53 protein-coding genes and 4 tRNA genes (2 of these 57 cut by a window edge) are annotated in these 57,100 nt (G+C 70.4%); 31 read left to right on the forward strand and 26 right to left on the reverse strand.

Annotated elements, in window-relative coordinates:
- The 6 genes from V1351_RS00820 to V1351_RS00845 form a co-directional block, all read left to right on the forward strand.
- Positions 1-571, forward strand: partial view of a pyridoxal phosphate-dependent aminotransferase gene (locus V1351_RS00820; protein ID WP_338749797.1) — the 3' end only. Its footprint begins 629 nt before the window's first position; the window shows 571 of its 1,200 coding nt (coding positions 630-1,200); its start codon lies off the left edge, out of view; it ends in the stop codon at positions 569-571.
- Positions 572-802: 231 nt separating this feature from the next.
- Positions 803-1,837: a class II fructose-bisphosphate aldolase gene (fbaA, locus tag V1351_RS00825; protein ID WP_338749799.1), complete on the forward strand. Its 1,035-nt coding sequence runs from the start codon at positions 803-805 to the stop codon at positions 1,835-1,837.
- Positions 1,834-2,238: a DUF3151 domain-containing protein gene (locus V1351_RS00830; RefSeq protein WP_422389013.1), complete on the forward strand. Its 405-nt coding sequence runs from the start codon at positions 1,834-1,836 to the stop codon at positions 2,236-2,238. The genes fbaA and V1351_RS00830 overlap by 4 nt, the downstream gene beginning before the upstream one ends.
- A gap of 247 nt (positions 2,239-2,485) precedes the next feature.
- Positions 2,486-3,265 carry a helix-turn-helix transcriptional regulator gene (locus V1351_RS00835; RefSeq protein ID WP_338749803.1) on the forward strand — a complete coding sequence of 260 codons (780 nt, stop codon included), beginning with the start codon at positions 2,486-2,488 and terminating at the stop codon, positions 3,263-3,265.
- A gap of 95 nt (positions 3,266-3,360) precedes the next feature.
- On the forward strand, positions 3,361-4,650 hold the full coding sequence (locus V1351_RS00840) for an adenylosuccinate synthase (RefSeq protein WP_338749805.1): 1,290 nt from the start codon (positions 3,361-3,363) through the stop codon (positions 4,648-4,650).
- A 177-nt stretch (positions 4,651-4,827) separates the two neighbouring features.
- Complete coding sequence (locus tag V1351_RS00845) at positions 4,828-5,007, forward strand: DUF5302 domain-containing protein (protein ID WP_185990885.1); 180 nt, start codon at positions 4,828-4,830, stop codon at positions 5,005-5,007.
- Between the two features lie 64 nt (positions 5,008-5,071).
- On the opposite strand, the gene V1351_RS00850 is transcribed toward V1351_RS00845, so the two are convergent.
- Positions 5,072-7,264 carry a HelD family protein gene (locus V1351_RS00850; protein WP_338749809.1) on the reverse strand — a complete coding sequence of 731 codons (2,193 nt, stop codon included), beginning with the start codon at positions 7,262-7,264 and terminating at the stop codon, positions 5,072-5,074.
- Positions 7,265-7,645: 381 nt separating this feature from the next.
- Between V1351_RS00850 and purD the strand changes: the two genes are divergently transcribed.
- From purD to V1351_RS00875, 5 genes are all read left to right on the forward strand, one after another.
- The gene (gene purD / locus V1351_RS00855) at positions 7,646-8,941 is read left to right on the forward strand and encodes a phosphoribosylamine--glycine ligase (protein ID WP_338749811.1); all 1,296 of its coding nucleotides are present in this window, start codon (positions 7,646-7,648) and stop codon (positions 8,939-8,941) included.
- 152 nt (positions 8,942-9,093) lie between these two features.
- A complete protein-coding gene (locus tag V1351_RS00860; RefSeq protein ID WP_338749813.1) occupies positions 9,094-9,510 on the forward strand; it encodes a hypothetical protein in 417 nt (138 codons plus the stop codon).
- 57 nt (positions 9,511-9,567) lie between these two features.
- A complete protein-coding gene (locus tag V1351_RS00865) occupies positions 9,568-10,524 on the forward strand; it encodes a phosphoribosylaminoimidazolesuccinocarboxamide synthase (RefSeq protein ID WP_338749815.1) in 957 nt (318 codons plus the stop codon).
- Positions 10,525-10,647: 123 nt separating this feature from the next.
- Positions 10,648-12,201 (forward strand): fatty acyl-CoA synthetase, encoded by a 1,554-nt coding sequence (locus tag V1351_RS00870; RefSeq protein ID WP_338749817.1) that lies wholly within the window; start codon positions 10,648-10,650, stop codon positions 12,199-12,201.
- Between the two features lies 1 nt (position 12,202).
- Entirely contained in the window at positions 12,203-12,742 is a 540-nt protein-coding gene (locus tag V1351_RS00875) for a DUF1697 domain-containing protein (RefSeq protein ID WP_338749819.1), read from the forward strand.
- Between the two features lie 74 nt (positions 12,743-12,816).
- Here V1351_RS00875 and V1351_RS00880 read toward each other — a convergent pair whose 3' ends face one another.
- A complete protein-coding gene (locus tag V1351_RS00880; RefSeq protein WP_338749821.1) occupies positions 12,817-13,875 on the reverse strand; it encodes a class I SAM-dependent methyltransferase in 1,059 nt (352 codons plus the stop codon).
- A 131-nt stretch (positions 13,876-14,006) separates the two neighbouring features.
- Between V1351_RS00880 and V1351_RS00885 the strand changes: the two genes are divergently transcribed.
- The 5 genes from V1351_RS00885 to V1351_RS00905 all read left to right on the forward strand — a co-directional run bounded on the left by V1351_RS00885 (position 14,007) and on the right by V1351_RS00905 (position 18,747).
- The gene (locus V1351_RS00885; protein ID WP_338749823.1) at positions 14,007-14,693 is read left to right on the forward strand and encodes a winged helix-turn-helix transcriptional regulator; all 687 of its coding nucleotides are present in this window, start codon (positions 14,007-14,009) and stop codon (positions 14,691-14,693) included.
- 148 nt (positions 14,694-14,841) lie between these two features.
- Complete coding sequence (purS, locus tag V1351_RS00890; protein WP_338749825.1) at positions 14,842-15,132, forward strand: phosphoribosylformylglycinamidine synthase subunit PurS; 291 nt, start codon at positions 14,842-14,844, stop codon at positions 15,130-15,132.
- Positions 15,129-15,800, forward strand: a complete 672-nt coding sequence (gene purQ / locus V1351_RS00895) for a phosphoribosylformylglycinamidine synthase subunit PurQ (RefSeq protein WP_338749827.1) — start codon at positions 15,129-15,131, stop codon at positions 15,798-15,800. The genes purS and purQ overlap by 4 nt, the downstream gene beginning before the upstream one ends.
- Positions 15,797-18,079, forward strand: coding sequence for a phosphoribosylformylglycinamidine synthase subunit PurL (gene purL / locus V1351_RS00900; protein ID WP_338749829.1), 2,283 nt, complete (start codon positions 15,797-15,799; stop codon positions 18,077-18,079). The genes purQ and purL overlap by 4 nt, the downstream gene beginning before the upstream one ends.
- Before the next feature lie 2 nt (positions 18,080-18,081).
- On the forward strand, positions 18,082-18,747 hold the full coding sequence (locus V1351_RS00905; RefSeq protein ID WP_338752424.1) for an HAD family hydrolase: 666 nt from the start codon (positions 18,082-18,084) through the stop codon (positions 18,745-18,747).
- Between the two features lie 74 nt (positions 18,748-18,821).
- Here V1351_RS00905 and V1351_RS00910 read toward each other — a convergent pair whose 3' ends face one another.
- From V1351_RS00910 to V1351_RS00930, 5 genes are all read right to left on the reverse strand, one after another.
- The gene (locus tag V1351_RS00910) at positions 18,822-19,583 is read right to left on the reverse strand and encodes an amino acid ABC transporter ATP-binding protein (RefSeq protein WP_422388990.1); all 762 of its coding nucleotides are present in this window, start codon (positions 19,581-19,583) and stop codon (positions 18,822-18,824) included.
- Complete coding sequence (locus tag V1351_RS00915) at positions 19,580-20,365, reverse strand: amino acid ABC transporter permease (protein ID WP_338749833.1); 786 nt, start codon at positions 20,363-20,365, stop codon at positions 19,580-19,582. The genes V1351_RS00910 and V1351_RS00915 overlap by 4 nt, the downstream gene beginning before the upstream one ends.
- A gap of 62 nt (positions 20,366-20,427) precedes the next feature.
- Positions 20,428-21,219 carry a basic amino acid ABC transporter substrate-binding protein gene (locus V1351_RS00920; protein ID WP_338749835.1) on the reverse strand — a complete coding sequence of 264 codons (792 nt, stop codon included), beginning with the start codon at positions 21,217-21,219 and terminating at the stop codon, positions 20,428-20,430.
- A gap of 202 nt (positions 21,220-21,421) precedes the next feature.
- Positions 21,422-22,243, reverse strand: coding sequence for a spermidine synthase (locus V1351_RS00925; RefSeq protein ID WP_338749837.1), 822 nt, complete (start codon positions 22,241-22,243; stop codon positions 21,422-21,424).
- A gap of 176 nt (positions 22,244-22,419) precedes the next feature.
- The gene (locus V1351_RS00930; RefSeq protein ID WP_338749839.1) at positions 22,420-24,666 is read right to left on the reverse strand and encodes a bifunctional metallophosphatase/5'-nucleotidase; all 2,247 of its coding nucleotides are present in this window, start codon (positions 24,664-24,666) and stop codon (positions 22,420-22,422) included.
- A 142-nt stretch (positions 24,667-24,808) separates the two neighbouring features.
- On the opposite strand from V1351_RS00930, the gene V1351_RS00935 reads away from it, so the two are divergent.
- Positions 24,809-25,201, forward strand: a complete 393-nt coding sequence (locus V1351_RS00935; RefSeq protein ID WP_338749841.1) for a sterol carrier family protein — start codon at positions 24,809-24,811, stop codon at positions 25,199-25,201.
- Here the strand turns inward: V1351_RS00935 and V1351_RS00940 are convergent.
- The gene (locus tag V1351_RS00940) at positions 25,167-26,216 is read right to left on the reverse strand and encodes a Gfo/Idh/MocA family protein (RefSeq protein WP_338749843.1); all 1,050 of its coding nucleotides are present in this window, start codon (positions 26,214-26,216) and stop codon (positions 25,167-25,169) included. The genes V1351_RS00935 and V1351_RS00940 overlap by 35 nt on opposite strands.
- 22 nt (positions 26,217-26,238) lie before the next feature.
- Between V1351_RS00940 and V1351_RS00945 the strand changes: the two genes are divergently transcribed.
- The 4 genes from V1351_RS00945 to V1351_RS00960 are packed head-to-tail and all read left to right on the forward strand — an operon-like array spanning position 26,239 to position 29,770.
- Complete coding sequence (locus V1351_RS00945) at positions 26,239-26,469, forward strand: hypothetical protein (RefSeq protein ID WP_338749845.1); 231 nt, start codon at positions 26,239-26,241, stop codon at positions 26,467-26,469.
- Positions 26,470-26,529: 60 nt separating this feature from the next.
- A complete protein-coding gene (purF, locus tag V1351_RS00950) occupies positions 26,530-28,056 on the forward strand; it encodes an amidophosphoribosyltransferase (protein ID WP_338749847.1) in 1,527 nt (508 codons plus the stop codon).
- Positions 28,053-29,168 carry a phosphoribosylformylglycinamidine cyclo-ligase gene (gene purM / locus V1351_RS00955; protein WP_338749849.1) on the forward strand — a complete coding sequence of 372 codons (1,116 nt, stop codon included), beginning with the start codon at positions 28,053-28,055 and terminating at the stop codon, positions 29,166-29,168. Before purF ends, purM begins: the two co-directional genes overlap by 4 nt.
- Before the next feature lie 14 nt (positions 29,169-29,182).
- Positions 29,183-29,770, forward strand: coding sequence for a helix-turn-helix transcriptional regulator (locus tag V1351_RS00960; protein ID WP_338749851.1), 588 nt, complete (start codon positions 29,183-29,185; stop codon positions 29,768-29,770).
- Between the two features lie 36 nt (positions 29,771-29,806).
- Here V1351_RS00960 and V1351_RS00965 read toward each other — a convergent pair whose 3' ends face one another.
- From V1351_RS00965 to V1351_RS00975, 3 genes are all read right to left on the reverse strand, one after another.
- Positions 29,807-29,998 carry a DUF3073 domain-containing protein gene (locus tag V1351_RS00965; RefSeq protein WP_338749853.1) on the reverse strand — a complete coding sequence of 64 codons (192 nt, stop codon included), beginning with the start codon at positions 29,996-29,998 and terminating at the stop codon, positions 29,807-29,809.
- Between the two features lie 163 nt (positions 29,999-30,161).
- Positions 30,162-31,949, reverse strand: coding sequence for an ATP-binding cassette domain-containing protein (locus V1351_RS00970; protein WP_338749855.1), 1,788 nt, complete (start codon positions 31,947-31,949; stop codon positions 30,162-30,164).
- Positions 31,942-32,850, reverse strand: a complete 909-nt coding sequence (locus V1351_RS00975; protein ID WP_338749857.1) for an ABC transporter permease — start codon at positions 32,848-32,850, stop codon at positions 31,942-31,944. The genes V1351_RS00970 and V1351_RS00975 overlap by 8 nt, the downstream gene beginning before the upstream one ends.
- A 127-nt stretch (positions 32,851-32,977) precedes the next feature.
- Between V1351_RS00975 and V1351_RS00980 the strand changes: the two genes are divergently transcribed.
- From V1351_RS00980 to V1351_RS00990, 3 genes are all read left to right on the forward strand, one after another.
- Positions 32,978-35,515, forward strand: coding sequence for a glycosyltransferase (locus V1351_RS00980; RefSeq protein WP_338749859.1), 2,538 nt, complete (start codon positions 32,978-32,980; stop codon positions 35,513-35,515).
- On the forward strand, positions 35,512-36,333 hold the full coding sequence (locus V1351_RS00985; protein ID WP_338749861.1) for a CDP-alcohol phosphatidyltransferase family protein: 822 nt from the start codon (positions 35,512-35,514) through the stop codon (positions 36,331-36,333). Before V1351_RS00980 ends, V1351_RS00985 begins: the two co-directional genes overlap by 4 nt.
- Before the next feature lie 121 nt (positions 36,334-36,454).
- Positions 36,455-39,052: a glycosyltransferase gene (locus tag V1351_RS00990; RefSeq protein WP_338749863.1), complete on the forward strand. Its 2,598-nt coding sequence runs from the start codon at positions 36,455-36,457 to the stop codon at positions 39,050-39,052.
- A 46-nt stretch (positions 39,053-39,098) separates the two neighbouring features.
- Here the strand turns inward: V1351_RS00990 and V1351_RS00995 are convergent, their stop codons facing one another.
- Positions 39,099-39,728: a sulfotransferase family 2 domain-containing protein gene (locus tag V1351_RS00995; RefSeq protein ID WP_338749865.1), complete on the reverse strand. Its 630-nt coding sequence runs from the start codon at positions 39,726-39,728 to the stop codon at positions 39,099-39,101.
- Positions 39,729-39,842: 114 nt separating this feature from the next.
- Positions 39,843-40,712, reverse strand: coding sequence for a glycosyltransferase family 2 protein (locus tag V1351_RS01000; protein WP_338749867.1), 870 nt, complete (start codon positions 40,710-40,712; stop codon positions 39,843-39,845).
- A 139-nt stretch (positions 40,713-40,851) separates the two neighbouring features.
- Here V1351_RS01000 and V1351_RS01005 point away from each other — a divergent pair, with 139 nt between their 5' ends.
- The gene (locus tag V1351_RS01005; protein WP_338749869.1) at positions 40,852-41,313 is read left to right on the forward strand and encodes an adenylyltransferase/cytidyltransferase family protein; all 462 of its coding nucleotides are present in this window, start codon (positions 40,852-40,854) and stop codon (positions 41,311-41,313) included.
- A 41-nt stretch (positions 41,314-41,354) separates the two neighbouring features.
- On the opposite strand, the gene V1351_RS01010 is transcribed toward V1351_RS01005, so the two are convergent.
- The 5 genes from V1351_RS01010 to V1351_RS01030 form a co-directional block, all read right to left on the reverse strand.
- A tRNA-Phe gene (locus V1351_RS01010) sits at positions 41,355-41,431 on the reverse strand.
- A 26-nt stretch (positions 41,432-41,457) separates the two neighbouring features.
- Positions 41,458-41,531, reverse strand: a tRNA-Asp gene (locus V1351_RS01015).
- Positions 41,532-41,566: 35 nt separating this feature from the next.
- Positions 41,567-41,639: transfer RNA gene (locus tag V1351_RS01020), tRNA-Glu, on the reverse strand.
- A gap of 135 nt (positions 41,640-41,774) precedes the next feature.
- Complete coding sequence (locus V1351_RS01025) at positions 41,775-42,824, reverse strand: PHP domain-containing protein (protein WP_338749871.1); 1,050 nt, start codon at positions 42,822-42,824, stop codon at positions 41,775-41,777.
- Between the two features lie 28 nt (positions 42,825-42,852).
- A complete protein-coding gene (locus tag V1351_RS01030; protein ID WP_338749873.1) occupies positions 42,853-44,289 on the reverse strand; it encodes a GuaB1 family IMP dehydrogenase-related protein in 1,437 nt (478 codons plus the stop codon).
- Positions 44,290-44,330: 41 nt separating this feature from the next.
- On the opposite strand from V1351_RS01030, the gene V1351_RS01035 reads away from it, so the two are divergent.
- Positions 44,331-45,587, forward strand: coding sequence for a DUF445 domain-containing protein (locus V1351_RS01035; protein WP_338749875.1), 1,257 nt, complete (start codon positions 44,331-44,333; stop codon positions 45,585-45,587).
- A gap of 49 nt (positions 45,588-45,636) precedes the next feature.
- Here the strand turns inward: V1351_RS01035 and V1351_RS01040 are convergent, their stop codons facing one another.
- Entirely contained in the window at positions 45,637-46,761 is a 1,125-nt protein-coding gene (locus tag V1351_RS01040; RefSeq protein WP_338749877.1) for an acyltransferase family protein, read from the reverse strand.
- Between the two features lie 351 nt (positions 46,762-47,112).
- On the opposite strand from V1351_RS01040, the gene V1351_RS01045 reads away from it, so the two are divergent.
- Positions 47,113-48,384, forward strand: coding sequence for a polysaccharide pyruvyl transferase family protein (locus V1351_RS01045; protein ID WP_338749879.1), 1,272 nt, complete (start codon positions 47,113-47,115; stop codon positions 48,382-48,384).
- Positions 48,385-48,512: 128 nt separating this feature from the next.
- On the opposite strand, the gene V1351_RS01050 is transcribed toward V1351_RS01045, so the two are convergent.
- The 7 genes from V1351_RS01050 to V1351_RS01080 form a co-directional block, all read right to left on the reverse strand.
- Positions 48,513-49,769 (reverse strand): NAD(P)/FAD-dependent oxidoreductase, encoded by a 1,257-nt coding sequence (locus tag V1351_RS01050; protein ID WP_338749881.1) that lies wholly within the window; start codon positions 49,767-49,769, stop codon positions 48,513-48,515.
- A 61-nt stretch (positions 49,770-49,830) separates the two neighbouring features.
- Complete coding sequence (locus V1351_RS01055) at positions 49,831-50,589, reverse strand: urease accessory protein UreD (protein ID WP_338749883.1); 759 nt, start codon at positions 50,587-50,589, stop codon at positions 49,831-49,833.
- A complete protein-coding gene (gene ureG / locus V1351_RS01060) occupies positions 50,586-51,314 on the reverse strand; it encodes an urease accessory protein UreG (RefSeq protein WP_338749885.1) in 729 nt (242 codons plus the stop codon). Before ureG ends, V1351_RS01055 begins: the two co-directional genes overlap by 4 nt.
- On the reverse strand, positions 51,307-51,987 hold the full coding sequence (locus V1351_RS01065) for an urease accessory protein UreF (RefSeq protein ID WP_338749887.1): 681 nt from the start codon (positions 51,985-51,987) through the stop codon (positions 51,307-51,309). Before V1351_RS01065 ends, ureG begins: the two co-directional genes overlap by 8 nt.
- Before the next feature lie 3 nt (positions 51,988-51,990).
- A complete protein-coding gene (locus V1351_RS01070) occupies positions 51,991-53,700 on the reverse strand; it encodes an urease subunit alpha (RefSeq protein WP_338749889.1) in 1,710 nt (569 codons plus the stop codon).
- Positions 53,697-54,152 carry an urease subunit beta gene (ureB, locus tag V1351_RS01075; RefSeq protein ID WP_422388992.1) on the reverse strand — a complete coding sequence of 152 codons (456 nt, stop codon included), beginning with the start codon at positions 54,150-54,152 and terminating at the stop codon, positions 53,697-53,699. Before ureB ends, V1351_RS01070 begins: the two co-directional genes overlap by 4 nt.
- On the reverse strand, positions 54,149-54,451 hold the full coding sequence (locus V1351_RS01080; protein WP_338749891.1) for an urease subunit gamma: 303 nt from the start codon (positions 54,449-54,451) through the stop codon (positions 54,149-54,151). Before V1351_RS01080 ends, ureB begins: the two co-directional genes overlap by 4 nt.
- Before the next feature lie 155 nt (positions 54,452-54,606).
- Between V1351_RS01080 and V1351_RS01085 the strand changes: the two genes are divergently transcribed.
- The 4 genes from V1351_RS01085 to V1351_RS01100 form a co-directional block, all read left to right on the forward strand.
- Positions 54,607-55,041, forward strand: a complete 435-nt coding sequence (locus tag V1351_RS01085) for a hypothetical protein (RefSeq protein ID WP_338749893.1) — start codon at positions 54,607-54,609, stop codon at positions 55,039-55,041.
- Positions 55,042-55,148: 107 nt separating this feature from the next.
- Positions 55,149-55,220 (forward strand) — tRNA-Lys (locus V1351_RS01090).
- An 83-nt stretch (positions 55,221-55,303) separates the two neighbouring features.
- The gene (locus V1351_RS01095; protein WP_338749895.1) at positions 55,304-56,506 is read left to right on the forward strand and encodes a MarP family serine protease; all 1,203 of its coding nucleotides are present in this window, start codon (positions 55,304-55,306) and stop codon (positions 56,504-56,506) included.
- Positions 56,507-56,566: 60 nt separating this feature from the next.
- Positions 56,567-57,100, forward strand: partial view of a histidine phosphatase family protein gene (locus V1351_RS01100; RefSeq protein WP_338749897.1) — the 5' portion only. Its footprint extends 141 nt past the window's final position; only the first 534 of its 675 coding nucleotides appear in the window; it begins with the start codon at positions 56,567-56,569; the stop codon falls past the right edge of the window.

Consider the following 57,100-nt stretch of genomic DNA (forward strand, 5'->3'; position numbering starts at 1 on the left):
GGTCACCTACGCCGATCCTGACAGCCCGGACGCGGACGGGGTCTGCGCCCGTGAGGTCGACGAGCACGCCATCGTCGTCTCCTCCTTCAGCAAGTACTGGGGGATGACCGGGTGGCGCCTGGGCTGGTTGCTCGTGCCGCAGGACCTGCGCGCGGCGGTCGGTGCGCTCGCCGGCAACATCGCGCTGTGCCCGCCGGCCGCGGCGCAGGAGGCGGCGGTCGAGGCCTTCGCCGACGAGACCTACGCGGAGTGCGAGGCGGCCCTCGTCGACTTCGCGAAGGCGCGTGAGGTGCTGCTGGCCCGGGCGCCCGAGCTGGGCTGGGGCGACGCGGCACCCGCCGACGGTGCGTTCTACTACTGGGCGGATCTGGGGGAGCAGCTCGCGGGCTTCGCCGATGCCCGTGAGTACGCAGCCGCGCTCCTGGAGGCGACGGGGGTAGCGGTCACTCCGGGCGCCGACTTCGACCCGGTCGACGGCCCGCGCTGCGTGCGTCTGTCGCTCGCAGCCGGGCCCGAGGCGATCGGTGAAGCCCTGGAGCGGATCATCGACTGGCAGGACGCGCGGGGCTGAGCCGGCCGCCGCAACCGGTCGCGAAGCCAGCGCACGGTCGGGCGCACCGGCTCGGGCCGCATGGCGTCCCGGCCGACGGTGGCCCTCCCGGTCGAGGCCGGGTGGTCCGGCCACGGCCGCCGCTGCGGGACCGACGTCGTACCCGCGCGTAGGTTCCGGCCACATCCCCCGGGCCGCCGATGATCTGGGAGGATCATGACCAAGACCACCCCAGCACGCCAGGAGGCTGTCATGCCCATCGCTACTCCCGACGTCTATCGCGACATGCTCGATCGAGCGAAGGCCGGCTCCTTCGCCTATCCCGCGATCAACGTGACCTCGAGCCAGACGCTCAACGCCGCCATCCGCGGTTTCGCCGAGGCCGGGAGCGACGGCATCGTGCAGGTCTCGACCGGCGGTGGCGAGTACCTGTCCGGGCCGACGATCAAGGACATGGTCACCGGCTCGCTCGCCCTCGCCGCGTACGCGCACGAGGTCGCCAAGAACTACGACGTCAACATCGCGCTGCACACCGACCACTGCCCCAAGGACAAGCTCGATGGCTTCGTGCGTCCGCTCATCGCGGCGAGCAAGGAGCGTCGGGACGCCACGGGGCTGCCGATCTTCCAGTCGCACATGTGGGACGGCTCGGCGGTCGAGCTGCACGAGAACCTCTCCATCGCCCAGGAGCTGCTCGAGCTCGCTGCTGCAGCCGACATCATCCTCGAGGTCGAGATCGGCGTCGTCGGCGGCGAGGAGGACGGTGTCGCCCACGACATCAACGACAAGCTCTACACCACCCCCGGCGACACCCTCGACATGGTCGAGGCGCTCGGCCTCGGCGAGAAGGGCCGGTACATGGCCGCGCTGACCTTCGGCAACGTGCACGGCGTGTACAAGCCGGGCAACGTCAAGCTGCGCCCGGAGATCCTCAAGCAGTGCCAGGACGCCGTCACCGAGAAGTACGGCACGGACAAGGGTGAGCGCCCGCTCGACCTCGTCTTCCACGGAGGCTCGGGCTCGAGCCCGCAGGAGATCTCCGATGCGGTCGACTACGGCGTGGTGAAGATGAACGTCGACACCGACACCCAGTACGCCTTCACCCGCCCGGTCGCGGGCTGGATGCTGGAGAACTACACCGGCGTGCTGAAGATCGACGGCGAGGTCGGCAACAAGAAGAAGTACGACCCACGGGCCTGGGGCAAGGAGGCCGAGGCGTCGATGGCGGCCCGTGTCGTCGAGGCCTGCGAGAACCTGCGCTCGGCCGGGACGTCGGTGAAGGCCTGATGGACAACCTGCTGAGCATCCCCGAGACCATGCTCCCCGAGGACCCCGCGGCCGCCCGGATCGACGCCGGGGAGGACCCCGCGAGCGTGGCGGCGGACCTGCCTTCGTCCTCCCTGCCGTGGGCGGTCCTCGCCGAGAGGGCGCTCGATGGCGGCCGGAGCATCGAGGGCTACGCCTACGCCCGCACCGGCTACCACCGCGGGCTGGACTCCCTGCGCCGCGCCGGCTGGAAGGGGCAGGGGCCGGTGCCGTGGTCGCACGAGCCCAATCGCGGTTTCCTCAGGGCGCTGGGGGCCCTCTCCCAGGCGGCCGGTGAGATCGAGGAGACCGAGGAGGAGCAGCGCTGTCGCACCTTCCTCGTCGACTCCTCGCCCGAGGCCGCCCAGCAGCTGCTCGGGTAGCGATCCGACCCGCTGGTCGGGGTGCGTCCGTCCTCGGTCTCACCCCGACACCACGACGAAGGGCGTCACGACCGTGGTGGTCGTGACGCCCTTCGCCATCGGTCCGGCGTCCCCCGTCCGGAGAGTGTTGGGGGGCGCCGTGACAGCCCCCTGTAACCGTCGTCGGCGCCCCCGCGCAGACACCATTATGCCGTACGTCACCCTCGAGCAGCGGCACCTAACGGCCAGTGGCACTATCCTGCCGATCATGTCCCCCACGTCCGACTCCGACGAGCCGCTGCGGCGGCTGGAGGCGTACCTCGCCGAGGATGCGGCCCGGGTGGACGAGGCGCGTGGTCGACTGGCCGACATCGGTGACGCACTGATGACCTTGCGGGCCCGCATGCACAACATCGACATCGGTGACGACCCGGGCGTGCAGGTGCTCACCCACGAGGTGGCCGCCCCGATGATCGATCGCGTCGCAGGAGGGGTCGACCGGGTCGACAACGTCATGCTGTCGATCGATGTCGGTGCGGGCACCGAGCACGTCAACGCCCGCAACGAGCTCACCCGCGCCGCCGCGGGGCAGCGGCAACGCACGCTGGTGCATCCCTCCGTGCTCGAGGCCGACCTCGGGCGCAGCCAGCTCGCGGCCAGTCGGGAGGCCGGCCAGCAGCAACGGGTCACCGACCAGCTGGGGACCGAGTTCCTCGTCCTCGGCGAGGAGGCCCTGGTCACGCTCTCCGTCTGGGGCGACCCGCACTCGCCGTACGTCTTCATCCGCAACCCGGCCCTGGTGGCCTGCTTCGCCGCGTGGTTCGACCTGCTGTGGAGCCGGGCGCCGGAGATCAAGACCCCTGCCTGGCGCTCCGACGAGGCACTGGTGCGGATGCTCGCCCTCGGGACGAAGGACGAGATGATCGCCCGCACCCTGCACGTGGGGCTGCGCACCGTGCGCCGTCGGGTGGCGAGGCTGATGGACCAGTACGGGGTGGACACCCGCTTCCAGCTGGGCGCCGCCCTCGAGCGCGACGGCCGGTTGTGACCTCCGGTCGGTAGACTGTCCCGGTCAGCAGCCGCGGGGGTGCCCGCGGCTCAGTGTTGTCGAGTCCCGCTCGTGAGGGTGGGCGAGGAGGACCGATGCCGGCGATCGTGCTGATCGGGGCCCAGTGGGGCGACGAGGGCAAGGGCAAGGCCACCGACCTGATGGGCAGCGACGTCGACTACGTCGTGAAGTTCAACGGTGGCAACAACGCCGGGCACACGGTCGTCATCGACGGTGAGAAGTATGCGCTCCACCTGCTGCCCTCCGGCATCCTCACCCCAACCGTCATCCCGGTCATCGGCAACGGCGTCGTCGTCGACCTGGAGGTCCTCTTCGAGGAGTTGGAGGGTCTCCAGGCCCGCGGGGTCGACGTCTCGAAGTTGCGCCTCAGCGCCAACGCACACCTCATCCCGCCGTACAACCGCACCCTGGACAAGGTCACCGAGCGATTCCTGGGCAAGCGCAAGATCGGGACGACCGGCCGCGGTATCGGCCCGACCTACGCCGACAAGATGAACCGCGTCGGCATCCGGGTGCAGGACATCTTCGACGAGGGGATCTTGCGGCAGAAGGTCGAGGCCGCGCTCTCCCTGAAGAACCAGGTGATGGTCAAGATCTACAACACCCGGGCCGCCGATGTGGACGCCGTCGTCGAGGAGCTGCTCTCCTACGCCGACCGGCTGCGTCCGATGGTGGTCGACACCAGCCTCGAACTGGAGCAGGCGCTCGACGCGGGCCAGAACGTCCTGCTCGAGGCGGGCCAGGCGACACTGCTGGACGTCGACCACGGCACCTACCCCTTCGTCACCTCGTCCTCGGCCACCGCCGGCGGCGCATGCACCGGCTCCGGCATCCCGCCGACCCGGGTCAGCCGGGTCATCGCGATCCTCAAGGCCTACTCCACCCGTGTGGGCGAGGGCCCTTTCCCGACCGAGCTCTTCGATGACGACGGGGAGTTCCTGCGCTCGACGGGGCACGAGTACGGCACGACGACCGGTCGCCCGCGTCGCACCGGCTGGCTCGACGCCGTCGTCGGGCGCTACGCGACCCGCATCAACGGGGTCACCGACTTCGTCATCACCAAGCTCGACGTGCTCACCGGGCTGGAGCGCGTGCCGATCTGCGTCGCCTACGAGATCGACGGCGAGCGGGTCGAGCAGATGCCCGTCAACCAGTCCGATGTGCACCACGCGCGCCCGATCTACGAGAACCTCGACGGCTGGTCGGAGGACATCACCGGCTGCCGGACCTTCGAGGAGCTGCCGGCCAACGCGCAGGCGTACGTCCTGCGGGCCGAGGAGCTCATCGGTGCCCGGGTCTCGGCCATCGGTGTCGGCCCCGGACGCGACGAGATCATCCAGCGCCACCGTCTCCTCGACACCTGACGAACGCCCTCGACCACGGGTCGATGTCTCCTTGCGTGCCGGGGCGCGCGGTGCCGCATCGACCGGGCGAAGGGGGAGGGTGACCGCGGGAAAATCCGTTGCCGGCCCCCCTTCGCCCTGCCATGGTGGGTGCAGGCAGCGCAGCAGCGGTGCCGACCGGCGACGAAGGGAGGTCCCATGGGCACGCACGAGAGCGCACCCGAGGACATGAAGGCGAAGTTCCGGGAGGCGCTGGAGAAGAAGCAGTCGCACGGCGGGGCAGATGTCTCGCCCCACGGCGCCCGTGGCAAGGTCGGCGGCGCACACGACGCCGAGACCAGCGGCGCCCAGCAGATGTTCCGCCGCAAGAGCGGCTGACCGACCCTCCCGACAGGACGGCCCCCGGAGCGCGTTGTTCCGGGGGCCGTCCGGGAGCCGGCCCTCAGTCGGCCGGGCGCAGCACCGTCATGCGGTGGGCGGCACGGGTGAGCACGACGTAGAGGATGCGTGCGCCACCGGGCGACTCGTCGACGATCGCGTCGGGGTCGACGACGAGCGTGCCGTCCCACTCCAGGCCCTTCGTCGACAGCGGGTCGATGACCGTGACCCGCCCCTCGTAACCGTCGGCGAGATCCGCGACGGCCTTCGCGTGCCGCTGCGGGGTGATGACCGCGATCGAGCCCTCGACCTCCCGGGCGAGGTCGGTCAGCGCCTGCTCGGCAACCGTGCCGACGCCGGGGCGTGTGGTCTCCAACGCGTCTGCGAAGGTCACCTCGATCGGCTGCACCCCGGTCTCGCGGACGGCGTCGGGGATGTCCGCATCAGGGACGGCCGGGAGGATCACGGCACGTGCGTAGTCGAAGATCTCCTGTGCGTTGCGGTAGTTCGTCGTCATGTGGAAGGACTGCCGTTGCTGGGTGCCGTAGGCCTCCAGCCGGGCGCGGTCGGCCTCGGCGGCGTCCTGCCAGGATGCCTGGGCGACGTCGCCGACGACGGTCCACGACGCCCGACGACCGCGGCGCCCGATCATCCGCCACTGCATCGGCGAGAGGTCCTGGGCCTCGTCGACGAGCACGTGTGCGTACTCCTCCGCCGGGCCGATCGTGTCGTGCAGCAGGCGCTCGCGGGCGCTGGTCGGGCTGAGGTGGTGCTCGACGAGTGGTTCCCTGATCGCCGATCCCATGGCCCGCAGCTCCTCGACCCCGTCCATCTCCTCGACCTCGAAGAAGGAGCGCTCCTCGGGGGCCTCGCGCTCGATCGGGCCCAGCCGGACCGACAGCTCGTCGATCAGGGCGACGTCGGCGACGGTCCAGGTGCCCAGCTCGAGCGCCTCGCGGGTGGCGTGCGCCAGCGCGGCGGCATCGCCCTGGCTGAGCACGGACCGGCAGACGTCATAGGCCAGCTCGGTGTCCTCGAGCCACAGCAGGGCCTCGCGCGGGTCGATCTGCGGCCACCACTGACCGAGGAAGGTGTCGACGGCCATCGAGCTGTCGAAGGCCTCGAGGAAGTCCTCGCGCTCGCCCTCACGCACCTGGCGCCAGGCGGCGTCGGCGAGCAGCTCGCGTACCGCATTGGTCGCCTGGTTGCGGGTGCGGTCGCGCAGCGCCCGGCGACGGATGTCGGCCAGCGTCTCCTCGTCGAGGTGGACCGCCTGCCCGTCGACCATGACGCGCAGGCTCGTCGGGGCGTCGGGGACGGCCATCGCCGCCAACCGCTTGAGCACGGTGCGCATCTGCAGCGATCCCTTGAGCGCGGCGACCTCGGGTGGGTCGTGCCGCACCGCGGTGATGACGTCGACGACGTCGCCGAGCGAGCGCAGGGTCACCGAGTCCTCGCCGAGCGAGGGGAGGACCCGCTCGATGTAGGCCGTGTAGGCCGAGGACGGGCCGATGACGAGGATGCCGCCGGACTCGTAGCGCCGACGGTTGGCGTAGAGCAGGAAGGCGGCGCGGTGCAGGGCCACGACGGTCTTGCCCGTGCCGGGGCCGCCGGTGATCTCGGTGATGCCGCGGTCGGTCGCCCGGATGGCCTCGTCCTGGTGGGCCTGGATGGTCGCGACGATGTCGCGCATCTGCTGCCCGCGGCTGCGGGTCAGTGCCGCCAGCAGCGCGCCGTCGCCGACGACGACCATGTCGTCCGGTGCCTCGGGCACCATGAGGTCGTCCTCGACGCCGATGACCTCCTCACCGCGGCTGCGCAGCACGCGGCGGCGGATGACGCCCAGGTTGTTGCCGGGGGTCGCACGGTAGAAGGGTGACGCGGCCGGGGCACGCCAGTCGATGACGAGCGGCTCGTAGTCGTCGTCGCGCACACCGAGGCGGCCGATGTAGCGGATCTCTCGCTCGTCGTCAGCATCCTCCAGGTCGAGGCGGCCGAAGACGAGGCCCTCGTGCTGGCGCTCGAGGTGCGCCTGACGACGAGCGGCGTTGTAGACCAGTGCATCGCGCTCGAAGAGCCCGGACATCTCCTCGTCCCGCACGTCGCCGGTACGCGAGGTGCGGCCCCGGGAGAGGCCGTCCACGGCGACGAGCTCGGCTCTTTCGCCGGCCTTGGCCAGTTCGGTGTTCACGCGGTCGAGGTGCTGCTGCTCGATGGCGATCTCGGCAGCGACGGCGTCGACATGGGTGTCGGTCACGGTGGAGTCCTGCTCCCCTCCAACTCGGGCAGAAGGAGAGAGTCTAGTTGCCGGGGTGGGGTGCCGAGGACGCGGTCCCCCCGGCACGGGCCGGGCCGCGCGGACACGATTCGACGTGTTCCTGTTCGACACGGACGGCAGCGCTTGATTTCACCTTCATCCAGATGCCAGTATCGATCAGTCGGCCACGGCCGATGGTCGCGCGGTCGGTGTCCCCCCCCTGATGTCCGGACCGGCGACCTCGGGGCGCAGCACGCGACAGACCCCCCTGCCTGCCGCGAGCTGCGCCCCACCTGTGTCTCCGTGGCCGCTCGGCCCACTGCCCGCAGTGCCCGCGAGACCCGCGACCGCCGGGACCCCGGGTCTCGTAGGCTCACCCCCGTGAAGGTTCTCGTCATCGGCTCCGGCGCCCGCGAGCACGCCCTGGTGCGTGCCCTGACCCACGACCCCACCGTGGATGCCGTCATCGCCGCCCCCGGCAACCCCGGTACCGACGTGCTCGCGCTCAACGAGCCGGTCGACGCCGACGACCCCGAGGCAGTCGTGGAGCTGGCCCGGCGACACACCGTCGACCTCGTCGTCATCGGACCCGAGGCCCCGCTCGTCGCCGGGGTCGCCGATGCCTTGCGCGAGAGCGGGATCCGCTGTTTCGGGCCGAGCGCTGCCGCCGCTCGCCTCGAGGGCAGCAAGGCCTACGCCAAGGAGGTCATGGCCGCCGCCGGCGTACCCACCGGCCTCGCGCGGGTGTGCACGACCCAGGACGAGCTGGCCGAGGCCCTCGACGCGTTCGGAGCGCCCCACGTCGTCAAGGACGACGGTCTCGCCGCCGGCAAGGGGGTCGTGGTCACCGATGACCGTGAGGTCGCCGTGGAGCACGGCACGAGCTGCATGACGAAGGGGGGCGACGCCACCGTGGTCATCGAGGAATACCTCGACGGGCCCGAGGCGAGCCTCTTCTGCATCTGTGACGGTCAGCGGGTGGTCGCGCTGGACCTCGCGCAGGACTTCAAGCGCATCTTCGACGGCGACGAGGGGCCGAACACCGGGGGCATGGGCGCCTACAGCCCGCTGGCCTGGGCCCCGGAGGGGCTCGTCGACGATGTCGTCGCCCGGGTCGCGCAGCCAGTGGTCGACGAGATGGCCCGGCGGGGGACCCCCTTCGTCGGGGTGCTGTACGTCGGCCTCGCCCTGACCTCCCGCGGCCCGCGGGTCATCGAGTTCAACGTGCGCTTCGGCGACCCGGAGACGCAGGCAGTCCTCGCCCGCCTCGACTCGCCGCTCGGCGTGCTCCTCGCCGCCGCCGCGGACGGGGCGCTCGACGACCACGGGCCGCTGCACTGGCGCCCCGAGTCCGCGGTGACCGTCGTGCTGGCCGCCGAGGGCTACCCGGCGTCGCCGGCCACCGGGGTCGAGATCGACGGCCTGCAGGAGCTCGCCGCGAGCGACCTGGCCGAGCACGTCCACGTGCTCCACGCCGGGACGCGGATCGACCCCGAGGACGAGGTGCCACAACTCGTCTCCTCCGGTGGCCGCGTGCTCTCGGTCGTCGCCCTCGGGGACGACCTCGGTCAGGCGCGCGAGCGTGCCTACGAGGCCGTCGAGCGGATCGACTTCCCGGGCAGCCACCATCGCACCGACATCGCCCTGCGGGCCTCACGCGGCGAGATCCGCGCCTGAGCCGCGCTCGTGGGTGAGTGCCCCGCCTCGCGGGTGAGCCATCAGCGTGTCGACCTCCACCCGCGAGGCCACGGAGACCAGACGGAAGCGACGCACCCGCCACCGCCGGGACGGCTCGCGTCGGCGGCTGCCCAACGGGTAGAAGGAACCGCATGGACGAAGCACACCGCAGACCATCGGCGGCCGACGACCGCACGATCGAGGCGCTCGGCAAGCTGTCGGAGGCCTTCGAGGTGGTCGAGGAGGCCCGGGGGCTCCTCTACGCCTTCCACCGACGGTGCGGGAGGGCCGACCTGACGCTCGGGGAGGCGGTGAGCCTGCTGCACAACTCCGGCCACACCGACCTGGCCGACGACCTCCGGCGGACACTCGTGGGACGCAACGTGCTCCCCGACCGGTGGAGCTACGAGGTGGTCGAGGAGTACGACGCCACCTACTACGAGCCGTTCCGTGCGGCCGAGGTCGCCGCACGCGAGGAACTCGCCGAGGGCAAGCGGCACGTCTTCGAGGCCGAGATGAAGGCGCGTGAGCGGCAGGACGGGCCCGGCGACGACACGGGGGACGGGTGAGCGTCGCTCCTCGCTCCCGTCGAGGAACTCAGGGGGACCTCCTGCGAAGATGACCCCATGACGAGTGACGCTCCCCTCGACCTGCCCGGCCACGCCCACCTCTACTCGGGCAAGGTGCGCGATCTGTACGCGCCGCTGGGGCAGGACGGGACGCCTCGGGAGGACCAGCTGCTGCTGGTCGCCAGCGACCGGATGTCGGCCTACGACTTCGTGCTCGACACCCCGATCCCCGACAAGGGCGCGGTGCTGACGCAGATGTCGTTGTGGTGGTTCGAGCAGGTTGCCGACCTCGTGCCGCACCACGTCGTCTCCACCGAGGTGCCCGGTGCCGTCGCCGGCCGGGCCGTCCTCGTCGAGCGCCTCGACATGCTCCCCGTGGAGTGCGTCGCCCGCGCCTACCTCACCGGCGGCGGCCTGAACGAGTACCGCTCCACCGGCGCGGTCAGCGGGATCGACCTGCCCGAGGGCCTCGTCGACGGGTCCCGCCTGCCGGCACCGATCTTCACCCCGTCCACCAAGGCGCCCGCCGGCGAGCACGACGAGCCGATCCCCTTCGCCGGGGTCGTCGACGAGGTCGGCCAGGCGCTCGCCGAGCGCGCCCGCGACCTCACCGTGGCGATCCTGCAGCGCGGCAACGGGATCGCCACCGAGCGCGGGATCATCCTCGCCGACACCAAGGTCGAGTTCGGCCTGCGCGGCCTCGAGCTGGGCGACGGGGAGGACCCGGGTGCCGCGATCCGCTCCCGGGGGGCGGATGCCGAGATCGTCCTGGCGGACGAGCTGCTCACGCCGGACTCCTCACGCTTCTGGCCGGTCGACCAGTGGGAGCCGGGTCGGCAGCAGCCGAGCTTCGACAAGCAGTTCGTCCGCGACTGGCTGACCTCCCCCGCGAGCGGGTGGGACAAGGGCTCCGGTGAGGCGCCCCCTTCGCTCCCGGAGGACGTCGTCGAGCAGACCCGTGCGAAGTACGTCGAGGCCTACGAGCGGCTCACGGGGCAGACCTTCGCCGCCTGAGGGTGTGCACAAAGAGGACTCAGGCAGCAATCCGGCCGGATTTCTCGGGGGGTCGGCAGGCCGGAGTCCCTTCAGTGCACGTTGGCCCTTTCGCAGGGACACTGCTCCGGGCAGACTGCGGCCATGTCGACGAGGACGCAGATGGCCACCGCCCGCGCGAACGGACTGGGGGAGGTGCTGCGTCGCAGCGCAGCCCGCTTCCGGGACAGGGCCGCGATCATCGACGGGGAGACCCGCCTGAGCTATCGCGAGTTCGACGACCTGTGCACGCGCGTCGCCGCCGGCCTGGCCGGTCACGGGATCAACCCCGGTGATCGCGTGGCGCTGCTCAGCCGAAACTCCGCGGACTTCGCCGCCATCGCCTGGGGCGCCGCGCGTCTCGGCGTCATCCTCGTGCCGATCAACTTCATGCTCACCGCCGACGAAGTCGGCTACATCGTCGGACACAGCGAGCCGGTCGCCTTCCTCACGCAGCCGGAGTTCGTGGACACCGCCACCGAGGCCATCGCCGCGAGCGGTCGGGCGGTGCCCACGCTCATCGTCACCGGGGAGGCGAAGGGGGAGTGGGCCCCCTTCGCCGACCTCGCCGCAACCGACCCGACCGGCTGGACCCCGCCGGTCATCGCCGACGACGACCCGATCCGCCTGATGTACACCTCCGGCACCGAGTCCCGCCCCAAGGGCGCGCTGCTGACCTCACGCGCCCTGCAGGCCGAGTACCTCAGCGCGATCATCGACGGCGGGATGACCGGCGACGACATCGACCTGCACACCCTGCCGCTCTACCACTGCGCCCAGCTGGACTGCTTCCTCGGCCCGGACCTGATGCTCGGCGCGACGAGCATCATCCTGCCCGCGCCGGACCCGGCGACCGTGCTCGCGACGATCGCCGAGCACCGGGTGACGAAGTACTTCGCGCCGCCGACGGTGTGGATCTCGCTGCTGCGCCACCCGGACTTCGACGCCACCGACCTGTCGAGCCTGCGCAAGGGCTACTACGGCGCCTCGCCGATGCCGGTGGAGGTCCTGGGGGAGATCCAGCAGCGCCTGCCGGACGTGGACCTGTGGAACTTCTACGGCCAGACCGAGCTGGCGCCGGTCGCGACGATCCTGCCGCCGCACGAGCAGCTGACCCACGCGGGGTCGGCCGGATTCCCGGTGCTCAACGTCGAGACCCGCCTCGTCGACGACGACGGCGTCGAGGTCCCTGTCGGCGAGATCGGGGAGGTCGTCCACCGCAGCCCGCAGATCGCCGCCGGCTACTGGCGCGACGGGGAGAAGACCGCGGAAGCCTTCCGGGGTGGCTGGTTCCACTCCGGGGACCTGGCGATCGCGGACGAGGACGGCCGGATCACGATCGTCGACCGCAAGAAGGACATGATCAAGTCCGGTGGGGAGAACGTCGCCTCCCGCGAGGTCGAGGAGGCGATCTACGCCCACCCGGACGTCGCCGAGGTCGCGGTCTTCGCGCTGCCCGACCCGAAGTGGGTCGAGGCGGTCACCGCGACCGTCGTCGCCAAGGAGGGCTCGGAGCTGACGGTCGCCGCGATCGAGGAGCACTGCGCCGGGGTGCTCGCGCCCTTCAAACGGCCCAAGCGGATCGAGATCGTCGCCGAGCTGCCGAAGAACCCCAGCGGCAAGATCCTCAAGCGTCAGCTGCGGGAGCAGCTCAGCTGAGATGCCCGCCTACGTCGCCTTCCTGCGCGCCATCAACCTCGGCGCCAAGCGGAAGTTCCCCAAGGCCGACCTGCAGCGCGTCGCCGAGTCGGTCGGCACCGGTGTGCAGGTGCACCTCAACACCGGCAACGTGCTGCTGACGAGCCGACAGCGCTCGTCCGCCGCGGTGGCGCGCACCCTCGAGGAGGCATTCGTGGCAGACCGAGGCTTCGAGGTGCCCACGATCGTGCTCGCCCTCCCGGAGCTGGGCCGGGTCGTGGCCGATGCCGAGGAGGTGGCGGGGCAGGCCCCCTTCGCCGTCGGGGCGCACTACGTCTCCTTCCTCAAGGAGGAGCCGAGCGCGGAGGCGCTCGCGGCCTTCACCGCACGGGAGGCGAAGGGGGAGAGCGCCGTGGTCCGCGGCGCCACCGTGCACCTCCTGGTCGCCGAGGGCGGGGCATACCACTCCGCGAAGCTCCCCGGTCGCGTCGAGAAGGACCTGGGCGCAGCCACCAATCGCAACCTCACCGTCGTCGCCGAGCTCGCCCGGCGCTGGGGCTGAAACGGCTGCCCGACCCCAGTGGGTGGAGGTACGAGCGTGCGTCCGGGAGAGCGCGAATACCTCGACCCGCACGATCACGCGGGACGGCGGCCGTAGGTCACCGCGTGCACCGGACTCAGCCGGAACCACCCCATGTCGGTGAATCCGTGCCGGGTCAGCAGTTCGTCGTAGGCGGACCGAGGCAGGAGCTGGTCGTCGATCTGGGCCTCGAAGAACTGCACCCCGGACATCAGTTGGCCCGGCACGGAGCGCAGCCCCTCGTCGCTGTCCGGGAAGGGGAAGTCGGAGATGACGAACCAGCCGCCCGGCTTCAGCGCTGCCAGCACTCGGTCGGTGACCCGGTCGATGTCGCGGCACTCGTGCATCGAGATGTTGTTGATGACGACGTCCACCGGCTCCTCGAGCGTCATCTCCTCGAGCGGGCTGACCAGGAGCTCGACGCGGTCGCAGAGACCGGCGACCTCAACCGCGGACCCGGCCCGCTCGATGGAGTGGGCGTCACCGTCCACGCCCACGACGCTCGCCCGCGGGTAGGCCCTCGCCAGCCGGACCACGCCGGCCCCGGACCCGCAGGCGGTGTCCAGGACGCGGCCACCGGTGCGCAGGACGTCCTCCACCCCGGGCACCTGCGCCAGCCCGGCGGTGAGTAGGCGCGTGTAGAACGGCCGACCCGTACCCTCGACGCAGGCGATCCACCCGGGGCTCGTCTCGTCCCACCACATCCGCTCGCCGGTGGTCAGGGTGTCGGCGAACCGCCCGAACATCTCGTACTGGCCCACCGTTGCGACCATGGCGCCGAGATGGGCGGGCGAGTCCTCGTCGAAGAGCAGGGTCTCCACGTGCGCAGCCAACGCGTAGCCCCCTTCGTGCCGCTCCAGCACGCCGGCGCCGAAGGCGGCCCGGCACCAGACGGCCACGTACAGGTCGTCCATGCCGAGCCGCTCCGCCAGCTCGTCGGGTGTCAGCGATGGCGTGGTGGCAATGCCGCGCAGCAGCCCCGACTCCAGCCCCACCTGGATCACGCGGGTCGCCATGTACCCGGCGAGGTGCCCCAGCAGCGTCCCTGCCTGCTCCGGCAGCGTCGGCGCGTCGTCCCCGGTATTCGTCGGTGTCGTCGATCCTGTGGTTGTCATGACCGGATCCCTTGAGTGGTGTGTACCTGCCTCTCCCAACGGTGTCTCACCCACGAGCCGGCCGATAGTTCTGGATCTGTACCGGACCCGCGCACGCGCGTAGCCTGAAGCGGTCGGAGGAGGCGAGTCCCATGGCGGGATACGGCCAGTTCTGCCCCATCGCCAAGACGATGGAGGTGCTCGACGAGCGGTGGACCGTGCTGATCGTGCGAGAGCTGCTGTGCGGGAGCCACCACTTCAACGAGCTCCGCCGGGGCGTGCCCAAGATGTCGCCCGCGCTGCTGTCCAAGCGCCTGCGCGGCCTCGCCAGGGCCGGCATCGTGGTGCGTCTGGACGAGGGCAACCGCATCCGGTACGAGCTGACTCCCGGCGGGAGGGCGTTGGAGCCGGTGGTCATGGCCCTCGGCGCGTGGGGCGTGCAGTGGCGCAGCCGACTCGGCGAGGAGGACTACGACCCGACGCTGCTGATGTGGGACGTGCACCGCAACCTCGATCTGGCGCAGATGCCCACCGGGCGGGTGGTGCTGGGCTTCCGCTTCCCGGACGTCGAGGCGGCCCACCGGGAGTGGTGGATCGTCGTGGCGGCCGGCGCCGTCGACCTGTGCGACTTCGACCCGGGCTTCCCCGTCACCGTGGGCGTGGAGGCCGACCTGCCGACCTTGGTGCACATCTGGCGTGGGGACCGCACCTGGGCGGCGGCACTGCGTCGGGGCGACCTGAGGCTCGAGGGCTCCGCCGAGGCGAGGGGAGCCCTACCTCGGTGGCTCACGCTCTCCCGCTTCGCGTCGGTGCCGCGGGAGGCTCCGGTCGGCGGATGATCCTCGACGGCGTGGCCGCGGTTGCGAGCTGCGACCGACGGACCCGAGGCCCTCCGCTGAGGGGACTCGCACCTCGAGCGACGGGGGGCGTGCGGCGCCAACTAGACTCTCGGGCGGACCCACCCCCTTCGCCCTCAGGAGACACCCCGTGGGACGCATCGTCGTCGACGTCATGCTCAAGCCCGAGATCCTCGACCCCCAGGGGCAGGCCGTGCGCGGCGCGCTGCCGCGCCTGGGTCTGAACCAGTTCACCGACGTGCGGCAGGGCAAGCGTTTTGTCCTGTCCGTCGACGGCCCGGTCACCGAGGCGCACCTGACCAGCGCTCGCGAGGCCGCCGAGACCCTGCTGTCCAACCCGGTCATCGAGGACGTCGTCAACGTCCACGAGCTGACCTCGGACGAGCCGGAGCAGGCTCCGATCACCGGGGCGGGCGCGTGAAGATCGGCGTCATCACCTTCCCGGGCAGCCTCGACGACGCCGACGCCCGCCGCGCCGTGCGCATCGCCGGCGGCGAGGCCGTGGCCCTCTGGCACGGCGACGCCGACCTCCGCGGCGTCGACGCCGTCGTCATCCCCGGCGGCTTCTCCTACGGCGACTACCTGCGCGCCGGGGCCATCGCCCGCTTCGCGCCGGTCATGGGCGAGGTCATCACGGCAGCGAAGGGGGGACTGCCGGTCCTGGGGATCTGCAACGGATTCCAGGTCCTCACCGAGTCCCACCTGCTGCCCGGTGCGATGATCCAGAACGACCACCGCAGGTTCCTCTGCCGCGACCAGGTCCTGCGCGTGGAGAACGCCGCGACCGCCTGGACCAGCGGGTACGAGTCCGACCAGGAGATCACCGTCGTGCTGAAGAACCAGGACGGACAGTTCGTCGCCGACCGGGACACCCTGGATCGCCTCGAGGGGGAGGGGCGGGTCACCTTCCGCTACGTCGGGATCAACCCCAACGGCTCCGCCCGCGACATCGCCGGGATCAGCAACGAGCGCGGCAATGTCGTCGGCCTCATGCCCCACCCCGAGCACGCCGTCGAGGAGGGCTTCGGCCCGGGCCTGGACGGACGCACCGTCTTCACGTCCGTCCTCGAGCAGGTGGTGTCCGCATGACCGAGCAGACCATGAGCACGCTGGACACCGTCACCCGGGCCGGCGCCACCCCGGACGCCGAGCAGCCGTGGGCAGATCTGGGCCTCAAGCAGGACGAGTACGAGCGCATCCGCGACATCCTCGACCGCCGCCCGACCAGTGCCGAGCTGGCGATGTACTCGGTCATGTGGTCCGAGCACTGCAGCTACAAGTCCTCCAAGATCCACCTGAAGCGCTTCGGTGACCTGCCCAGCGAGACCCCGCTGGGCAGGACCCTCGCCGGGATCGGCGAGAACGCCGGCGTCATCGACATCGGCCAGGGCTGGGCGGTGACCTTCAAGGTCGAGTCGCACAACCACCCGAGCTACGTCGAGCCCTACCAGGGTGCGGCCACCGGCATCGGCGGCATCGTCCGCGACATCATGGCGATGGGTGCCCGCCCGGTCGCGGTGATGGACCCCCTTCGCTTCGGGGCGATCGACCACCCGGACACCGCGCGGGTGCTGCCCGGCGTCGTCAAGGGCATCGGCGGCTACGGCAACTCCCTGGGTCTGCCCAACATCGGCGGCGAGGTCGTCTTCGACGACTGCTACCAGGGCAACCCGCTCGTCAATGCGCTGTGCGTCGGCAAGCTGCGCCACGAGGACCTCCACCTGGCCAACGCATCGGGCACCGGCAACAAGGTGATCCTCTTCGGCGCCAAGACCGGCGGCGACGGGATCGGCGGTGTCTCCGTGCTCGCCTCCGAGTCCTTCGACGAAGGGGGACCCACCAAGCGTCCCGCCGTCCAGGTCGGTGACCCCTTCGCCGAGAAGGTCCTGATCGAGTGCTGTCTCGACCTCTACGCCGCGGGCGTCGTCGAGGGTATCCAGGACCTGGGCGGTGGTGGCCTGTCCTGCGCCACCTCGGAGCTCGCCTCCGCCGGCGACGGCGGCATGCACGTCGAGCTCGACCGCGTCCCGCTGCGCGACTCCACGCTCTCCCCCGAGGAGATCCTCATGTCCGAGTCGCAGGAGCGGATGATGGCGATCGTCGCGCCCGACAAGCTCGACGCCTTCCTGTCGATCACCGGCCACTGGGACGTCGAGGCAGCCGTCCTCGGCGAAGTCACCGACGGCGACAACCTCGTCATCACCTGGCACGGCGAGACCATCGTCGACGTCGAGCCCGGCACCGTCGCCCACGAGGGCCCGGTCTACGACCGTCCGATCGCCCGGCCCGAGTGGCTCGACGCGGTTCGGGCCGACTCGAGCTCATCCCTTCCCCGTCCGGACGACCCGGGCGCCACCCTGCTCGACCTGCTCGCCTCGCCCAACCTGTGCGACAAGTCCTGGGTCACCAACCAGTACGACCGCTACGTCCTGGGCAACACTAAGTCGGCCACGCCCCACGACTCCGGCGTCGTGCGCATCGACGAGGAGTCCGGGCTCGGCGTCGCGGTCTCCACGGACTGCAACGGCCGCTTCGGTCGGCTCGACCCCTACGCCGGGGCGCAGCTGGCCCTGGCCGAGTCCTACCGCAATGTCGCGACGTCCGGCGCCCTGCCCCTGGCCGTCACCGACTGCCTCAACTTCGGCTCGCCGGAGGACCCGGGCGTGATGTGGCAGTTCGAGCGGTCCGTGGCCGGTCTCTTCGACGCCTGCCTGGAGCTGGGGATCCCGGTCACCGGCGGCAACGTCTCCTTCTACAACCAGACCGGGGACATCGCGATCCACCCGACCCCCGTGGTCGGGGTGCTCGGCGTCCTCGACGACGTGGCCACCTCGGTGCGTTCCGGCTTCGGCGAGAAGGGGGAGGTCGTCCTCCTTCTCGGGGAGACAAGGGACGAGCTCGACGGCGGCGAGTGGGCCAACGCCGTCCACGGCCACCTCGGCGGGCGACCGCCGAAGGTCGACCTGGCTGCGGAGAAGGCGCTCGCGGAGTTCTTCGTCGACGCCGTCCGTCGCGGGTTGCTGACCAGCTCGCACGACCTGTCCGACGGCGGCCTGGCGGTCGCCCTCGCGGAGTCCGTGCTCCACGGGGGCACCGGCGCCTCCCTCGACCTGTCCCCGGTCCTCGACCGGGACGGCATCGACGCCTTCACCGCGCTCTTCTCCGAGTCCACGGCCCGTGCGCTGGTGACGGTCTCCTCCGAGGCCGACCTCGCCGAGGTCCTCGGTGTCGCCGAGACCCACGGCGTACCGGTGGCGCGGCTCGGGGTCACCGATGGCACCGGTCTGCGTGTCAAGGACGTCCTGCAGCTCCCGCTCGACAAGATGCGCACGGCCCACACGGGCACGATGAGCCGGTACTTCGGGTGAGCATGGCGGGGTCCGGGTGGCTGGTCGTCTTCGACTGCGACGGCGTGCTCGTCGACAGCGAGCGACTGAACGTGCAGACGTGGACGGCGATGATGCTCGACGCGGGGATCGACTTCACCGAGGACGACGCCGTCCACACCTTCGTCGGCAAGGCCTATGCGGACAACCGGGTCACGATCGCCGAGATGATCGATTCCGTCCCGGACCCCGAGTGGGAGGCGAAGTGGCGCGCCGAGTTCGCGCGCAGCCACGAGCGGCTCGAGCCCATCGTGGGCGCCCGGGAGGCCGTCGTCGCGGTGCGGGACGTCGGTCACGCCGTGTGTGTCGCCTCGGGCTCGATCTGGCGGGCCATCGGCAGCAAGTTGACCACCGCCGGCCTGACCGACCTCTTCCCCGAGGAGTCCCGGTTCAGCGCCGAGCAGGTCGAGCGTGGCAAGCCCGCCCCGGACGTCTTCCTCGCGGCCGCGGAGTCGATGGGCTACGCGCCGCAGCGGTGCGTCGTCGTCGAGGACAGCCGGGCCGGGGTGGAGGCCGCCCGGGCGGCCGGCATGACCGTGGTCGGGTACCACAGCGACATCATCCCCGTCGACTGGCTGGAGCACTCAGACGCGATCATCGACGACATGGCCGACCTGCCCTCGGTGGTCGCTCGACTGACCCACACCTGACCCCGGGACGCAGAAACCGAGGGTGGACGTGGGTACGACGTCCACCCTCGACTTCTGCGTCTGGGGTCGCTGCGTCAGAGCACCTTGGACAGGAAGTCCCGGGTGCGCGTCTCCTGCGGGTTCGACAGGATCTCTCGCGGGTCGCCGTGCTCCACGACGACGCCGCCGTCCATGAAGACCAGACGGTCACCGACCTCGCGGGCAAAGCCCATCTCGTGGGTGACGACCATCATCGTCATCCCCTCGTTGGCCAGCGTGCGCATGACCTCCAGGACGTCGCCGACGAGCTCGGGATCCAGGGCGCTGGTCGGCTCGTCGAAGAGCATCATGTCCGGGTCCATCGACAGGGCCCGAGCGATGGCGATGCGCTGCTGCTGACCACCGGACAGCTGCGCCGGGTAGGCGCTCTCGCGGCCGGCCATGCCCACCTTCTCCAGGTTGCGTCGGGCGACCTCCTCGGCCTCGGCCTTCGAGCGACCCTTGACCCGCCGCTGGGCCAACGTCAGGTTGCGCAGGACGGTCAGGTGCGGGAAGAGGTTGAACTGCTGGAAGACGATGCCGATCCGGGTGCGCACCGCCGCGAGGTCCGTTTCCGGGTCGGTGATGTCGACACCCTCGATGAGGATGGTCCCGCTCGTGGGTTCCTCGAGGCGGTTGACGCAACGCAGCAGCGTCGACTTGCCCGAGCCGGAGGGGCCGATCACGCACACGACCTCTCCTTGGTCGACGTGGAAGTCGATACCCGTGAGCACCTCGTTCTTGCCGAAGGACTTGTGCAGATCCCGCACGGCGATGGCGGGAGTGTCGACGCGGTCGTCGGTGGTCACCTCGATCACTGTCCCCTCTTCTGGCGTCGTTCCATGTGGGCCACCAGCTGGGTCAGCGGCACCGTGATGACCAGGTATCCCAGGGCAGCCAGGAACAGCGGCGTCGGGCTGGCCGTCTGCGAGGTCAGATCGCGCCCGAAGGTGGTCAACTCGCGGTCACCCAGAGCCATGCCGGCGGCGAAGAGCAGTGAGGTGTCCTTGATGATGATGACCAACTCGTTGGTCAGCGGTGGGGTGATGATCCGAAAGGCCTGCGGCAGCACGACCGAGACCATGGTCCAACTCGGGCTCATTCCCAGGGACTCGGCAGCCTCGATCTGCCCCTTCGGGACGGCTTGGATGCCGGCCCGGATGGTCTCGGCGATGTAGGCCGCCGAGACGATGATCAGGGCCAGCAGGCCGGCTCCGATGCTGCCACCCGGGGGCCGCCAGGCGAAGGCGATCGGGACGGCGAAGGCGAAGCCGAAGATCACCAGCAGGGCGGGCAGACCGCGGAAGAGCTCGATGTACCCGGTGGCGACCCAGCGGTAGGGGGCGACCGGCGAGAGCTTCATCAGGGCAAGGACCAGACCGAGGGCCAGGCCGCCCAAAAAGGCGATGAAGGTGTAGACGACCGTGTTCTTCGCTGCGGTCGTCACGATCTCCGGCCAGGACGCCTTGGCGGCGCCCGGGTCGAGAAAACTCGTACGTACGGCCTCCCAGTCGGCGACGATGACGACAAGGACCACCGCAACGACGAAGACGGCGTAGAGGGTGCCGCGGAACAGGCGTCTGCGGGTGGAGGGTTTCACACGTGGACCTTCCGATGGTCAGGGACGACGGTGGCCCGGCCAGGGGCCGGGCCACGGGCACCTCACTTCTCGGTGAAGTACGTGTCGTAGAGCTCGTCGTACGTGCCGTCCTCGCGGAGGGTGGCGAGTTGCTCGTTGACCGCCTCGAGCAGCTTCTCGGCTCCCTCTTCCTTCACGGCGAAACCGTACTGCTCGTCGGTGTCGTACTCCTCGACGATGGTGAAGGCACCCTCCTGGGTGTGCAGCAGGTTCACCGGCAGATCCTGCAGGACGGCGTCGACACCGCCGGACTGCAGCGCCGGGAACAGCTCGGCGTCGCTCGGGTAGGCCGTGTTCTTGGCGCCCTCGGGGACGTTCTCCTTGGCGTACTTCTGCCCGGTGGTGCCCTGCTGGACGCCGACGGTCTTGCCGGCCAGGTCCTCGATGGACTTGATGTCGGAGTCCTCCGGTACGAGCAGTGACTGGAGCGAGTCGTAGTAGGGCTCGGAGAAGTCGAGGTTCTTCTCCCGCTCCTCAGTGATCGTCATCGCGCTGGCGCCGATGTCGCAGGTGCCAGCGGCCAGGGCGGACCCGCTCTGCAGGCCGTCGAAGCCGACGTCCTTGATCGCCAGTTCGAGATCGAGTCCGGAGGCGATCTCGCTCATCAGGTCCATGTCGAAGCCGGTGTACTCCCCGTCCTCCTCGAACTCGAAGGGCGGATACGGGATGTCCGAGCACACCGTGAGGGACCCGGACTGGATGAGACCGAGGCCGGCGTCGTCGCCGCCGCCCTCGGAGTCGTCACTGCTGCCGCCGCAGGCCGTCAGGGCCAGTGCGGAGGCTGCGATGAGAGCGAGAGCACGGTGAGACCGCATCGAGTGTTCCTTTCAGTCAGCGTCGGAAGGGTCGCACTGGCGAGGAGTTCAACAGTCCACATCGTCGTGCGCCGACGGGCGCGAGACTACCAAGCACGAGTCCCGGACAGATCACGAATGAGTCTCTATCTCAACCGCACGTGTCGGGGTCGTTGTCGGTGTACCCCACCCGCAGCCGCCGGCATGCCCGGGCGGGGAGCAGTCAGCGCGTTCGCCAGACTCCCGGGTCGGGTGCCGCCGGCGAAGGGCGGGCGTCACCGTCGGTGATCGGCGTGCCGCCGTTGGTGCGCCGGGTCAGCTCTGCCCCGGCCAGCACGCCCGAGGGGAAGGGCCACCGGCCCACCTGCCGGCGCACCTCGTCGGCGTCGACGGTCCCGAGCGAGGCGATCAGGACGGTGTTGCCGTAGCGCCGTCCCTTCATCACGTCCCGCATCGCGACCAGGGCGAGCGACCCTCCGGGGGCGAAGGCCTCCCGCAGTCCCGCGGCGACGTCCTTGACGTGCCTCCACCCCGGCTCGTCCGGGCAGTTCATGGCGACGAACCCGTCCGGACGCAGCACGCGGGCGACCTCCGTGAAGAACTCGAGCGTCTGCAGGTCGGGCGGGACCCTCCCTTCGTCGAAGGCATCGACCAGGACCACGTGCGCGGAGTCGTCCTTGAGGGCCGCAACCCCGGGTCGGCCCAGCTGGGGCCGCACCCGGATCCGGTGCCCGCGCGGCAGGGGAAGCTCCGCACGCACCGCGGCGGTCACCTGCTCGTCCGGCTCGAGCACGATCTGGGGGGAACCCGGACGGGTGGCGTGCACCCAGCGCGGCATGCTCAGCCCGGCGCCACCGACGTGGGTGACCCCGATCGGGTCGGAGCCGGGGAAGGCCGCATCGATCGCGGCCGCCATGTGCTGCACGTACTCGAAGACGAGGTGCTCTGGGTCCGCGAGATCGACATGGCTCTGCGGGTGCCCGTCACGCATCACCGTCACCCCGCCGTGCTCGTCCGGCACGAACTCGATCTCCGCCTCAGTCACGCCCTCGATCCTCCCCCATACGACGTGCTGCTGGCTCCAGTTCGTATATCCAGCAGCACCTCGTCGTGCTGCTGGGTCAACCAACTCGAGCCTGCAGCACTTCGTTTCGGGGAGGCGGTGGACGGCGACGGGGGGCGCGCACCTCGTCGGTGCGCGCCCCCGTCGAGGTGGTGCGCTCAGCCCCGGGAGCGGCGGGTCAGCGCGAGCCCGAGGAACAGGCCCACCCCGACGAGGGCCAGGACGGCCGAGACGACCGAGTCCGGACCCCGGACGAAGCCGTCGGTCTGGACCAGGTCCGGACGCTCCGGCTCGGCCTCGTCGGAGTCGCTGTCGGTGACCTCGTCATCGGTACCGCTGTCGGTGTCGCCGTCGGCGTCGTCACCCTCGGTGCCGCCCTCGGTACCGTCGTCCCCGGCGGTGACCACCACCGGGAAGGACGCCGTGGTCCCGCTCGGGGAGGCCACGAGCGTCACCGTCGCGTCACCGGCCACGCCCTCCGGGACCGTGACCGTGACCTCTGTCGTGCCGTTGCGCGTCGGCAGTCCGTCGATGAGCCCGGCGGTGATCGGGAAGGTCCCGAGCGACGTCTCCCCGAGGAGGACCTCCACCTCGGTGTTGGTCGGGGAGCCCACGGAGGTCAGGTCGAAGCCGGACGCGGTGAAGGAGACGTCCTCGCCGGCGACGAGCTCGCTCGGCTGGTCGTCGACGGCGATCGCGCGCTTGGCGAAGTCCGGCTCGACGACGTCGCGGTCCCTGAAGTAGTCGACGAAGGCGTCGGTGTCGATCAGGCCGCTGTCGGTGGAACCGGTGCCCTCGGCGAGGACGGTGAAGTTGTCACCGCCGCTGAGCAGGAAGGAACCCGAGGTGACCGTGTAGGTCGCCGCCGGGTCGATCGGCTCGCCATCGACGGTGACGGAGGTGATCCGCTCACCGGTCGCCGCGTCCGGGTCGTAGGTGTAGGAGACGTTCTCCGAGACGGCGAGCTTGAGGAAGGGGCGCGACGCGCCCTCCGGCTGCCACTGCTGCTCCAGCGCCGTGACGAACTGCTCGCCGGTGAGGTCGACCGTCATCAGCGTGTTGGCGAAGGGGTGCACCGCCGCGGCCTCGGCGAAGGTGACCTCTCCGGGGCCCTCGTCGCGGGTGGGTTCGTGGTGGAGCTCGTCGCGCAGACCGCCGGGGTTCATGATGCCGATGTCGGCACCGGGTCGGCCCTCCTGGTTCATCGCGTCGAGCCAGACGTCGGCGGTGAGGTTGCCCAGGGTCGACTCGCGCTGCCGGTCGTCGCGGTCGTCGTCGACCGGGACGGCCGTGGTGATGTCGTCGGAGACCTCACCGATGACCTCCTTGCCGATCTCGTCGGCGTCGGCGACGGCCGTGTCGACGATCTCCGCGGCCGCATCGAACTCGGCGTCACCCACGCACGTCCCGGACGACTCGAGCGTCGGCAGCAGGCTGGCGGAGTACTGCGTCACCTCGCCGCTGTCGGGGTCGATGCCCAGCCGGACCTGGCCGACCGGGTCGCCGTAGGAGCCGGCCTGCACGATCGGACGGGTGCCGCCGTCCGGGTCGGGGGCGTCCCAGGCGTACTCCTGGTGGGTGTGGCCGGTGAAGATCGCGTCGACGTCACCGGAGGTGGTGTTGACGATGTCGGCGAAAGCACCTCCTGCGGCCAGCTGCTCCTGCAGCGTGCTCGCCCCGGACGTGGCGCCCTCGTGGTACTCGGCGATGATCACGTCGGCCTCGCCGTTGGTGTCGTCCCCGTCCGTCAACTGCGTGGCGACCCGGTTGACCGCCGCCACCGGGTCGCCGAACTCGATGTCGGTGATACCCGCGGGGGAGACCAGGGATGAGGTCTGGCCGGTGACGGCGCCGATGACGGCGACGTCCAGGCCGTTGACGGCCTGGATCGCGTACTCGTCCAGGGCCGGGGTGGTTGTGCCCGAGGCGTAGACGTTCGCGCCGAGGTAGGGGAAGTCCGCCGTCTGCGCGACCCGCCCGGTCAGGTCGGTGAAACCGCGGTCGAACTCGTGGTTGCCGACGGCGGAGGCGTCCATGCCCAGTGCGCCCAGGTACTCGAGCGTCGGGGTGTCCTCCTGCGAGGAGGAGACGAAGGGCGAGGCGCCGATGTTGTCCCCGGCGGAGAGCAGGAGCGTGCTGTCCTCGTCGTCGGTGCTGCCGCCATCCAGCGACTCCTTGGCCGACTCGATGGTGCAGGCGACGTTCTTGCCCAGGGCGCCGGTGCCGTCGCTGTCGATGCGTCCGTGGAAGTCGTTGATGTTGAGCAGGTTGACACTCGTCAGGGACTGGTCGATGCCGCCCGGGCCGACCGGCTCGGCGGCGTGGGCGGCGCCGGACGCGGCGACGAGTGCGACGGCCGCACCGGCGCCGACGGCGAGCGCGGCACCCCGTGAGGTGATGGACATGTGTTCCTCCCGATGGAGCTGACGTGGCGTTCCCGCGCAGCGGGCACGTCGAACCATGCCGCATCCGGGCGTCGGATGGGGGATGAAACGGCGCCGGGGAGCGGGCCGGTCGACGAACGGACGGCAGTGCGAGACTGGGGCCATGGCTGGACGACGGCGCATCCCCGTGGACACGGGCCTGGCAGCGGTGCGGGCGTGGTCGAGCTCGGACGGCGCCTCCGCGGACCGGGCCACCCTCGCCACCGCTGTGCGCTACACGATCGAGGAGCTCGCGGAGCGGGCCCCCGGCCGCAGCGTCGAGGTGCGGGTGCCTCCCTTCGCCGCGACGCAGTGCGTGCCGGGTCCGGTGCACACCCGTGGCACCCCGCCGGCGGTCGTGGAGACCGACCCGCAGACGTGGCTGGCGCTCGCGGTCGGCGACCGCACGTGGTCCGACGCGGTCGACGAAGGGAGCGTGCTGGTCAGCGGTCAGCGCACCGATCTCTCGGCGTACCTGCCGCTCAGCGGCGAAGGGAGCCGAGCAGCCGGTCCATGACCGTCAGGACCGCCACGGTCTCGTCGAGCGGCATGATCGGTGACTCGGACTCGCCGGCGGCCACGCGCAGCGCGACCTCGACCGCTTCGTGGCGCAGCCCGCGGTGCTGCTCGATCGGGTCGCCGGTCATCGTGTCGAGGACGACCCCGTCCGCTCCGACGAGTCGCATCGTCGTCGGCATGTAGAACTTCTCCGCCAGCTCCAGACGCGCCCACGTGCCGTTGACCGACGCGGTCGTCGGGGTGGCTGCGGACATGTCCGTCGAGAGCGAGGCGACGGCCCCGCCCGGGCCCTGCGCGACGAAGGCGAAGCGCCGGTCGACCCCGAGGTCGGTCAGGTCCCCGAGACCCGTGGCCCGCTGCAGACCGCCGAGGGTGAGCGAGGCGAAGGACAACGGGTAGATGCCCAGGTCGAGCATGGCCCCGCCCGCGAGCGACGGGTCGGCCAGGCGCTGCGGCCCGTCCGGCCACAGGCGGATGCCGTGGTCGGCGAGCACGGTGCTCACCTCGCCGAGCAACCCGGTCTCGAGCACCTGCCGCAGGACATCGATGTGCGGCAGGAAACGCGTCCACATCGCCTCCATGCAGAAGACCCCGGCTGACCGGGCGGCGTCGACGATCTGCCTGGCCTCGTCGGCGGTGGGGGCCATCGGCTTTTCGACGAGGACGTGCTTGCCGGCCGCGATGGCCAGCAGGGCGTGCTCGAGGTGCTCGCTGTGCGGGCTCGCGACGTAGACGACGTCGACGTCCGCGTCGGCGACGAGGGAGACGTAGTCGCCGTGCGCGCGGGCGTCGGGTGCGTGCTCGGCCACGAAGGCCCGCGCCCGCTGAGCGTCCCGGGAACCGACGGCGACGACCTCCTGCGTGGTCTCACGCAGGGACAGGGCCATCTGCGAGGCGATCCCGCCCGCCCCGAGCAGGCCCCAGCGCAGGCGCGGCGCGGTGGTCGGGTCCGGGGTCCGCGGTGGCGGGAGCGTCATCCCGGGGACGTCGGCATGCGGGCGCTGGCTGGTCATGCCGCCAACCTACGATGGAGCCGTGAACAGCAAGCCACCGAGCCGCCCGAAGCCAGTCCCCTTCATCGCCACCGGGGCGATCATCGGCTTCATCGTCTTCGGGATCATCTCGCTGGTCGGGCCGAACACCGACGAGGGCTACAACATCACCTACGACGCGGGCGCCGCACTCGGGTACATGAGCGTCGTCGGACTCTTCGTCGGCGGCCTCGTCGGCGCCGTCGTCGCCGCGCTCCTGACCTACCGCAAGTAGACGAAGGGGGCCGGTCGGCCACCCTGCGCCCGCACCCCCGGCTGTGGGAGACTGGACCCCGTGCCACGCGGAGACGGACAGCTGTCCCATGACCTGATCCCCGGGGAGAAGGGGCCCCAGGACGCCTGCGGCGTCTTCGGCGTCTGGGCACCCGGTGAGGACGTCGCGAAACTGACCTACTACGGCCTCTACGCCCTGCAGCACCGCGGGCAGGAGTCGGCGGGCATCGCGACGTCGAACGGCAAGCAGATCCTGGTCTACAAGGACATGGGACTCGTCTCGCAGGTCTTCGACGAGCGGAGCCTGTCCACGCTGCGCGGGCACATCGCGGTCGGTCACTGCCGCTACTCGACGACCGGTGGGTCCACGTGGGAGAACGCCCAGCCGACGCTGGGTGGACACTCGACCAGCACCGTCGCGCTCGCCCACAACGGCAACCTCGTCAACTCCGCCGACCTGCGCCGGCTCGTCGAGGAACGTGGCGACGAGATCCCCGGCGACAACGGCCAGATCCATCGGATCACCGACGGTGAGCTGCGCCGCGGCAACACCTCCGACACCGCGCTGGTCACGGCCCTCCTCGCGCACGACCCGGAGCTGAGCCTCGAGGCCGCCGCCATGGACCTGCTGCCCAGGCTGCGAGGCGCCTTCTGCTTCGTCTTCATGGAGGAGGACACCCTCTACGCCGCCCGTGACCCGCAGGGGTTGCGACCTCTGGTCATCGGCCGTCTGGAGCGCGGCTGGGTGGTCGCCTCGGAGACCGCGGCCCTGGACATCGTCGGCGCCTCCTTCGTCCGCGAGGTCGAGCCGGGCGAGCTGGTCGTCATCGACGAGGACGGGCTGCGCACCCAGCAGTTCGCCGAGCCGGACCGCAAGGGCTGCGTCTTCGAGTACGTCTACCTCGCCCGTCCCGACACGACGATCAACGGCCGCACGGTCCACGAGGCGCGTGTCGAGATGGGGCGCACCCTCGCTCGCGAGCACCCGGTGGAGGCCGACCTGGTCATGCCCACGCCGGAGTCCGGCACACCGGCGGCCATCGGCTACGCGCAGGAGTCGGGGATCCCCTTCGGCCAGGGCCTGGTGAAGAACGCCTACGTGGGGCGTACCTTCATCCAGCCCAGCCAGACGATCCGCCAGCTCGGCATCCGTCTGAAGCTCAACCCGCTCCAGCACGTCATCAAGGGCAAGCGCCTCATCGTCGTCGACGACTCCATCGTCCGCGGCAACACCCAGCGCGCCCTGGTGCGGATGCTGCGTGAGGCCGGTGCCGCCGAGATCCACGTGCGCATCTCCTCGCCCCCGATCAAGTGGCCGTGCTTCTTCGGCATCGACTTCGCCACGCGCGCCGAGCTCATCGCCACCGGCCTCGCGGTCGACGAGATCGCGACCTCGCTCGGCGCGGACTCTCTTGGCTACATCAGCCACGACGGCATGGTCGCGGCCACCGAGCAGCCGGTCGACCAGCTGTGCACGGCCTGCTTCTCCGGCGTCTACCCCATGGAGCTGCCCTCCGAGGACCGCCTGGGCAAGGGGCTGCTCGAGCTCGAATTCAGCCCGACACAAGAGGCGGTGCGACGCCCGTGACCCAGCAGACCCCGATCACCTACGCCGATGCCGGAGTCGACGTCGAGGCCGGCGACAAGGCCGTCGACCTGATGAAGGAGTCGGTCCGCAGGGCAACCCGTCCGGAGGTCCTGGGGAGTCTCGGTGGGTTCGCCGGCATGTTCGACGCGAGCGCCCTGCAGGGCATGCGTCGACCGGTGCTGGCCACCTCCACCGACGGCGTCGGCACCAAGGTCGCGATCGCGCAGGCGATGGACAAGCACGACACCATCGGCCAGGACCTCGTGGGCATGGTCGTGGACGACATCGTCGTCTGCGGGGCCGAGCCGCTCTTCATGACCGACTACATCGCGACCGGCAAGGTCGTCCCGGAGCGGATCGCGGCGATCGTCGCGGGCATCGCGAAGGGGTGCGAGCTCGCCGGTGTCGCACTCGTCGGCGGGGAGACGGCGGAGCACCCCGGCCTGCTGGACCCGCACGAGTACGACGTGGCCGGCGCGGCCACCGGCGTCGTCGAGCACGAGGACGTCCTCGGCCCGGACCGCGTGGTCGAAGGAGACGCCGTGCTTGCCTTCGCCTCCTCGGGTCTGCACTCCAACGGCTACTCCCTCGTTCGGCGGGTCATCGCCTCCGCCGGGTGGGAGCTCGACCGGCACGTCGACGAGTTGGGCCGCACCCTTGGTGAGGAACTCCTCGAGCCGACGCGCATCTACACGCGTGCCCTGCTGGACCTCGTGCGAGCCGGGGACGTCGACGTCCACGCGCTCAGCCACGTCACCGGCGGCGGTCTGGCGGCCAACCTGGCCCGGGTGCTGCCCGCCGGCACGCTCGCCCGTGTCGAGCGCTCCACCTGGACGCCACCGGCGATCTTCTCCCTCGTCGGCGCGCTCGGCTCGGTCCCGCGCTCCGACCTGGAGCGCACCCTGAACATGGGTATCGGATTCGTCGCGGCACTGCCGGCGGGTGATGCCGACACGGCGATCGCCCGGGCGGGCGCCGCCGGTATCGACGCGTGGGTCCTGGGCGAGGTCGGCGACGCTGCGACTGCCCGGACCGAGTCCGGCATCGAGGTCGTGCAGGGCGCCAAGGGTGTGGACGGCGGAGCTGTCCAGGTCCTCGGGGAGTACGCCTGACACCCGCCACCCGCGTGCTCGTCGCCGACGCCGATGAGCGCCGTCGCAATGCCCTGGTCGCCGTTCTGGAGGCAGACCCGGACCTGGAGCCCGTCCCACCGGCGGCGACGCCCGCCGAGATCGCCACGACTGCGCAGGTGGACGTCGTCGTGCTCGTCGGCGGGCTCGGTTCCGACCCCGTCGAGGTGCTGGCCACCGCACGGGCACACGAGGGCCCCGCGTGGGTCGTACTCATCGAGGACGACGTGCGACCGGAGCGCATCATCGCCGCGGGAGCACGCGGCTGCCTCGTCATCTCGAGCACGCCGCTGCAGATCGGCGCCGCCATCCGTGCTGCTGCACGGGGCGAGCACGCCGACCTGGACCAGCCGGTGACCGGGCCCCTCGTCCAGCGCACACCCCGGGTGGCCACGCCGCTGTCGGAGCGGGAGGTCGAGGTCTTGCGGCTGGTGGGCGCGGGACTGGGGAACAAGCACGTCGCTGCGCGCCTCTACCTCAGCCTCTCGAGCGTGAAGTCACATCTGTCGCACACCTACGGTCGTCTCGGCGTCTCCGGGCGTGCGGCCGCGGTCGCCGAAGCGCGTCGTCAGGGGCTGATCTGACGGAGGGCCCGACCGAGCCCCGCCGGAGCGAGAGTGTTACCGATCCGCGTCGGGCCAGGACTCGTCGTCGTCGTCCACGTGGTGCTCGTCATCGGGCGCACGCTCGGTGCGTCCGTGGGACTTGCCCTGAAGTTCCGCCTCCAGCGCTCGCAGGTCGGTGTCCGGCGAGTAGTACTTCAACTCGCGTGCCACCTTGGTCTGCTTCGCCTTTGCTCGGCCGCGCCCCATGGCGTGACCCCCTCATACGCTAGTGCGGGCCGACTCGACTCACACCGCGTCCCCGATGGGGACGCGGAACTGAACAGAGTGGACCCGGATCTGTGTGGTTTCTCGTGGTCCCACGGTACATGGTTCCGGGGCGGAGTGCCCCATCGGTCCACGGCGTCGGCCCTCAGTGCAGCGGCGACGCCTCGACCGTCCGGGACCCCACGGCGACGATCTCGCCGAGGGACTGCCGCAGGCTCGGCGGCAGCGCCTCGATGCCCCCCGAGAGCACGATCTCCGAGGGAGCAAGACGCTCCAGGCGCGTCCGCACGAGGTCGGGTAGTCGACCGGAGGTGATGAGCAGCATCGGGGTGTCGGTGTGCCCGGCCGCCGCGGTGGCGGAGAGCATCTCCGTGGCCGAGGACCCGGAGACGATCACCCGTCCTCCGCGTTCCCTGTCCCCCCACAGTCCGGCGGCGAGGGCCATCGGTCCACCCTCCGAGACGAACTCGATCTCGGCGCCGGTCGCCTGCCGCAGCTGACCGACGACGGTGGTGGGCCACTCCTCCTCGTAGCCGACGAGGAGCAGCCGGCGCGGGCGGACGTGCGCCAGGGCGGCGGCCAACTCATCGGTCACCCCCGTGCCGTCGCACACGACGACCGCCTGTCCTGCTCGCGCCGCCGCCAGGGACGCCACGGGTGGGCGGGCGGAATTGTCCTGGTGGGTCACGTACACCGTGGACGAGTCCCCCGGGGGAAAGGCCTCGAGCAGCTGGGCGGCGGTGCGGGTCGGGTCATCCGCACCCAGCCACTCGACCGTTCCGGTGACCAGCTCCTCGATGCGGTTGTACGGCCGGGCCTTGATCCGGTCCGGGGCGCAGACCACGACGACGCGCTCGGGAGCCAGCCGGCTCAGCTCGTCACGGGTGGCGCCGGGAAGGGCGCCCGGGCGCACCCACAGCAGCGGCCAGCCGATCCGGGCTGCGATGGGGGCGACCATCCGCGCGACGGACATGGGTTCCACGCTGACGACGAAGCAGCCGGGCACACCGGGCGCCCAGGTGTCGCGAGAGATCGCGCGTGCGGTCTGGAAGCCGTTGTTGCCCGTCCAGCGGACGGTCCCGGGAACCTGCGGCTCGGGCTTGTCACGTTGGATGTTCTTCTTGTGCGCCTTGTTCTTGGGCTCCGACGCCTCGTAGGTGGACAGGACCTCCTCGGTGGGCCCATCCATGATCAGCCGGCCCTGGTCCATCCACAGCACCCGGTCGCAGATCGCCCGGATGTTGGAGTTCGAGTGGGAGACGAGGAAGACGGTGCCGGCCGCCTCTCGGATCTCGGCGATGCGCTTGGCGCTCTTCTGGCGGAAGGACGCGTCTCCAGTGGCCAAGGCCTCGTCGATCATCAGGACGTCGGGAGCTGCGGCGGTCGAGATCGCGAATCTCAGTCGGGCGCCCATGCCGGAGGAATAGGTGCTCATCGGCAGGTGGACGGCATCGCCGATCCCGGAGAACTCGACGATGTCGTCGAACTTCTCGTCGATCTCGGCCGTGCTCAACCCGAGGGCCTGCCCGCCGACGTAGATGTTGCGCGCGCCACTGAGCTTGTTGATCAGCACGGCGTTGACGCCGAGCAGGGAGGGCTCACCGGCGACCCACACCTGCCCTTTCGACGGGGGGATGAGACCGGCCACCGTGCGCAGCAGGGTGGACTTGCCCGAACCGTTGTGGCCGATGATTCCGATCGACTCGCCGTGCCTGGCGACGAAGCTGACGTCCTTGACCGCGGGGACCTCACGGATTCGGGTGCTCGTGTCCGGACGGAGCAGCTGACGAAGGGAGCGACGCGCCCCCTGGTCGCTGGGAGCGCCCCGTCGCTCGCCGCCGAGAACCTGGTAGGTCACGCTCACGTGGCTGACGACGACCGTCGGTGCCGCGTCGTGGGGCGCCTTCGTGCCCATGTCCTCCGGGTCAGCCACGGCCGTACCTCGTCTCTGCCTGCCAGAAGAGGACCAGCCCCACCGCCGCGGCACCGAATCCCCAGGCGGCCATGATGAGCCAGTCGGAGAGGACCACTGGCTCGCCGTTCAGCAGCGACTGGCGACCGGTGGTCAGCATCAGCGCGAAGGGCTGCATCGTCAGCACCTCCTGCACGACCGGTGGTGCGCTGGCCACGTAGTGGGCCACGGGGAAGAACACCCCGGAGACGTAGCGCAGCAGGCGCACGATGATCGGGATGAGGTTGGCGATGTCCTGGGAGGCGTTGACCAGACGGGCCGCGATGAAGGCGAAGCCGAGCAGCGCCAGGCCCTGCATCGCCACGGCGACCGGGAAGAGCAACCACTCCCAGTCGGGTCGCTCGCCGGTGGCGAACATCAACACGAAGAGCAGCGCGAAGCCCGGGATCGAGGCCAAGAGCTCCGTCAGCGTCACCGACATCGGCAGGATGGCTCGGGGGAAGTGCAGCGTGCGCACCAGGCCGAGCTTGCCGGTGATCGCCTTCGCCCCCTTCGTGACGACCGAGGAGGTGAAGGCGAACATGATGACGCCGATGCCCAGGAAGCCGACGAAGTTGTCGATCCCCCCGCGTGTCCCCAGGAGCAGGCCGAAGATGAGGTAGTAGCTCACGATGAGCAGGGCGGGGTTGAGCACCGACCACAGCTGGCCGAGGTGGTTGGCTTCGTTCTTCGCGTACGACTCGGCGGAGGAGAGCGTCCAGAGGAAGGAGCGCCGCTGCCACACATCTCTCAGATACCGGTGCAGAGGAGGCCGCTCGCTGAGCGCGCGCAGGCCATGGCGGCTCGCCAGCTCCCGGGCCTCGTCGACGGTCGGCGCAGAAGAGACGGGACCCCCTCCGGCTGCCTGGGCGACGTCAGCCACACTCGTTCCTTCTTGGTCGTCGTGCCCTCGTGGGCGCGGGGCGGTCGGGCCTCGCCGGGTACATGCCGGTGATCATACCGACTGGTTCATAGACTGCCCCGGAGGCAGATCCGCAGGAGAGGTGCGCATGGCGAGGATGAGGCGGTCGTTGTCGGTGCTGCGTCGGGCCCGACGCATCCCACGCGCGCAGTGGGTCGCCCACTGGCGCACCCGGCCGGTCGAGCACGACACCGTCTTCTACGAGTCGACCTTCGGCGCCGGTCTGGTCGACAGCCCCTATGCGATCTTCCGCCATCTGGTCGGCGCACCGGACCTCGATCACCTGCGTCACGTCTGGGTCGTGGCCGACGACCTGCGCCGTCGTCGGGCCCGGGAGCACCTGCGCGCCCTCGGGCTGGACGGGCGGCGGGTGCACCTTGTGGGGTACCGCACGCCGGCCTACTTCCGGCACCTCGCGACGGCGGGCTACCTGGTCAACAACTCGACCTTCCCCGGGGAGTTCGGCAAGCGTTCGGGACAGGTCTACGTCAACACCTGGCACGGCACGCCGCTGAAGTCGATGGGCTACGACACCCCGGGTGGGGCACTGGGAGCGGGCAACGTGATCCGCAACTTCCTCGCGGCCGACCACCTGCTCTCCTCCGGGCCCTACATGACGGACACGATGTACCGAGGCGCATACCGCCTCGAGGGGATCGCGCCGGGGTCGGTGCTCGAGGTGGGGACGCCCCGCACGGACGTCCAGGTGGACGCCACCGACGAGCGTCGTCGCGGGGTGCGCGATCAGCTGCGGACCCGTGGCGTGGCACTGGACGGGCGGCGGGTCGTCCTCGTGGCGCCGACGTGGCGCGGCGAGGCGTTCGCGGACCCGCGGCTGGACACCGACTCCGTGGTGGGACTGGTCGCGAGCCTGCGCGAGGTGCTCGGTGACGACTGGCAGGTCCTGGTCAAGGCGCACCCGGTGGTGCACGCGCAGGCGCGGGACCTCCCTTCGCTGCGGGCGGTGCTGGTGCCTCCCGACGTCCCGGCCAACGAGGTGCTCGCGATCACGGACCACCTGGTCACGGACTACTCCAGCATCCTGTTCGACGCGCTCGCCGACCCCGGCCTCCCGATCACCTTCCACGTGCCGGACCGCGCGGCATATGAGCAGCTCCGGCCGCTGTACCTGCCGGTCGAGGAGCTGCCGGGCAACCTGTGCGCGACGCCGGAGGCGACCGCCGCGGACGTGGCCGAGGGCGGAGGCCGGGCTGACCGGCGCCGAGCGTGGGCTGAGCGGTACGCCCCCTTCGACGACGGGCACGCGGCCGAGCGGGTCGTGGACGTCGTCTGGCGTGGTCGGCCACCGGCGGTCGGTCGACGTGTCCGACTGGCAGAGCGCACGCACCAGGGCCGTCGGGTTCCCCGCCTGCTCATCCACGGTGGTTCGTTGCAACGCAACGGTGTCACCTCTTCACTCATCGCCCTGCTGGGCCGGCTCGACCTCGACCGGCTCGACGTGTCCGTTGCGTGGGGGCCGGCGCGCCGGGCTGCCCCGGAGGCCTTTGCGGAGGCGATCGACGACCGGATCCGCCTCCTGCCCAAGGTGGGCGGGCTCAACGGAGCGAAGCGAGTGGTGTGGTCCCGTCACCTGCTGCAGCGGCTCGGAGCCGACCACCGGGTCGTGCCGATGACCGCCCTCGTGCGGTTGCTGCGGGAGGAGTGGGTGCGCTGCTTCGGCGAGGTGGAGTTCGACCACGTGATCGACTTCGGCGGGTACTCGCCCTACTGGGCCCTGCTGATGTCGCGGGGGGTCGCCCCCGGCAACGTGCGCACGCACTCGATCTGGCTGCACAACGACCTCGCTGCCGAGGTGGCCAGCACCGCCGAGCACGGGAGGACCAGGGCCCACCACCTGGCGCAGGTCTTCGGTCTCTACGACCGCTACGACCGGCTGGTCTCGGTGTCCGACTCGCTCTCCCGGGTGAACGAGCGCTCCCTGGCCCGGTACGCCGGCGACGCGAGCTTCCGCAGCGCACGCAACGTCGTCGACGACGCCCGGGTGCGGTCCCTGGCCCGCGCCGACCTGGAGGGCCTCGGTCTTGCGGACGAGGTGGTCGCCGCCCTGCGTGACGAGGACGCGGTGTGCTTCGTCACCGCCGGGCGGCTGACCCACGAGAAGAACCAGGCACGACTCATCCGCGCAGCAGCGGCCGTGCGTGCTGACGGGCACGACGTCACAGTCGTCATCATGGGTTCCGGGCCGCTGGAGGGGGAGCTGCGAGCGCTCACGGTCGAGCTGGGGGTGCAACGGTCGGTGTTCCTCGCGGGACAGGTGGCCAACCCCTTTCCGGTGGTGGCCGCGGCCGACTACTTCGCGCTGACCAGCGAGCACGAGGGATTGCCCATGGTCATCCTCGAGGCCCTCGCGCTCGAGACGCCGGTGCTGACCACGGCCTTCTCCTCCGTCGAGGGCGTGGTGCCCCAGGGGTGTGGCGTGGTGGTTCCTCGAGATGACGACGCGGTCCGACATGCCATGATGGAGCTCGTTTCCGCCCGCCCCGCCTTCACCGCACTGGACGTCGACGCGTACAACGCCACCGCTCTGGACGAGTTCGCGGCGGCGGTCGGTCTCGAGGAAGACACGCGGGCACCAGCCGGACCACGACCTACAGGACACACGTGATCGAGCAGAACCCCCGCGCCGGGCGCCCTTCGCTGGAGGAGCTGCGCGCCGTGGCGCAGCCGCCGTCGGTGGTGGGCCGACGCAACTCCGAGCACTGGGCCGGCACCCTCTACCTGCGACGGATGTCCCTCCACTTCACCCGGCTGATCCTCCCGACCGGCATCTCGGCCAACGGCGTCACCTGGCTGATGATCATCGTCGGTGTCATCGGTGCAGCCGTCCTGATGATCCCCTCGTGGTGGGCGGTCCTCGCGTGTGCCCTGCTCATGCAGGTCCAGATCCTCATCGACTGCTCGGACGGCGAGGTCGCCCGGTGGCGCGGGACGTCCTCGCCGATGGGCGTCTACCTGGACCGGGTGGGCCACTACGTCACGGAGGCAGCGCTGCCGATCGCGCTGGGCGTCCACGTCGACGGGGGGCTGGGGTCGATCGGCGGATGGACCACGATCGGGGCCCTCACCGGGTGCGTGGTCCTGCTCAAGAAGTCCTTCGGCGACCTCGTGCACGTTGCCCGTCACTACGCCGATCTGCCGAAGGGGGACGAGGACGCCCGGACTGCTGCCTCCCGATCGGCCGGGCTGCGGTCCGCGCGCAGCCTGCTGCGGTTCTTCCCCTTCTTCCGAGCCTTCGTGGCGATCGAGTTCTCTCTCATCACCCTCGCGGTCGCGACGCTCGGTCTCGTCCTCGCCGAGCTGGGTCTCGTCGGTGACGGTGTCATGCTGCAGTGGTGGCTGGCCCTGTCGCTGCCCCTGGCCCTGATGACGGCTGGGGGGTTCCTCATGATGATCGTCACCTCGCACCGACTGACGGCGGACTAGACGATCCACTCGGTGCACCGCGAACTGCTGTCTCGAATCACTGTAGGGCGCCGGGCATAATTGTCCGGCGATCAAGCACGTACGCATCGACGAGCCCGTCGGTGTTCTCGTAGGAGGTTGGATGTCGCGCGTAACCGCCGTAGTCAAGAGCCTGTCGAAGGCTCGCACCAAGGGCTCGCAGGAGTGGCGCGCCTTCTGGCAGGAGCAACCGGTCGACGCGAACCGAGTCTTCTACGAGTCGTTTGCCGGCAACGGCATGTTGTGCAACCCCGAGGCGATGTTCCGTGCACTCATCGACAACCCCGAGTTCGCTCACCTGACGCACGTGTGGTCGTTGTCCGAGCAGATGTGGTCCTCGGCGGTGCGTACCGAGTTCGCGCGGCACCCGAGGGTCACGTTCGTCCGGTACAAGTCACCCCAGTACTGGCAGGCCCTCTCGACGGCCGGGTACATCTTCAACAACGCGACCTTCCCGCCCGAGTTCACCAAGCGTGACGGTCAGGTCTACGTCAACACCTGGCACGGCACTCCGCTGAAGACGATGGGGTACGACGAGCCCGAGGGGGGGCCCGGTGCGCGGAACGTCATCCGCAACTTCCTGGCCGCCGACTACCTGCTGGCCGCCAATCCCTTCATGGCGGAGCGAATGTACGAGGACGCCTACCGGTTGACCAACATCCACCCCGGGAGGATCATCACCGAGGGGTCCCCCCGGGTGGACCGGCAGTTCCTCTCCGACTCCGACCGGGACGAGGTGCGCAGCAGGCTCATCGCCACGGGGGTCTCGCTCGGACATCATCAGAAGGTCGTCCTGTATGCGCCGACCTGGCGGGGGGAGACCTTCCAGAATCCATCGAATGATGTGGTGCTGCTGGCGGAGCGGGTCCGAGACCTCAAGCGTCGACTGCCGGCGGACCAGCAGGTGCTGCTGCGCGTCCACCAGCAGGTGTACGCCTTCGCCGTCGAGGACCCTGATCTCGCGGACATCCTCGTGCCGAACGAGATCCCGAGCAACGAGGTCCTCGGACTGACGGACGTGCTGGTGACGGACTACTCGAGCATCTTCTTCGACTTCCTCGCCACTGGTCGGCCGATCATCTTCCTTGCGCCGGACATGCGCGCCTACGACGGCTACCGCGGTCGCTACCTCGACCGGGCGGACCTCCCGGGTCCGGTGGTCGAGAAGGTCGGCGAGCTCGCCCGGATCCTCGTGGCGGCAGGGTCCGGCGAGGGCGACGACCCGGCGATCACGCACCGGAGCGCCTACGACCGGGCCCGTGAGCGTTTCGCCGCTCGTGAGGACGGAGGAGCATCCGAGCGGATCATCGACATCGTCCTTCGGGAGAACACCGAGGGTCACGACGTTCGTCCACTGCGCACGGACGGCCGCACGCGGCTGCTGATCTACCTCGGCGGAATGCGCCCGAACGGCATCACCAGCTCGGCGCTGAATCTGCTGAACAACATCGACCACGACCGCTTCGACGTCTCCGTGCTGTACCAGTACTCCTCGTCGCGGGAGGTCCTCGCCACGCAGGCCAAGATCCACCCACGGGTCCGGGTCCTGCCGCGCATCGGTGCCATGCTGTGGTCCCTGCGCTCGGAGAAGGAGCGCACGAAGGCGCTCCAGGGTGGGGAGGGCGTCCAGGGGGAGCCGCTGGAGAGGGCGCAGCGCATGTTCGCGCTCGAGTGGCGGCGATGCTTCGGTCTGGCGGAGTTCGACCACATCGTCGACTTCAGCGGGTACGCCGCCTTCTGGGCGCTCCTGCTGCGCCAGGGACGGGCCACGAGTCACTCGATCTGGCTCCACAACGACCTCAAGGCCGACCAGATGCGTGAGGTGGACGGCTACCGTCCACACGAGGCGAACCTGGGATCGGTGTTCAACACCTACGCCGGCTTCGACCACTTGGTGTCGGTCTCCGAGCCACTGATGGAGATCAACAGGGAGAACTTGGCGGGCGCGGCTCCCGCGTCCCGGCACACCTTCGCCCGCAACACGATCGACGCCGACTACATCACGCGGATGGCCTTCGGTGACCGTGATGACGATCGGGCAGGGTCCACGTCGGAGATGGTGCCTGCTGGTGATCTGTCGCTCGCGGTGCGGACGCTGTCGACGGTGCACGGCATGGATCGTCTCGAAGGAGCCGTGCAGCGGTACCACACGGTCAGCGACGTGATTCCGCCGATGGACGGCGTGCGCACCTTCGTCACCGTGGGGCGGTTGTCCCCGGAGAAGAACCACGAGCGGCTCATCAGGGCCTTCGACCTCGTGCACCAGGAGGATCCCCGGACCCGGCTGGTCATCATCGGTGGGGGGCCCCTCGAGGGCTATCTCGTTGAGCTGACTCGGGACCTCGGGCTGAGCGACGCCGTCACCATCGCCGGGCAGCAGAGCAACCCTCACGTGATCCTGTCCAAGGCGGACGTCTTCGTCCTGTCGAGCGACTACGAGGGGCAGCCCATGGTCATCCTCGAGGCGCGGGTCCTCGGTCTTCCGGTCGTGGCCACGAAGTTCGCCTCGGTCGGGGGCGCGCTGCCCCCCGGCGTCGGGCATGTCGTCGAGCGGGACGAGGTGGCCCTGGCCGCGGGTATGCAGGCTGCTCTGCGGGGTGAGGTCGCCAATCCCTCGTTCGATGCCGTCGCCTACAACGCGGAGGCGACCCAGGACTTCTACCGGGTGCTTGCGCCTGCCACGGACCGTCAGGGCGCCTGAGCGGGCCGCGTGACTCCTCGCGACCGTCGAGGAGTCACGCGGCAGGTCACGCCGTGTAGCCGAACGTGCGGTAGTCCTCGCGGTAGAAGTCACCGACGAGATCGCGCATGGTCGTGGTGACCTCGACGTCCTTGCTGGCGTACTTGGTGGTTGAGCTGCCCTCCCGGACGCGCGGGAGCTGATCCGGCAGTCCGAGGCCCCACTTCGAGTTCAGCGTGGTGGCCATCTCGTCCAGACCGTCCTCGAAACGGAAGATCTCTGCGCGGTCGACCAGGTAGTCGACCTGCGGGCGGATGTGGTTGTCGAAGATGAAGGGGTCGTCGGCGTACTGGGAGAGCGTCTTGGCGGTCCACTTCTCGACGGATCGACCGCCGATCGAGAACTCGGCGTTGCGGTGCCGCCACAGGTACTCGGACTTCATCCGCGCCATCGGGTCGCGCACGACGGTGAACACCCCGTCGAACTGGTCCATGCGCAGGATCGACTCCAGCATCTCTCGATGCATGTGCTGGGGCGTGCACCGGCGGATGCTGTTCCACGATGTCGGGCCGGTGCGGCCGTCCCGGTAGAGCGTGTCGTACCCGGCATCGGCGAAGGCCCGCTCGATGCTGGAACCGCCCGTCTTGGGGATGTGGATGAACAGGAACTTGCGCTCACCGTGACGGAATACAGGCATGGTGACCCTTCGGTAGTGGTGCGGCGGTGCCGTCTCGGAACAACGGTCGACTCGGCTGGTCTCGGACTATACCGATCCGGTGCGGCCATGCTGCACCGACTTCTGGGCGTGGTCTCAGACGACGGGCGGGTGTCCGAGGCGGGTGAGCGTCCAGAGCGTCCTCCACCGCAGCGGACGTCGTCCCCCCGGGCTCGTGCGGACACCCTCGCGCAGTCCGCGGAACCAGATCCGCAGGTTCGCGGGCTGACGCCAGGTGCGGGCGATGGTGATGGCAGTCCAGGTCCCGATGTACACCGCCGCCAGTGGCCACGGCAGGTTGCGGCGGGCGACCCAGACCCGGTTGCGGGCGTTGAGCCGCCAGAAGAGGGCGTGTCGGGTGGCCTCCGTGGCGGGGTGGTGGATGAGCACCGACGGGTCGTACGTGAGCTCCCAGTCGCGGTCGCGCAGCCGCCACGCCAGCTCGATGCCCTCGTGGCCGAAGAAGAAGTCCCCGGGGAAACCACCGACCTCCTCGTACGCCGTGCGCCGGAGGGCCACGACCCCTTCGCAGACGGAGAAGGCCGGGCCGCCGACGGCAGGGTCGCCGACGTGGGCTCGTGGTACCCAGCGCCGCAGGGTGACCCCGTCGGTGTCGGCGACGCGAGCGTGCACCAGGCCGAGCCGGTGGTCGGCACGGAAGCGCGCCACCGCGCGTGCCAGCGCGGTGGCGTCGGGCAGCCACGCATCGTTGTCGAGGAAGAGGACGAACTCGGACGTGCCGTGTGCCACCCCGATGTTGCGCCCTTCGGCGGGGCCGACGTTCTCCTCGAGGTGGACCGTGGCGACGTCGTCGGGGAAGCCCGTAGGGTCCCAGCCGTTGCCGACGAGGATCAGGGTGGCGTCCACGCCGGTCTGCACCCGGGCCGACTCCAGTGCACGGAGCGTCTCGTCCTGACGATCGCCCTGACTGAGGATGACGACGTCGACGGACGGCTGCGTGTCCATGGTGCTCTGCTCCTCCGACGAAGGGGGTCGACACCCGACCCTACTGTGAACTCACCCCGCGGCCGCGTCCCGCGCCGGATCGCGAAGAACCATAGACTGGGCGACTGCCAGCACCAGCGCCGGAGTGAGGTACCCACCCATGCCCAAGACCGTCATCACGTACGGCACGTTCGACCTCTTCCACATCGGACACCTGAACATCATCAAGCGGTTGAGTGCCCTTGGGGACCGACTCGTCGTCGCCGTCTCGACCGATGAGTTCAACGCCATCAAGGGCAAGCGACCCATCGTGCCCTTCGAGCAGCGCCTGGAGATCGTGCAGAGCATCAAGTACGTGGACCTGGCCATCCCGGAGGACCGGTGGAGCCAGAAGCGTGAGGACATCGCCACCTACGACGTCGACATCATGGGCATGGGCGCCGATTGGGAGGGGAAGTTCGACGACCTCTCCGACCAGGTCGAGCTGGTCTACCTGCCCCGCACCGACGGCATCTCCACCACGGAGATGAAGCGCGTGCTCAGCGCATTCGACTCCCGGCACGTGGAGGAGCTCAAGCGCACCATCGACACCATCGGACAGATCGTCAAGGAGCTCAGCTGAGAGACACGAAAACCACAGGCCGGTACCTGACCTGTGGTGTGTGGTGGCCAGGGGCGGGGTCGAACCGCCGACCTTCCGATTTTCAGTCGGACGCTCGTACCAACTGAGCTACCTGGCCGAGCCGGTCCGTGGTGGACCAGCGAGCGACCGCGACGGGACTCGAACCCGCGACCTCCGCCGTGACAGGGCGGCGCGCTAACCAACTGCGCTACGCGGCCTTGTGGTGTGCAGGACACCGCAAGACGTGCTTGCGTATCCCCAACGGGATTCGAACCCGTGCTACCGCCGTGAAAGGGCGGGGTCCTGGGCCGCTAGACGATGGGGACCCGTACGCGACGAACCCCTCGCTACGCGGCAGGCAGCACCGGAATCCGTCGAGGACTCGGAAAGCATACGAGAGAGATGGTCGATCGCCCAAATCGGTGGCCCCGAGGCGGTTTTCCGGTACTCCGGGCAGTCGATCAGGCGGGTCGGGCCCACTCGCGCACGCGCTCGGCGTCCCAGGTCGTGACGATCCGCTCCAACGGCACCCCGAGTCGCTCGGCGCGCTCCGCGCCGTATGCCTTCATCTCCAGCTGCCCGGGTGCGTGCGCGTCCGAGTCGACGGCGAAGAGGCACCCCATCGTCAGGGCCAGCTCGATCAGCTCGTCCGGCGGGTCGCACCGCTCCGGTCGGGAGTTGATCTCCACGGCGACGTCGTGCTCGGCGCAGGCCTCGAAGACCGCCTGCGCGTCGAAGTCACTCGGTGGCCGGGTGCCGCGCCCTCCGGTGACCAGACGCCCGGTGCAGTGGCCGAGGACGTTGACGCGGGGATTGCTCACCGCAGCGACCATGCGCCGGGTCATCGCCCCCTTCGCCATGCGCAGCTTGGAGTGCACGGACGCGGTGACCACGTCGAGCCGGCCGAGCATCTCCTCGCTCTGGTCGAGGGCTCCGTCGTCGAGGATGTCGACCTCGATGCCGGACATGAGGGTGAAGGCGTCGCCCACGGAGGTATTGATCCGGGCGAGCAGGTCCAGCTGCTGCGCCAGGCGCTGTGCCGACAGGCCGTTGGCGATCCGCAGTCGGGGGGAATGGTCGGTCAGGGCCATCCACTCCTGGCCGAGCTCGACGGCGGTGAGGACCATCTCCTCGATCGGGCTGCCGCCGTCGGACCAGTCGGAGTGCAGGTGGCAGTCACCGATGATGGCCGCACGGTAGTCCGCGCCGCCCTCGACGAGAGGTCCACCGTGCTCCTGCTGCTGCCGGGCGAGGTAATCGGGCAGCTCTCCTCGGACGGCCTGCTCGATGACGCCGGCGGTGGACGTGCCGATGCCGGGCAGCTCGGTCAGGGTGCCGTCCTCGACCCGCTGGCCCACCTCCCCTTCGCCCAGGTCGCGAACGACCCCGACGGCGTCCCGGAAGGCCTCCACCCGGCGGCTGTGCTGCCGCGAGCGTTCGAGGAGGAAGCCGACGCGCCGCAATGCCTCGACCGGATCGACGGGCGCCTCGAGCGGGGGAAGGGAGAGCATGCCCCCAGTCTGGCCGATCGCCCGGAGATCACCAGGACGAGTGCAGCGGCCGCCCCTCGGCGAAGCCGGCGGTGGACTGCAGTCCGACGAGGGCCCGCTCGTGGAACTCGTCCAGCGTGGCGGCGCCGGCATAGGTGCAGCTGCTGCGCACGCCCGCGACGATCTCGTCGATGACGTCCTCGACGCCCGGCCCGGCCGGGTCGATGTACATCCGGGAGGTCGAGATGCCCTCCTCGAAGTGCGACTTGCGCGCCCGGTCGAAGGGGGAGTCCTCCGCCGTCCGCCCGCGCACCGCACGGGCCGAGGCCATCCCGAAGGACTCCTTGTAGCGACGGCCGTCCGGGTCGGTGATCAGGTCGCCGGGGGACTCGAGCGTCCCCGCGAACCACGAGCCGATCATGACGTTGCTCGCGCCCGCGGCCAGGGCGAGGGCGACGTCGCGCGGGTGGCGCACCCCGCCGTCCGCCCACACGTGCTTGCCGAGCGCACGGGCAGCGGCCGCACACTCCAGGACGGCGGAGAACTGGGGCCGGCCGACCGCCGTCATCATCCGGGTGGTGCACATGGCACCGGGGCCCACGCCGACCTTGACGATGTCCGCACCGGCCTCGATGAGGTCACGCGTGCCCTCTGCGGAGACGACGTTGCCGGCGACGACCGGTACCTGCGGGTCGAGGGCCCGGACCGAGGCGAGTGCCTCGAGCATCTTGGTCTGGTGGCCGTGCGCCGTGTCGACGACCAGGACGTCCGCCCCCGCCTCGAGGAGGGCCCGCGCCTTCCCGGCCACGTCGCCGTTGATGCCGACGGCGGCCGCCACCCGCAACCGACCGTCCGCGTCGAGGGCCGGGGTGTACATGCTCGCCCGCACCGCCCCCTTCCTCGTCTGGACGCCGACGAGTGCACCGGAGGCGTCGACGACCGGAGCGACGCGGCGCCGGGCGCGGTAGAGCTCCTCGAAGGCCGCTCGTGGGTCGGCGCCGGCCGACAGCGTCATCGGGTCGGGGGTCATCACGGTGCGTACCTGGGTGAAGCGGTCGACCCCGACGAGGTCACGCTCCGTGACGACACCGACGGGGCGGTCGTCCTCGATGACGACGGCCGCGCCGTGGGCCCGCTTGGGCAGCAGGGCGAGGGCCTCGCCGACGGTGACGGCCGGGTCGAGCGTGATCGCCGTGTCGTGCACGAGGTGACGTGTCTTGACGAAGGAGATGACCTCGGCGACGACCTCCACCGGGATGTCCTGGGGGATGACCGTCAGGCCACCGCGGCGGGCCGTGGTCTCGGCCATCCTCCGGCCGGCGATCGCGGTCATGTTCGCCACGACGAGGGGCATCGTCGTGCCGGTCGCGTCGCTCGTGCGCAGGTCGACGCCGTGTCGGCTGGCGACCTCGCTGCGTCGCGGGACCATGAAGACGTCGTCGTAGGTCAGGTCGAACTGGGGCTGCAGGCCGTTGAGGAACTCCACGACGTGCAGTCTAGGTCCGGTGGTGAGGGAGGATCTGGGGCGTGAGCTTCTTCCAGGAGACCCCCGCGGATGACCGGCGAAGGGCGGGGCTGCGCCGGATGCGTGCGGTCGCCACCGGCCTGCTCGTCCTCGCCGCGGTCATCTACGTCCTCACCCTGCGTCTCGACCACGACGGGGTGTGGGGCTACGTCAACACCGCCGCCGAGGCCGGGATGGTCGGCGCCCTGGCCGACTGGTTCGCGGTCACCGCGCTCTTCCGGCACCCGCTCGGCATCCCCGTGCCCCACACGGCCCTGGTGAAGAAGCGCAAGGACGAGCTGGGACGCAGCCTGCAGGAGTTCGTCGCCGAGAACTTCCTCACCGAGGAGATCGCCCGCGAGCGGCTGGCCGCGGCGCACGTCGCCGAGCGACTGGGCCGGTGGCTCGGAGAGCCCGCCAACCGGGAACGTGTCCTCGGCGAGGTTGCGGTCGGTGGGACGCGCGGTCTGGAGCGGATCACCGACGAGGACGTCCACGCCTTCCTCGCCCGGCTGCTCCTGCCGCGACTGGCTCGGGAGCCGATCAGCCCCATCCTGGGCGCCCTCCTCGACGGCGTCGTCGCCGACGGCAACCACCGGGGGCTGGTCGACCTGGGGATCGACGAGGTCCACCGGTGGCTGCAGGACAACCCGGCCCTCTTCGCCGAGGTCGTGGGCGAGAAGGCGCCGTGGTGGTCTCCGGAGTGGCTCGATGACCGGGTCATCGCCTGGACCTATGACCAGGCTCTGGCATGGCTGGCCGAGATGCGTGCGGACGGCACCCACCCGGCCCGGGTGGCGCTGGACGACCTCCTGCGTCGACTCGCCGACGACCTGCAGCACGACCCGGACGTCATGGCCAGTGCCGAGTCACTCAAGGAGCGCCTGCTCGCCCACCCACAGGTGCCGACGAGCGCCGTCGCCGTGTGGCAGTCGTTGCGCACCTCGCTGCTCGAAGCGATGGCCGACCGTGACTCCTACTTCTGGGCCCGTGGGGACGAACTGCTGATCAACCTCGGGGAGCACCTCACCACGGACCGGACCTGGCAGGAGCGTCTGGAGGGTCACTTGAGCGAGATCGTCGCCTTCTTCGTCAACACCTACGGCGACGAGCTCGCCGAGGTGATCTCCGTGACCGTGGAGCGATGGGACGCCGACGAAGCGAGCGAGCGCATCGAGCTCTTCGTCGGTCGTGACCTGCAGTTCATCCGGATCAACGGCACGGTCGTCGGGGCGCTCGCCGGCGTGGTCATCCACTCGGTCAGCATGCTGATCATCTGACGTCCCTCGAGCCGGTGGTCGGCCCCACCCGGCAGGTCCTGCCGTCCGGTCAGCGGCCGACCAGGAGGGTCGAGGGCGCGTGGTGGTCCCACTCGCGTGCGGCCGTGGTTGCGGCGGGGGCCGGGGTGGGAACCGCCGGGGTGACCTCCGGGACGCGGGTGGGGACCAGCCGCAGGCCCATGGCCGGCTTCTCCACCAAGCGCCAGGAGGCGATCGCGAGGGGGAAGGCCAGCGCCATGGACACGATGGCGAAGGCCCACACGGGCACGAGCGCGCCGACGCCGAGCATCCCGAGCACCTGCTGGACGGGGTAGCCGTAGATGTAGAGACCGAAGGAGGCGTCCTCCTTCGCCGCGAGCCGCGTGCGCCAGGTCGAGCCGATGTGCAGCAGCAGGTAGGTCAGTGGGATCGGCGTGGTGGCGTACAGGAGCGTCTCGGAGGTGAACCCGGCAACGAGCACGGTGACCGCGGCGACGGCGGCCAGAGCGTGGGAGGTGCGGAGCCGGTCGCGCAGGGCGTAGGCCAGCACGCCGGCGAAGTAGAACGAGAGCAGCCGCAGGCTGTCGTTGAGCATGTGTGCCGGGCCGTCGAGGTCGGGGACGGCCACGTAGGCCAGCGGGAGGACGGCCACGACGATGCCGGCGGCCAGGGCGAGGTTGCGACGCACCCAGAGGACGCCGAGCAGGACGCCACACACGATGTAGGCGATGAACTCGTGCATCAGCGACCACAGGGACCGGTTCCAGTTGGCGCCCTCAGGGGATGCCGTCAGTGTCTGCCCGATCTCCCGGTTGAAGATGACCAGGCTCGCGTTGTTGCGGATGTAGGCCAAGGCCTCTGCAGGGTTCCAGCTGGCACCGCTGAGCAGTGCGCCGATCGGCGCGAAGACCAGCGCGATGACGACGAGGCAGACCCAGAAGCCCGGGAAGATGCGCTGCGCGCGCCGGGTGATGTAGTGCCGGAAGTCGTGGCGCAGGCGGCTACCGGCGATGAGGAAACCGGACAGGGCGAAGAAGCCGTTGACGCTGTTGGCCCCGATCCAGTGGAAGATGGTCTCCCCGTAGCCCCCGATCGTCCACGAGTGGGCAAGGATGACAGCTGCCGCGAGGACGAGCCGGACGGCGTTGAGGGAGTTGTCCCGTCCGGCCAGCGCGGATCCGAACGTGCGGGCCATATCCCGATGGTAACGAAAAGATAACGCTCGCGCAGGCGGGGCATGAGTGGCGCGCCAGCCTCGGCCGCCCCGCGCCGCGGAAGCACGTACGACGGCTGGCCCGGAACGTGTCCGCCAGGCAGTGCCTCCACGGACCTCGGCATCCCATCGGGGCGCACCAGTGACCGGCTGCGTGTGGGAAACTGATCTCAGGATTCGCCCAGCCTCGCTGCGGCCCGGCCCCCGCCGAAACTTCTCCGTCCGTCCGGAAGTGCTTAGGAGTAGCCGCACGTGTCGTCCGATGATCCGGATATCTCCCAGTTGAGCCACGTCCTCCACGCATCGTCCCTCTTGGGGTCGATGGTGAAGAGGGTGTGGCACTACGACGCCCGAACCCTGGTCGTCTCCTTCGAGATCGCAGGGAGTGCAGCCGCGATCGACCTCGTGATCGATCAGGGCGTGGTGACCGGGTCGGTTCTGGCCCGCGACAAGCAGCTGCGCAGGCACCTGAGGAACACGCTCGTCGGCAAAGCCGAGCTTGTTGTCGACAGTTCGGAACGTCATCTCATTGGCTCCTGGCCCAGCGCCGACGCCCGTGGAATCCTGCACAAGGTCATCGACTGGACGCATTGGTTGACCCGGCAGCCGAAGCGAGCGCCCAGCGAGTACAGCGGTGTGGATACTCTCCCGGCCGACCATGTTGGTGCGTTCTGGTGGGACAACAGGCGCAATTTCGGTGACGCGGTCGGGCCATGGCTGGTGGACCGGATCACCGGGCGAACTCCGGTGAATTCGCGTCGCGTGGGGCACGATGGGCCGACTGTGCTCTCTGTCGGGTCGATCGTTGCATTCCTCAACCGGGACCACGCGGCCATCTGGGGTTCCGGACTGATGAGGCCACTGAGCGGGGATCGGTTGGAGCGGCTGAAGGGCTACGACGACGTCTCGGTGCACGCCGTGCGGGGTCACGTCACAGCTGCCGAGCTGCGAGAGAAATTGAACTGGCACGTTCCCGACGTGTACGGGGACCCGGCACTCCTGCTGCCCAAGTTCTACACACCTCGACCGTCCTCACTGTCGGCAGGATCAACGGTGGTCGTGCCGCACTACTCACACGCCAAGCATTTCGCGCCTCACCGCACGGACGATTCCCTCCACGTGGTGGACGTCGGCCAGGGGCTGGAGCGTGTGGTGGATGAGATCGCTTCCGCCGACAATTGCGTCTCAACCTCGCTCCACGGACTCATCATCGCGCAGGCGTACGGCGTCCCCTGGGTGTGGCTCCGGATGGATGACCACCAGCTGGGGGGCGATCAGTTCAAGTTCGACGACTTCTTCTCGACCCTGACCGGCGAGGGTGTGTCGCGGTGCGATGTCACCAGTGATGACGTGGGGAGTCTTGACATCACGTCCATTGCGCAGGACGCGAGCCTGCCATCCCTGAACATATCCTTGGATGAACTGCTCGCTGCCTTCCCGCTGCCCTCAGGGGACGCCGCGCACCGCCCATGGCAGCCCCCGCGAGTCAACGTTCGGGCCGCGACGGTCAAAGCCAGGGTGTCGAGCATGTCGAGGTCCACGAAACTCAGGCGATTGAAGCGGCTCAAGCGCCGGCTCGTCGAACCGCGAGTCCGTTCTCGTTGATCCGCTCCGGCTGATGCTCCAGTGAGATCGCCGTATCGGTCCGCTGTCCGACAGTGACGCAGATGCCTCCGCGGGAGTCCCGAGGCCGTACTCGGGTGGGCTGGCAGGGACGTGGAGTCCGGGGTGGGTCAGCGCAGCGGGTCGAAGGGAGTCAGCTCGGGGGCCGGGCGCCCCGTCACGATGGTCTTGGCCAGGATCTGCCCCGTGGCCGGGCCCAGGGTCATGCCCCACATGCCGTGACCGCCCGCGATGTGCACTCGCGGCGAGTTCGACGCGCCGATGAGCGGCAGACCGTCGTGGGTGCAGGGTCGCGACCCGACCCACTCGTCCTGCCGGTCGTCGAGGTCGACGCCGCTGAGGAAGGGACGGGCCGCCTCGACGACCGCCTCGACGCGTCGCTGGTCGAGTGGCGCCTCCGGCGGACGGAACTCCATCATCCCGGCCACCCGCAACCGGTCGCCCAGCGGCGTGCAGGCCACGCGCTCGTTCGGGAGGTAGACCGGCCCGTGCGGGACGTGGTCGATCGGCACGCTGAAGCTGTAGCCGCGGCCGGCCTGCACATGGGTGCGCACGCCGAAGGGACGGACCAGGTCGTCCAGCCAGGTTCCGGTGGCGACGACGACCCGGTCGAAGGTCTCGGTGCCCCCACCGGCGATGGCCAGCCGGACCCCCTTCGTCTCGTCGGTGATGCCGGTGACGCCGGCGCCCTCGCGGATCGTGCCCCCGCGGGCGCGTACGGAGTCGGCCAGGGCGTGGACGTACTCGATGGGATTGAGGTAGCGCTGGCCGAGCAGCCGGATACCGGCACCGACCTCATCCGAGAAGGTCGGCTCGATCTCGCGCACCTGGTCGCCGGTCAGCTCCTCGAAACCCATTTCCTGACCGGAGGCGGCGATGTGCTCGAACTCGGTCCGCAGGAACTCGGTCTCTGCCCTGGTCCGGTAGCCCGCGATGAAGGACGTCGCCTCGTGGACGGGTGAGCTGACGCCGCCGGCCTCGAGCACGTCGAAGGCCGGCAGGGCGCACTCGTTGATCGGCACGAGGGCCCGCATCGACCTCGACCACCGGCGCATGGTGCTGTTGCGGGCGAACGTCGCGAGGAAGCGCAGCAGCCGAGGGTCGCCGGTCACCGGGACGTAGACGGGTGAGGAGGGGGAGATGACGGCCTTGATGCCGTAGGAGAGGACTGCCGGGTCGGGCAGGGGTGTCGACAGGCCGGGGGTGATCCACCCGGCGTTCCCCCAGGAGGAGCCGGCGGCGACGCCGTCGCGATCGAGGACCTCGACCTCGATGTCGTGTTCCTGGAGGAACCATGCGGTGGACAGTCCGACCATGCCGGCCCCGATGACGGCGACCTTGCGGGGAGGGGGAGTGGTGGTGTTCATCGCGTCCTCTCGACAGGGGCCCCGGGGTCTCCGGCGGTCCACCGATCCACTGTGCCGTAGATCACGTCATGAGAGCAAAGCGGGATGGATCGGCCGCGGTCAGCGTCTCCCGCCAGCGGTCCCAGGTGGGTGCGAGGGCGGCCTCGTCGAGGTGGGCCTCCGCGTGCAGCTCGCGGCGGATGGCCCCGGGCCCGTGCAGGACGCTCTCGTGTGGATGAACCAGCTCCTCGGGCCGGGTCCCGAGCAGTGCGACGGTGCCCAGGACGCGTGCGCCGCCGAGCACGGCGGGGGAGTCGCGCAGTCGCTCGTCGTCGAGGGCGAGCTCCTCCACGAAGAGCGGTCGACGCTCGAGGTCCGCGCGCAGCACGGAGCGCAGCCGGCCGCCGGACTCGCCGCTGCGGCCGAGCACGAGCGTCTCCCGCAGCAGGACGACGGCCTCGGGAGCGAGGTCGATCCCCGTGTGCCGTTGGACTCGGGCTCCCCCGGACACGACGAAGGGGGCCGCGCCCCACACGAGGCGCCCGGCCTCCTCGACGCGCACCTGCGCGGACCAGCGGGCCAGCTCGCCGTCGGAGTTGTAGACGACGGTGCCGGACGGCTCGACGAGCTCCAGGTGGGCGCCGGCACCGACGTGCACGTCCAGCCGCAGGTCGTCACCGGCCAGGAGGGAGGCGCAGTTCGCGACGAGTGCGACCCGGGGCCGCTCGGGGTCGCCCCCGAGGAGGCGCGGACGCAGGAAGCGGCTCGCGGTGAGGTCGGTGATCCGAGTGCGTCCGTCGACCCGCTCGACGCGGATGCGCGTGGGCTCCGGGCGCCTCACGAGTGGGCGTGCGTGTGCGGCTCGGTGTGATCGTGGGGCTTGTCGTCGCCGGCGTGGAAGTGTGGTGCCATCGGACCGGGGTCCTGCGGTGTGTGCGCACCGGTGCGGTGCTGCTCCAGCAGTCCCTCCAGCCACTCGCGCAGGTGGCCGATGCTCTCCGGGTCCCGCTGGCTCAGTGCGAGGACCGGCAGCCCGTCGCGCACGGAGCCGGCGTCCGCGACCATTCGCTCGGCATCGACCCCGACGTGGGGTGCCAGGTCGGTCTTGTTGATGATCAGCAGGTCGGCCCGCTCCACGCCGGGACCGCCCTTGCGGGCGACGTCGCCCCCGCCGGCCACGTCGAGGACGAAGATCTGGGCATCGATCAGTGCCGGGCTGAAGGTCGCGGTGAGGTTGTCGCCGCCGCTCTCGATGACGACGAGGTCGAGCGGGGCGAACTCCTGCTCCAGGTCCTCGACGGCAAGCAGGTTGGCGGTGACGTCGTCGCGGATGGCGGTGTGCGGGCAGGCGCCCGTCTCGACGGCCTTGATCCGCTCCACCGGCAGGACCCCGGCCGAGCGGAGCATGCGGGCGTCCTCGTCGGTGTAGATGTCGTTCGTGACGACGCCCATCTCGTACTGCGCGGACAGCTCGCGGCACAGGGTGCCGATGAGTGTGCTCTTGCCGGTGCCGACCGGGCCGGCCACGCCGAGGCGGAGCGGACGCGGGGAAGTGGTGTCAGGCAACGAAGATCCTCCTGGTTCGGACGTCGTGGTCGAGCGCGAGCTGCTCGACCAGTGGTGCGGTGTGCGCCGGGAGCGAGGTCGGGTCGTCGTCGACGGCGACGGCGTCGGCCACCGCGGCCTCGAGCACGGGCGCGCTCGCGAGCAACCACCCGGTCGCGTCCGTGGGGTCGACGGGCAGCAGCTTCAGTGCTGCGGCGGTCACGGTCTGCACGTCGTCGTAGAGGCTGGCCCGGGCCACCTGGTCCTCACGCATCCCGATGGCTGCCGCGACGACGCCGAATGCCGTCGGACGAAGGGGTGGGCTCGCCAGGTCACCGAGGCCGCGGACGGCCGGGTGATCACCCCACAGTCGCGTGGCCAGGCGCGCGAGTCCGCGGCCGAGCAGCTCCGAGGCGCGGCGCGACGGCGTGGTCGGCATCCGCGCGAGCAGCTCCTCCTGCACCCGGATGGTTGCCGCGGGGTCGGTCTGCACCAGCCGGAGGGTGAGGACCGCGGCCGACGCCTCGACGAGGGCGACGGTGCGCAGCCGGCCCTCGATGTAGTCCGGCACCCGTGCTGCCGGCAGGCCGGCCTCGAGTGCCGGCTCCAGTCCCGCGGAGTGCGCGTGTGCCCCGGTGGGCAACCGCGCGTCCGCGAGCAGGAGTGCACCCAACTCGGCCGTGTCCACGTGCATCGTCTAGAACATCGTGTAGCGCTGGGCGAGCGGGACGACGTCGACCGGGTTGGGTCGGACCGTGTCCCCGTCGATGGCGATCGCGAAGGTCTCGGGGTCGACCTCGATCGAGGGGAGGGCGGTGTTGTTGGGCATGTCCGCCTTCGTCACCCCACGGGTCGGGCGCAGGGCCGTGAGCCGACGGGTCAGGCCGAGCCGCTCACCGAGCCCGTCCTCGATCGCCAGCGGCGAGACGAAGGATGTCGCCAGGTGCGGAGCCGACCCGGACGCGGAGCCGAAGGTCGGCCGCATGAACACCGGCTGCGGGGTCGGGATCGCGGCGTTCGGGTCACCCAGGGCGGCGCTGACGATGGCGCCGCCCTTGATCACGGAGGCCGGCCGGATGCCGAAGAAGGCCGGGTCCCACAGGACGAGGTCGGCCATCTTGCCGGGCTCGATCGATCCGATCTCGTGGTCGACGCCGTGCGCGACGGCCGGGCAGATCGTGTACTTCGCGACGTAGCGCCGGGCGCGCTCGTTGTCGGCGGGGAGGGAGGAGCCGAGTGACCCACGGTGGTTCTTCATCACGTGGGCGACCTGCCAGGTGCGGGAGATCAGCTCACCGATCCGGCCCATCGCCTGGGCGTCGGAGGACGTGATCGAGATGGCTCCGATGTCCTGGAGGATGTCCTCGGCCGCCATCGTCGTCCCGCGGATGCGCGACTCGGCGAAGGCGAGGTCCTCGGGGATGCGCGGGTTGAGGTGGTGGCAGACCATCAGCATGTCGAGGTGCTCGGCCTCGGTGTTGATCGTGTGCGGCAGCGTCGGGTTCGTCGAGGCCGGCAGGACGTTGGACTCTCCTGCGGTGACGATGATGTCCGGCGCGTGCCCACCGCCGGCGCCCTCGGAGTGGAACACGTGGATGCCACGTCCGGCGATCGCATCGAGCGTGTGCTGGACGTACCCGGTCTCGTTGAGGCTGTCGGCGTGCAGGGCCACCTGCAGGCCGAACTCGTCCGCTCCTCGCAGGGCGGCATCGATGGCCGCCGGGGTGGCGCCCCAGTCCTCGTGCACCTTGTAACCGCCGGCACCCGCCCGGGCGTCCTCCTCGAGGGCCTTCATGCTGACCGTGTTGCCCTTGCCGAAGAAGATGACATTGAGCGGGATGTGGTCGAAGGCACGGTGCATCATCGCCAGGGACCACGCCCCCGGCGTGACGGTGGTGGCCTTGGAGCCCTCGGTGGGGCCGGTGCCGCCACCGGTGACGGTGGTCGTGCCGGTGGCGAGCGCCTCGAGCATCTCGGTCTCGTGCAGGTAGTGCACGTGGGTGTCGATGGCTCCGGCGGTGAGGATCTTGCCCTCTCCGGCGATGACGTCGGTGCCGGGGCCGATGATCAGGTCGGGGTGGATGCCGTTCATGACGTCGGGGTTGCCGGCCTTGCCGACGGCGACGATTCGGCCGTCGCGGACGCCGACGTCGCCGCGGACGATGCCCCAGTCGTCGAGGACGACGGCATTGGTGATGACGAGGTCCAGCGCACCCTCGGAGCGGGTGGTCAGGGCCTGGCCCATCGACTCGCGGATGGTCTTGCCTCCGCCGAAGCCCATCTCGTCGCCGCCGACGGTGCGGTCCTCCTCGACCTCGATCCACAGGTCGGTGTCGCCCAGGCGCACCTGGTCGCCTGTCGAGGGGCCGTACATGCTCACGTACTCACGGCGGTCCATGCGACTCATGTCTGCTCCTCCCCCTTCGTCTGGTCGTGGTCGGCCGGCTCATCGCTGACCCGGACCCGACTGCCCCGGGCGACCTGCGGTGCGTCGACCTCGGTTCCGGGCGTGCCGAAGGGGACGACCGGGCGGGGCTCGCGACCGTGGGTCGGCAGCTCGTCGGGCGTGCGCAGCTGCAGGTTGGGGACCTCGGCGCGGCCGCCGAGGGCCACGAGGCCGACCGTCTTGCTCACACCGGGCTCGAAGCGGACCGAGGTGCCGGACGGGATGTCCAGCCGGAAGCCGCGGGCCTCCTCCCGGTCGAAGGCCAACGCGGGGTTGGCGTCGGGCAGGTGGAGGTGCGAGCCGACCTGGATCGGCCGGTCGCCGTCGTTGACGACGACGAGCGAACGCGCCTCCAGACCGGCGTTGAGCTCGATGGGGGCATCGCCCCTGGCCCGGATCTCGCCGGGGATCACTGGATCGGCTCCGTGATCGTGACGAGCTTGCGCCCGTCGGGGAACGTCGCCTCGATCTGGACGTCGGGGATCATCTCCGGGACTCCTTCCATCACGTCCTCACGGGCGAGGACATGGCGTCCGTCGTTCATCAACTCGCTGACGAGGGCGCCTTCGCGGGCCCGCTCGAGGGCCCAGCACGAGATCAGCGCGACTGCCTCCGGGTGGTTGAGGCGGACGCCGCGGTCCCGGCGGTCGCGGGCGACCATCCCGGCAACACTCAGGAGCAGCTTCTCGGTGTCGGACGGAGTGAAGTTCATGATCACCTCGGATGCGAACTGGATGCGACGAGGCCGTCGGCCACCCCTCGCACTATGGCTCCGCCGCGCGGGAGTCCACCCGTACCCGCCATCAGGCCCCGCAGCGCCTCGCCGCGTACGATGTGCGGGTATCGTTTCGATTTCAAGGAGTTTTCGTGAAGCTCAGCCACCTCCCCCTGCGCCTGGCTGCCGGCGCCTTCATCCTCAACAGCGGCCTGACCAAGCGGAACCTGCCGCCCGAGGCGGCCGGCCAGCTGCAGGGCATGGCCGCCAACGCCGTGCCCCAGGTGACGAAGATGAAGCCCGAGGAGTTCGGCAAGGCCCTCAGCGCCGGCGAGATCGCCCTCGGCGCTGCACTGCTCACCCCCTTCGTTCCCTCCTCGCTCGCCGGCGCCGCACTGACCGCCTTCGGCGGTGGGTTGGTGCGGATGTACCTCAACACCCCCGGGATGACCCAGGAGGGCTCGGCGGTCCGCCCGAGCCAGGACGGCACCGCGATCGCCAAGGACGTCTGGCTCCTCGGTGGTGGCCTCACCCTGCTGGTCGACGCGCTGATGTCGGGTCGCTCGGGGTCGGGCGACGCCCGCTGATCGGAGGAGTTGACGATGACGGTGGCTGGCAGCAGTGGGCGCCGCGCACCGGCGGCCGTCCGCCGCATCCACCGATCGGGACTGGCGTTAGTCTTCACGGGCACGCCGGGCCTCTAGCTCAATGGTAGAGCTGCGGACTTTTAATCCGTAGGTTGTGGGTTCGAGTCCCACGGGGCCCACAGGGATTCCGCATCGCTTTCCCAGACGGACGTGGTGGTATGTCGGGGGCCGCGACGCCCCCCACGACGTTCGAGGAGCAACCATGACCGGAGCGCTTGCCCTGGACATCGTCCTCGTCCTGGCGCTCGCCGCCTACGCGAGCGGCATGTACCGCACGGGCCTCGTGGCCGGACTCTTCTCCCTCGCGGGGTTCCTCGGCGGCGGACTGCTCGCGTTGTGGATGCTCCCCGGGGTCCTCGCCCGCTCGGACCTGGCCGGCGGGGACCCCCTTCGCAGTGGGGTCCTGCTCGTCCTCGGCGTGCTCATCGCCGCGGCGATCGGCCAGTCGCTCGGCGCGATGGTCGGCGTCCGCCTGCGCTCGTGGGTGCGCTTCCGCCCTGCCCGGGCGCTCGATTCACTGCTGGGCGCCGCCGCCGCCCTCCTCGTCGGCGCCACCGTCGTGTGGCTGGCGGCCTCGGCCGTCGTCGGCGCCTTCCCGGGCGCCGCGCAGCCCGTGGCCGGATCCACGATCATCCAGACCATCGACCGGGCGATGCCGACGCCCGCGGACAGAGTGCTCGGCGGCGTCTACCGGGCGCTGGGTGCGACCGACGCCCCACGCGTCTTCACCGGCGTGCGGTCCGAACCGATCCGTCCGGTCGAGCCACCGGCGTCGGGTGTGGCCGAGGGACCGGGCATCGAGCAGGCGGCCGACTCGGTGGTCAAGGTGAGCGGCGTGGCGACCGGCTGCGGCCGCGGCCAGACCGGAAGCGGGTGGGTGGCGGCTCCCCGACGGGTGGTGACGAATGCCCACGTCGTGGCCGGTGTGGACCAGCCCTCGGTCCAGCTCGCCGGGAGCGGTCGGACGTACCCGGCGACGACGGTCGCCTTCGACCCGCGGCGGGACGTCGCCGTCCTCGCCGTGCCCGGCCTGGCGGCCACCCCGCTGCCCACCGGCGGGCCGCAGTCGCACGGTGACGAGGTGGTGGTCGCCGGTTTCCCCCTCGGTGGCCCCTATGACCTCGAGGCCGGCCGCGTCCGTGAGCTCATCACCGCGCGGGGAGCCGGCATCGACGGCACCCCGGGCGTCGACCGGCAGGTCTACGCAGTCAACACCCGGGTGGAGCAGGGCAACTCCGGCGGACCCCTGCTGTCACCGTCCGGCCAGGTCGTCGGCACGGTCTTCGCCAAGTCCCAGACGCACCAGAGCACCGGGTACGCCCTCACCCTCGAGGAGACCCGCCCCGTGCTCGAGAGCGCGGCCCGGGCGACCGATCCGGTCTCCACCGGCGCCTGCGCCGCGTAGTCATCTGTCCCGTCGGGGACGGGACCGTGCCCTGCCGAGGGTGCGTGACACGATCGATCCGTGCGACTCCTCCTCATCCGTCACGGCCAGACACCCCACAACGTCACCGGGGCACTCGACACCGCCTACCCGGGGGCGGGCCTGACCGGGTTGGGCCGTGTGCAGGCCCGCGCCGTGCCCGACGCCCTGGCCGAGCCGGTCTCGGGCGTCTACGCCTCCCCCCTCGTGCGGACCCAGCTGACGGCAGAGCCGCTCGCCCTCGCGCGCGGCGTCGACGTCCGGGTGCGCGAAGGCCTGCAGGAGATCTCCGCCGGGGCGCTGGAACTGCGCTCGGACGAACCGTCCCGCGAGGCCTACATCGCTGCACTCGTACGGTGGATGCGCGGCGACCTCGACCACGTGCTCGGCGGTGGCGAGAGCGGTCGCGGCTTCCTCACCCGCTACACCTCGGCGGTCGAGGCGATCACGAGCGAGCACGCCGACGGTGACACCGTTGCGCTCTTCAGCCACGGCGCGGCCATTCGGGTCTTCGCGACGGTGGCCGCGGGCCTGGCCCGGGACGAGGCCGCGGACCTGAGCATCATGAACACCGGC

It is taken from the genome of Janibacter sp. A1S7, from assembly GCF_037198315.1.
Classification (GTDB): domain Bacteria; phylum Actinomycetota; class Actinomycetes; order Actinomycetales; family Dermatophilaceae; genus Janibacter; species Janibacter alittae.

Coding starts and splice junctions, on each gene's coding strand:
- fbaA (WP_338749799.1), top strand. CDS start 803: ATGCCCATCGCTACTCCCGACGTCTATCGCGACATGCTCGATCGAGCG.
- V1351_RS00835 (WP_338749803.1), top strand. CDS start 2,486: ATGTCCCCCACGTCCGACTCCGACGAGCCGCTGCGGCGGCTGGAGGCG.
- V1351_RS00840 (WP_338749805.1), top strand. CDS start 3,361: ATGCCGGCGATCGTGCTGATCGGGGCCCAGTGGGGCGACGAGGGCAAG.
- V1351_RS00845 (WP_185990885.1), top strand. CDS start 4,828: ATGGGCACGCACGAGAGCGCACCCGAGGACATGAAGGCGAAGTTCCGG.
- V1351_RS00860 (WP_338749813.1), top strand. CDS start 9,094: ATGGACGAAGCACACCGCAGACCATCGGCGGCCGACGACCGCACGATC.
- V1351_RS00865 (WP_338749815.1), top strand. CDS start 9,568: ATGACGAGTGACGCTCCCCTCGACCTGCCCGGCCACGCCCACCTCTAC.
- V1351_RS00870 (WP_338749817.1), top strand. CDS start 10,648: ATGTCGACGAGGACGCAGATGGCCACCGCCCGCGCGAACGGACTGGGG.
- V1351_RS00875 (WP_338749819.1), top strand. CDS start 12,203: ATGCCCGCCTACGTCGCCTTCCTGCGCGCCATCAACCTCGGCGCCAAG.
- V1351_RS00880 (WP_338749821.1), bottom strand. CDS start 13,875: ATGACAACCACAGGATCGACGACACCGACGAATACCGGGGACGACGCG.
- V1351_RS00885 (WP_338749823.1), top strand. CDS start 14,007: ATGGCGGGATACGGCCAGTTCTGCCCCATCGCCAAGACGATGGAGGTG.
- purL (WP_338749829.1), top strand. CDS start 15,797: ATGACCGAGCAGACCATGAGCACGCTGGACACCGTCACCCGGGCCGGC.
- V1351_RS00905 (WP_338752424.1), top strand. CDS start 18,082: ATGGCGGGGTCCGGGTGGCTGGTCGTCTTCGACTGCGACGGCGTGCTC.
- V1351_RS00920 (WP_338749835.1), bottom strand. CDS start 21,219: ATGCGGTCTCACCGTGCTCTCGCTCTCATCGCAGCCTCCGCACTGGCC.
- V1351_RS00930 (WP_338749839.1), bottom strand. CDS start 24,666: ATGTCCATCACCTCACGGGGTGCCGCGCTCGCCGTCGGCGCCGGTGCG.
- V1351_RS00935 (WP_338749841.1), top strand. CDS start 24,809: ATGGCTGGACGACGGCGCATCCCCGTGGACACGGGCCTGGCAGCGGTG.
- V1351_RS00940 (WP_338749843.1), bottom strand. CDS start 26,216: ATGACCAGCCAGCGCCCGCATGCCGACGTCCCCGGGATGACGCTCCCG.
- V1351_RS00965 (WP_338749853.1), bottom strand. CDS start 29,998: ATGGGGCGCGGCCGAGCAAAGGCGAAGCAGACCAAGGTGGCACGCGAG.
- V1351_RS00980 (WP_338749859.1), top strand. CDS start 32,978: ATGGCGAGGATGAGGCGGTCGTTGTCGGTGCTGCGTCGGGCCCGACGC.
- V1351_RS00990 (WP_338749863.1), top strand. CDS start 36,455: ATGTCGCGCGTAACCGCCGTAGTCAAGAGCCTGTCGAAGGCTCGCACC.
- V1351_RS00995 (WP_338749865.1), bottom strand. CDS start 39,728: ATGCCTGTATTCCGTCACGGTGAGCGCAAGTTCCTGTTCATCCACATC.
- V1351_RS01000 (WP_338749867.1), bottom strand. CDS start 40,712: ATGGACACGCAGCCGTCCGTCGACGTCGTCATCCTCAGTCAGGGCGAT.
- V1351_RS01005 (WP_338749869.1), top strand. CDS start 40,852: ATGCCCAAGACCGTCATCACGTACGGCACGTTCGACCTCTTCCACATC.
- V1351_RS01025 (WP_338749871.1), bottom strand. CDS start 42,824: ATGCTCTCCCTTCCCCCGCTCGAGGCGCCCGTCGATCCGGTCGAGGCA.
- V1351_RS01040 (WP_338749877.1), bottom strand. CDS start 46,761: ATGGCCCGCACGTTCGGATCCGCGCTGGCCGGACGGGACAACTCCCTC.
- V1351_RS01050 (WP_338749881.1), bottom strand. CDS start 49,769: ATGAACACCACCACTCCCCCTCCCCGCAAGGTCGCCGTCATCGGGGCC.
- V1351_RS01065 (WP_338749887.1), bottom strand. CDS start 51,987: ATGCACGTGGACACGGCCGAGTTGGGTGCACTCCTGCTCGCGGACGCG.
- V1351_RS01070 (WP_338749889.1), bottom strand. CDS start 53,700: ATGAGTCGCATGGACCGCCGTGAGTACGTGAGCATGTACGGCCCCTCG.
- V1351_RS01080 (WP_338749891.1), bottom strand. CDS start 54,451: ATGAACTTCACTCCGTCCGACACCGAGAAGCTGCTCCTGAGTGTTGCC.
- V1351_RS01095 (WP_338749895.1), top strand. CDS start 55,304: ATGACCGGAGCGCTTGCCCTGGACATCGTCCTCGTCCTGGCGCTCGCC.